Source organism: Lactobacillus sp. HBUAS51381, assembly GCF_012641095.1.
Taxonomy (GTDB): Bacteria; Bacillota; Bacilli; order Lactobacillales; family Lactobacillaceae; genus Levilactobacillus.
This window is the reverse complement of the sequence record NZ_JAAVSC010000022.1, coordinates 1-45,229: the sequence shown is the minus strand read 5'-3', so window position 1 is coordinate 45,229 and position 45,229 is coordinate 1. Positions and strand designations below refer to the sequence as shown.

The window sequence follows — 45,229 nt, the reverse complement described above, 5'->3', positions numbered from 1 at the left end:
TTCAAGCAGACCACTTGAAAAATCCCACGGCTGAGACCAAATTTGACTCACTCACGGCTACATGAGGTGTATCGAATTAAACTGGCAGAACGTTGCCACGCCAGCGATCTCATCGCACATTTAGTCGATTTCAGCCGCAGGTGGTCGGTGATGATTGATTTTATGGTGATAAGCCTTGTCAGCTGGGGACTGGAGTGTGCTCGTGAATTTTCAGCCTTTAGTACGGGGGCCTATTGCAGGTCAGTCTTGTATTTAATCGAATCCGCCTCGGTAATCTCGCGAACGACACGGCAGGGGTTACCCACGGCCAGCGAATTGTCCGGAATATCCCGAGTAACCACGGAACCGGCGCCGATCACGCAACCGTTGCCGATCGTGACGCCGCCAATCACCGTGACGTTACTACCGAACCAACAGTTGTCGCCAATCTTGATGGGCTTGTCGTACTCGATGTCAAAGAGGGACCCGTCGGCATGGGGCTGTAAGTTCCGTTCCTGATACCGCAACGGATGCATCGGCGTCACCAACGTCACGTTGGGGCCGAACCACACGCTATCGCCGATGGTGACGTCGCCGCAGTCTAGAACCGTGAAGTTGGCGTTAGCATAGAGATGTTTACCTAGGTGCGTATAGCTCCCATAGTCAAAGAAAATGGGGCCTTGCAGGTAGGTGCCTTCTCCGTGATTGGGGACCAGTTTGGTTAAGATTTCTTCGCGTTTTTCCGTCTCGTCATCGAAAGTCATGTTGTATTCTTGCGACAAACGATGGGCATAGTGGAGCCGGGCATTGAGCTTAGGATCGGAGGGATCGTACAGCTTTCCGGCCAGCATTTTTTCTTCTTCAGTCATCGTGCCCGTCCTCCTTAGTTAAATGACGATGCCGTTGCAATGGTCGACTTCGTGTTGAATAATCTGGGCCACGAAGCCGGTGAACGTCTGATGTTGGCGCTGAAAATTCTGATTGAGAAAGTCCACGTCGATGGTGCGGTAACGCTGCGTCGGGCGTTCCCCGGTGAGCGATAGGCAGCCCTCTTGTGTCTGAAAGGGGCCCGCCTTTTTGGTGATCTGAGGATTAATCATGGCCACGGGCATGATGCCCATGTCGACCACAATAATTCGCTTGTTTATGCCAATCATATTGGCGGCCATCCCCACGCAGTTCTCGCTGTTGGCCTTCAGGGTGTCCAATAAATCCGTGACGACCGGCGCATCCAGCTTAGTGGCCAATTGGGCCTTCGTACCGAGCTGAGTGGGATCGTGAACGACGTCTCTAATCATAAATTGCCTCCAAAAGTTAAGGATATAAAATAAATAGTTCAGTTGAAATGAAAACGTATTCTTAATTATAGCATGCTTAACGCGCCCGTTCCTGTAGAAGTTGGATGAGACGCAACGTGGTGCGATAACTACGGGCACTGGTCTGCTGGTAGAAGGGGGTGCCGAAGAGTTGCCCGTACGCTGAGTGCTGAAAGCCAGTCGACGCATCGACGGTCCAGAAGATCAGGTGGGGCGTGGCGACGACGTGGTCCAGGCGTGTGAGCGGCTCACGCAACCCCGTCGTGGCTTCGTCGTAGTTGGCGAGCTTAAACAAACATAGGTGTTGCCGTGGCCCCGTCCCGGTCCACCAGGTGGGAACCTGACGAAAGTCTCGCAGGAGTGCGGCCGCAGAGAATACGCCGAAATTAAGGGGAAAGTCGATGTTGGCGGCAAGGACGGCCGAGATGCATTGCTCACAAGCGGCTTGCTCGAGTCGACTGTCAAAGATTAGGTTACCGCTGTTGGCATATGAGCGAACACGCGTGAACCCGGCCATGGTCATTAGGTTCCGGAGCGTGGTCATCCGGATCTGATGGTAGGCGCCACCATTAATCCCCCGTAGAATTAACAAGTAGGTCATGGATTGAAGGCCTCCTAATTCTTTATCCAATCGGCAACTACGGAAAATACATCAAGATTAAGCGTTGGCTTACTTTAAATAATCCACAAAGCGGTGGGCCGCCTGACTCAGGGTTCCGCGGGGATAGACCAACTGTAGGTGACTAACGAGGGGTTGTGTGAACGGTCGCGTCACGTACGCCGGCGTCAGGAAGGGCGCGGCCGCCTTGGCAAAGAGAAAGGTCACGCGTGACGTATGCGCCACCATCCCCAGCAAGGTTTCAATGTGGGGGGTGCTGAAGCGAATGTTAGGCGTGATCCCGGCCTGCTGGAAGAGGCGGCCCATCTTCTCATACACACCGGAACCGGGGTTAAGCGTCACAATTTCACAATCTCTCAGGTCGGCCATGGTGATACTGGCCTGCTGGGCAAGGGGATGATCGGCGGCCAAGACCACCCGCAGTTCGTCGGTATCCAGGTTGATTGCGTCAAATTGGGACTTGTTGAGCTGTTGACTCTGAACGTCTCGGAGAATGCCGAGGTCGAATTTTTGATGTTGTAACGCCTTGAGGAGGTCGGCCCCCTGCAACTCTTCCAAGCGAATGTTGATTTGTGGGTAGTCGTGCATGAACCGACTCATCTTCTGGGTGAGCCCGTACTGTGCCATGATCGGTACACTGCCGATGTGGAGGGTTCCTCGACGCAAGGCTTGGTAATCTCGAAGCTCCTGACGCATGAGGTCGTATTGGGCCGTAATGGTCTGGGCGTAACGAAAGAAGACTTCGCCACTCTCCGTGATCGTGAGTTGGCGTTTGTTGCGGGTAGAGATGAGTGGGGTATCCAATTCCTGCTGTATATTGCGGAGGCGCTTTGACAGCGCGGATTGCGTGATATTTAATTCGGTTGCGGCGTCCGAGACATTGCGTACCTGATAGAGCACGATGAAGCTGTAGAAATCGTCAAGTGTCATCCAAGGCTCACTCCTTTTGCCGATCCCCCGGCGTAAAATCTATTATTCCTATTAAGCATAACGTTAGTCGAAATAAGAGTTGTTTGCAAGCGGTTTAGCGCCTAAAGTGATCAATGTAAAGAACTTATAGGAGGTAATCTGATGGCAAATGAACCGTATGATTTACGCAAGGTGTTAACCGAACTCAAGACCCATCCCGGTCAGTTCCATGCGACCGACGTGGCGGTTGATCCCAACGCCGAACTCGCTGGTGTTTACCGGTATATTGGGGCAGGTGGGACGGTTGAACGCCCGACACAGGAAGGTCCCGCGATGATGTTTAACAACGTCAAGGGATTTCCAGGGACCCGTGTTCTGATGGGGCTGATGGCGAGTCGGAAACGAGTGGGTATGATGTTTCATCATGATTACCAGACGTTGGGCCAGTTTCTAAATGACGCCGTCGAGCATCCAGTCCCACCAGTGATGGTTGAAGACGCGCCGGCCCATGAAGTGGTCCACAAGGCGACCGACCCGGACTTTGATATTCGTAAATTGGTGGCCGCCCCGACCAACACGCCCGAGGATGCCGGGCCCTACATTACCGTGGGGGTGGTTCTCGGTTCCAACAAGGCCAAGACCATGAGTGACGTCACGATTCACCGGATGGTGCTAGAGGACAAGGACACTCTGGGCATTTACATCATGCCCGGTGGTCGGCATATCGGGGCGTTTGCCAAGGAATACGAAGCGGTTAACGAACCGATGCCTGTGACCATTAATATCGGGTTGGACCCCGCCATTACCATCGGCTGTACCTTCGAGCCGCCGACCACGCCACTGGGCTATAACGAACTCGGCGTTGCCGGTGCGATCCGCCAAGAGGCGGTGGGATTGACCCCGGCACTGACGGTTGATGAAAAGGCGATTGCCCGTTCCGAATTTACCCTGGAAGGCTACATCATGCCCAATGAACGGATGCAAGAGGATATCAACACCCATACTGGCAAGGCCATGCCCGAGTTTCCTGGGTACGATGGGGATGCCAATCCGGCCGTTCAGGTCATCAAGGTAACGGCGGTGACGCATCGCAAGCAGCCTATTATGCAAAGCGTGATTGGGCCGTCCGAAGAGCACGTCAGCATGGCCGGCATTCCGACCGAAGCCAGCATTTTGGAGCTGACCAACCGCGCCATTCCCGGCAAGGTGCTCAACGTTTACAATCCGCCTGCAGGTGGTGGTAAGCTCATGACCATCATGCAGATTCACAAGGATGATGAGGCCGATGAGGGGATTCAACGACAGGCCGCGTTACTGGCATTCTCGGCGTTTAAGGAATTAAAGACGGTCATTCTGGTCGATGAAGACGTCGACATCTTCGACATGAATGATGTGATGTGGACGGTTAATACGCGGTTCCAGGCCGATCAAGACTTAATGGTCCTGCCGGGGATGCGCAACCATCCGTTGGACCCTTCCGAGCGGCCAGGGTACGACCCTAAGTCGATTCGGACGCGGGGGATGTCCTCGAAGCTCGTGATTGACGGCACGGTACCATTTGATATGAAGGATCAGTTCGTTCGGGCTCAGTTCATGAAGGTTCCGGATTGGCAGAAGTATTTAAAGTAAAGGATTGATAGTGGATGAAGAAGATTGTGATTGGGGTGACCGGGGCGTCCGGCACGATTTATGCGATTGACCTGTTAAAGAAGTTACGGGCCCGTACCGACGTTGAGACCCACCTGGTGATGAGCGCGTGGGCGAAGAAAAACTTGGCGTTGGAGACGGATTATACGTTGGATCAGATCAAGGCCCTCGCCGATGTGGTCTACAGCGACCGTGATCAGGGGGCGGCGATTGCGAGTGGTTCATTTCTCAATGACGGCATGGTCATCGTGCCGGCCAGCATGAAGACGGTGGCCGGCATCGCCTATGGTTTTGGCGATAATCTGGTAGCCCGGGCCGCCGACGTGACGATTAAGGAACAGCGCAAACTGGTCATTGTTCCCCGTGAGACGCCGTTGAGTGTGATTCACTTGGAGAATTTGACCAAATTGGCCAAGCTTGGGGCACAGATCATTCCCCCGATTCCCGCCTTCTACAATCATCCGCAAACCATTCAAGACCTAGTCGATCATCAGACCATGAAGGTGCTAGACGCTTTTGGCATTCATGAACAGACGGCGAAACGTTGGGAGGGGGATTAGGATGCCTAAATTCAGTGTTACCCGAGAAAATTACACGATTACCGCCGATGTGACGGTGATTGGTAAGGACTTGTTGATCGTGGTCACCGGGGGCAGCAATCCCCATATCGGCGATGTCACCACCCTTACCAAGGACACAGCACTTCAAACCATCAAGTATCCCAGCCACGATGGCCGATTTCACAAGGACAGCTTTGTCGGCGAGCGCGTCGCTAAAGTGGTGCAATCGGCATTACCGGGGAGTTGTACCATCACGGCGGGGATTCACGTGAATCAGATTACCAAGGCCCAGATTGCGGTCTCCGCGCCGATGGGGGAGGATCTCGGCCACCAGATTGTGGCGTGGCTACGGGCCCATCCAATCACGGCGCCGACCCCCCAGTATTACAGTGACCAGGAACAACCTAAATAATGCTTCACTAAGAGTCTGGACAAACGTCCAGACTCTTAGTGTCTCCAGCTGATAAGGCTTATCACCATTAAATTAGTCATCAACGACCACCTGTGATCCGGACCAAATTTGGCAAACGGCAAGGCGGCCGTTACGCGACAACCATATTGTAATGGGTGATATCCTTGTCACACAAATGGCCTGGGCGGTTTTATCTCAGGCCTTTTACCGTGGAATCATCTGGGAAAACCGGTTTGCTAAGAAACGACTAATCCCAGATATTTAGGGGCGGGAATGTTGGCCATTTTGGTCGCGATAAGTGTCCTTAAATTTGAAGCTTAACGTTAGCTTAAAGCCTTGCACAGATTGCCCAAGTAGAGGGTATCTTCCCTCAAAAATCGGAGTATGCTGAAGTCAACCATAACGCGGTCGAAATCATTGAGTTCGTGTACGATTTGTCTAGTGGTGGTGATTGGAGGAGATTGCTATGCATCGAATAGGTTGGCTGATTGTTGTTTGTTTTAGTCTCGTCTGGTTGGGCGCCGCACCAACATCTGCCCAAGCCGCCACGACGACGAGTAGTAAGCTGAATATCAGCATCGATGGGGACTTTAGCGACTGGAGCGATAAACCCATGACCGCGCTAGATAGCGATGAAAAGGCCTCATTGGTGGCCGATGACAGTACCGTTTATTTCTATATGAATACGAACCCCAACGACAATAAGCACGGGGCAATCTGGTTGCCCGACGACTACACGCTCAAGGTTGGTGGTAAGCAGTTTACGCTCACCCTGGGGAAGGCCCAGGGATTAGGGGCCGGCAAGACCAAGTCCGTGACCGTCAGTGCTAACGGGAGCGTCGTTAGCGGCGGCACGGCCATGATTTCGCGGCCTAAAGACAGTCATGGTAACTATGAAATCGTTGAAATGCAGGTACCACTGTCCGGCCTGGGCGTGACAGCTACGGCTAGCCAAAACATTTCAATGACCAGTAGCGATAGCGCGTTCGGCGGGAAGACGCTGACCACGACTGGTGGGAGCACAGGTGGTGTAATCTTGGTTGCCGCCGGTTTCAGCATCGCCGTGATTGGGGTAGTGAAGGTGGCACAGCGACGGCGAAAAGTGGCGTAAGAGATTGGGCCAGTAGGCAACCGGTTGTTGTCTTGCTATTGTCGGCGGTAATCCGCTTTCATATTTTCCTTTTTGAAAATCGCCCTTGGCTTATCACACTTCATCGTTTATGATGGAAAATCAGTAGAAATTTCACGAAAAAGTGACTACAATGAAGACGACTAGGGGACTAACCAATAGATTGAACGATTTTACCACCGAAATAAGCGTGTAAGACCGTGTAATCGAGGATTAGTCCGGGATTAAAAGTTGGGGAGGTCTTAATGTGCGAAGAGTGATGTTGGTGATGACGGCGCTGATCGCCATGTTATTGTGGGGTGGATTGACTACGCCCGTCCATGCGGATAGCAACGATTCAGCGGCGAATAAATACAACATCTCGATCGATGGCAACTTTGACGATTGGTCCGATAAACCGATGACCACGGTTAAGGAAAGTTGGGACGACTACAATATTAAGAAAGCCGCGCTATTGGCCGACGACAACAATATTTATTTCTACCTAAACATGTCGCCGGAACACGGGGGTGGCTATAGTACGCTACAACCGTCCGGCTATGTGTTGAAGGTCGGCAGTAAGACATTCTACGTGACCTTTAAGACGACCGGTAATCTGACCGATGGCGCCACGGTCGATGGGACGGTCAACGCTTGGAACAGTGACGATGGTGGCAGCGGCGATCTCAGCCAAGCCACGATGAAGGTGCACCGCTTCAAGACGGCTAACGGACACAACGATATCATGGAAGCCAAGATTCCACTGAGCGAACTCAAGGTTGCCGGTGGGTCGCAGACCATTACCATGAAAAACGATAATTTAGGGTCGCAAACGTTAACGGCTACGGGTGGTTCTACCGGGCCAGTCGTGCTCGCCGGCGTTGGGCTGATCATTGCCCTCGGTAGTGTGGTCACATTCGCTCGGACCAGAGCGAGCGCCAAGAAGCAGAGGAAGGCTTAGATGAATAGCTACCTGTTATTCGGTATGATTGGGTGGCTCTACGTGATTTCCGTCTTAAAACGGGCCCACCTTTCCGCGTATTACTTTATCGCGGGAAGCGTTGGCCTGTTCTTTATCCTGATCGCGTTGGGCAATCCCTACTGGGTGTGGTTCATGACCCACCTGGTGATTAACGGCGTTTCGGCGCTGGGGGACCTGACGCATTGGTGCCGGGTTTTCGTTAAATATGGCATCGTCTATATCGGGAATGGCACTAATCCCGTGACCATGTCGATTGACTATGAGTGCTCCGGGATCATCGAGACCACGGCCTTCGTGGGGTTGTTGGCCTTTTTTCCGACCTATAGTCGGCAGGAGAAGATGTTCTACCTGGTCATGGGGGCGTTGTGGATCTACGTTGCCAACGTTATTCGCCTCATGTTGGTGGTCACGCTGGTCTACTTTGGCGGTTCCAGTTGGTATTTTACCGCTCACACCTTGCTGGGCCGGATTGTCTTCTACGTGCTGGTGATCATGCTGTACTATAACGTTTTCACGTATTCCGAGCTGTCGCAAAGTCTGTATACGAATTTCAAACGCCACTTTTCGAGAGGTAAGCCATCGTGAATTACTTTATTGATTTAACCTTAGCGCAAATGGGGTTCTGGATTACCTGGGCACTGATTCCCATCGTGGTTGAAATCGTGCCCTCGCTCATCTCGGCCCTGCATTTGATGCGGCAAAGTCGGCATCTGCGGCAATTGGAGACGCCGGCCAAGTTGCCCTTTATTTCGATCATCGTACCGGTCTACAATTCCGAGGAAACGCTCTTTGCCTGCCTGCAATCGATCAATGATTCCACCTATCCCAACCGCAATATGCAAATTGTGTTGGCGGATAACCAGAGTACCGATGATAGCTTCGGCGCTTACGCCAGAGCGCAGAACCACTTTGATTTGAATCTTCAGCTAATGCGGACGGCACAGGGGAAGGCCAAGGCCCTAAACGGTGCGATCTATCAGTGTATTGGCACCTACATCATCAATATCGACAGTGATGGTGTGCTGGAAAAGAATGCCCTGATGAATATGGTGTTACACTTCGAAAACGACATCGACCTCGCAGCCTTGACCGGAACCATCCTGACGCAGCGGCAACTGATCAAGCAAACGCCCAAGTACTGGCTCCGCTTCTTGCAGAAAACCGAATACTTTGAGTACGCGCAGGCCTTTCTCTCCGGGCGAACGATTGAATCCAATAAAAACGAACTGTTCACCATGTCTGGGGCGTTTTCGGCCTTTCGTAAATCGACGCTGGTCGACACGTTCATGTACAACACGGATACGGTTGGCGAGGATACCGATATGACGTTTCAGGTGCGCCAACGCCTCAAGCAAAAGGTCATGCTGTGCGCCGATGCCATCTTCTACATCGAACCAATATCCGGCCTCGAACAACTCTACAAGCAACGCCAGCGGTGGATTCGGGGTGAGCTGGAAGTTTCCAAGGAATACATGCACCACAACGCCACGTTAGGCAACTTCTTCAATAATTTTTTGGTGCGGCGGATGATGATTGATCACACCTTCGTTTTCCCGAAAATGATCTGGATGTTCGCCAGCGTGGTCTTGTTATTCTTCCGGTATTCTCCGGTGGTTTTGGGATTATCCTACGTCGTGATTTACCTGCTGTACGTTTTCGTGTCGCTGGTCAATTACGTCAGTGTGGGACGGCTCCTACAGAAATTTCCGGATGAGCAAAAATTCTATCACAGCATTCGCTGGGTCATCTGGTCGTTGCCACTGTATAACTTCTACGTTTCCTGGATTCGCTTAGTCGGGGTGATTAATTCCATGTCACTACCCGGCGTGTGGAACACGGATACCTTCACGACGGAGGCGCGGTCGGCCAAGCACGTGGTGGGCAAGGACGTGCGTTACCTGCGGCGTAAAAAAGGGAGCGAGTGGAATCATTAAGCGTCATCGTCACGCATCACTCGGGCGGTGGGTTAGGAGGAAACCATGGATCATCAGTTATTTAATTATGGTAACCGATTCATTCGCGGCCTATTCTACTTTTTCTTTGGCCTCACCATTTTCTTTGCCATCAACTCCGCGAACCTGATCCTAGGCGATAACGCCCAGACCGGTTCCGGGACGACCGTCGTGACAGCCCTTGTCTTAATTGTCGCGATTGCCGCGGTCTTGGCCGGTTTTGCCTATCCCCAAGTGGCCCGCGTCTTTAAATGGGTGTTTGTCCGGCATCAGGCGATTACGGCATCAGTCCTAGTGCTGGTTACGGTGGCTTGGCAGATCGTTTTCGTGCTGTGCGTCCACCCAGCCATTGGCTTTGACGTGGACGCCATCCATGAGGCGCTTATTGATCCTAAAACGGTCAATACGATGTCTTATTTCAGTCAAAACGCAAATAACTTGCCGATTCTATTGGCCCAGCACTGGCTCGCCCAGACGTTTCACACCACCTCTTGGTTGTTCTTTGATTGGGTAACGCTGCTACTGACGGATCTATCGGCGGTCTTTAACATTTTAAGCGTGGCGGTGATTGACCGGCGCAAGGTACCCACGGCGCTATACGTGCATGCCGGCTGGTTGGCATTATTTCCCATGATTATCGTGCCCTACACCGATGCTTGGGTACTGCCGTTTGTTTCGGCTTATATCTTTTGCTACTGCGTCATGAGCTATGGTCATGTGCATTGGTCGATCAAAGTGGTCGCTGCTGCCGGGTTGGGGCTGAACGTTGCCCTAGCTTATTTTATGAAACCTTCCGCCATTGTGGCGTTGATTGCCATTGTGTTGGTCGAACTCTTTCAACTAATCCGACGTGAGTATTGGCAAGACTTGACTTGGCGCAGCGGTCTAGTGGTATTGGCCCTGCTGCTGGTTAGTGGGGGCGCTGGGGGTGGCGCCTACGTTGCTGGGAATCACGTGCTGGATACGCAGACCTATATTAAAATTAATACGGCACGCGCCATTCCTGCGGTCCATTTCATGAGCATGGGAATTTCCGGCGATGGGGGCTACAATGCCAAGGATGCCTTGAAGATGGCCCAGCTACCGACCAAAAAGTCACGGGCCGACTGGTCCAAGAAGATGTATCTAAAACGGCTGAAACAACGGGGCTTCTGGGGCTACTTGGCCTTCCTGGTCAAGAAACAGCGCAATAACAGTGCGGACGGGTCCTTTGCCTGGATTAAGGAAGGTCATTTCATCTTGCATGGCACCAAGCCTAGTGGCACGGGATTTGCCCGGGGTCTGCGCGAGTTTGTTTACCTATACGGGACGCGACTCGGTGATTTTCGGTATCTCGCACAGGCCTGGTGGATTGTTTGGCTGGTGATGATCTTCTTCGGCTGGAGCGACCAGCATAAATTCACCCAGGTCCTACGCCTAACCATTATCGGGGCGTTTATCTTCCTACTGTTATTTGAAGGCGGACGGAGTCGGTATCTCATTCAATATTTACCGGCCTTCTTGATACTGGGAACGCTGTCGTTTCGGCGATCATTAACGATTTTACGGCGACTCTTTAGCTGGGTTAAGCTCCCAGATTGAGGCCGGCGAGGCTAAATAATGGTCCCCAATCATGGGGGCCATTATTTATTTTTTTATACGGTCGTTAAGGGGGCTTCTGGTGTATACTATTTGCGTACCAATAAGCACACATCATATTCCTGGGGAGGAGTTTTATTGATGAAAAAACAAGTTTGGGTAATGGCGCTACTCGCAGGGGTAACGCTAGGTGGGGCGCAGGTTGTCATGGCTACGCCGGCCCATGCCAAGACACAGCAACGAACGATGAAGGCCTATCCGCAACGGCTACGGGGAACCTGGTACCATTACGATGGTCAGGGAAAGTACGATCGGGTTCAGTTTACGGCAAAGAAATGGCGAACGGTCGGCTATGACAATAACCAACGCTATGCCAGCACACTGACACTCCACCAACGCCCGATGAACGCCGATGCCGCGCAACTTGCCCGGCATCCCAAGTGGGCGGTTGGTCAGAAGATGTGGGCCCGTCACGCCAATTGGATTGACCTGCGGGGCTGGAACCAGTCGGCTGGCGACGGAACAGCCTACAAGGTTGCCAAGAAGGCCTACCATGGTCAGAAGGTGCGGGTCGTGAGTGAAGCGAGTGGTGCGGGCCTTTGGGTGACGCAGCACTATTACACCTCCAAGCGGGTCGCCAAGCAGATGAAGGATCATCGTTTCCACGGCGAGATTTATTATGCCTCATAGGACTTAAATGTTCGGTTCTAGCAACCTAATCGTGAACAGATAACGCGTCTGGGATGATTCCCGGACGTTTTTTATTTAGAAATTAAGCAGAATACCTTTGATTTCAGTCAAAGGATGAATGCGAAATCTTAATCTTTTCTAAAACGTATGTTCCCCTTTTTTGATCCCAGCATATGCTATACTTAATCCAATCTTTCGGGGAGGTGAAAGCATGACAACGCTAGGACGAACACTTAAGATCAGACTCTATCCCGTCGCAAATCAAGCTACCCAACTCTTAGAAATGAGCCGGGAATATCAGCGCCTAGCTAATTTAGTCAGCCAATGGGTCTTTGATCACGACTTCCCCTTGAGCAGCTTGAAGATCAATCATGCCCTGTACAAAGTATTACGACGAGAATCTCCACTGAACAGTCAAATGATTCAGTCTGTTTTTAGAACGGTAGTCGCGCGGTACAAAACGGTTCTGGAACAAATGAAGCACCATCCTTACCGCTATCAAGATGACGATAAGAATTGGGTACGTGTCACGAAAGACTTGACCTGGTTGTTCAAACCACTTCACTTTTCCCGCCCGCAGGCAGATTTGGTTCGGCAAAGCAATTACTCTTTTGTTAACAGTTTGACTGAGATTTCTCTAACGACTCTTGGAAAAAGAACGAAGATGCCCTTTACGATCAAAGGATTCAAACAATACTTCCAGAGCGGTTGGAAAATGGGAACGGCAAAATTAGTACATAGCAGAGGCAAGTGGTACTTACACATCGGCATCACTAAAGAGGTAGCGGACTTCGATTCAACCGTCTCGTCTCGGGTCGTGGGCATTGACCGAGGATTACGCTTCCTAGCAACCACCTTTGATCAACAAGGGAAAACGAGATTCTTTGATGGGGAAAAAGTTCTCTTAAAACGCCACAAATTCCAGAAAATACGAACAGAATTACAACATCGTGGGACCAAATCAGCGAAGAAAAGACTAAAGCAGTTACAGCAACGAGAGAACCGCTGGATGACCGATATCAATCATCAGCTATCTAAGACACTCGTTACGTTGTATGGCCCCCAAACGCTCTTTGTTCTAGAAGATTTGACAGACGTGACTTTCAACACTGATGACTTGCCTAAATCAGTAAGGGGTAGTCATCGCTCATGGGCGTTCTATCAGCTAGAAACTTTCCTTACTTACAAGGCCCAAGCTATTCAAAGTCAGGTGTTAAAGGTGAATGCAGCCTTTACTTCACAACGTTGTCCCAAGTGTGGCCTGGTTGAGAAGAACAATCGGCGTCACGATATTCACGAATACCACTGTCAACAATGCCAATATCGGTCCAATGACGACCGGCTAGGTGCCATGAATATTGCGATGCTGGGACAAGAATGGTTGGACGGGGTCAAACACCCTAAGATCAGGAAAACAACGGCTACTGGGTAAACCTGGTAGTTAAACGGGTAGCCATCAATTACCCGACGATGTTGCCACTACGAGTAGGAGTTCCGATCGAACGTTGGACTACTGTGTCGGATGACACGTGAGCGACAAGCCGCCGAATTTATTCGGCGGTAATTGACGGAATGAAGAACTTTAGTAACAGAATGACCCTTTTGTGGGGTGGATCTCATGCTCGAGACCAAATAGATAACTAGTCGGTTTCGGAAACTGAGACGGCTAACAGCAGAAAAAAACTGAGATCTGTGCGCCAGAGAAGTGCTAATAAACTTGTCCGCTAGTAACCACTAAGTTTTCTCCCTAAATGGTTCAGTGGCATTTGTAAAGTGCTATACTAATTTTAGGATTTAAAAGTGCGATCGGTAGGGGAATTTGGTCGCTAGTGTATCCAGAGGAGGAATTTTCGTGAAACATATGGGTAGTTTATTGGTATTGGGTATGGCAGGCATCATTCTGGGGTGGGGGGGCTGGTCCACGACCGCTGCGGCGAAGGCGAAGGAACCGCAGTTTGTTTATATCGACAGTCAGACCAACATGCAGACCTCAGCGGGGACGTCCCAGGTGGTCACGCGGCAAGCCGTTACGGCGTTGACGCAACCCACGGATCGCACGGCACCGGTGAGCGTTACCATCCCCAAGAATACGGCGTTGACGCTGGTTCGGCGGACGGGTGGGGATGCCGTCGTGGTTACGCCAGGGAGCACGCAGACGTTAGTGGTGGCCAACATTGGTCAGGTCACCTATAGCAATCGGGCGATTAAGCTAACTAAGGCGCACTACCGCGAATTGGTTAAGCGCTCAAAGGCGTGGGCAGGTAAGTTGAGTAAACGACAGGTCAAGGTTATCGGGACTTACACCGGGGAGGGGTCCGATAAGATCAACAACGCCTTACGCTATCCGCAGCGCAAGACGACGGCTAAGACCCGTCAGCGGGTTAAAGACTTAGCAGCTAGTCTGAAGACGTTTAAGCTGACACATCCGATGACGGTGTACCGGGGTACGTCCAAGAAGGTCGCTCGGATTGCCCTTCATCAGGCAAAGTTAAAGCCCGGGGCAGTCTACAGTGATCCCGGCTTTGCCTCGACCAGCACGAGCCACGCCGTTGCGACGGAATTCACGTCACAACTGTTATTGAAGATTAATTTTCCCAAGGGGTATCATGGCGCCTACCTTGCGCCAATCTCCAACTATCCGGACGAAAAGGAATATCTCTTGAATCCGAATACCAAACTGGTTGTGACCAAGGTTCAAACGGTAATCAGCCACAACACGACGAAGCTGATGGAACAGACCGGGAAAAAGGTCAGCACCCATCAGTCACGTGAAAGTAGCACGTATCAACTGGTCACCTTAAATTTAATGCAATAGTTTACTGGAATCGTGCGTCCACAGCGGTTAATTAGCGCACGATTCGGTCACTTAATCACGGTGAACACAACGGGTCTGAGACTTCTTTTCTCGGACCCGTTGTGTTTTTTCAAATAGACACAGTCGCAGGCGGACAGCAAAAGAGAAGCAAACAGCCCGTTGGTGACTTTCATTTTTTGATCTTTTCCTGAGAAAGGGGCTTGTATTTTAAAACGGATGTGCTATATTGAAGTTGGTAATTGAGCACTCACTTAATTTTGAGAGCGAAGGAGGAATTGCCATGAGGACACGGGTTTATCACAGCTTTCGGGATGATTTTGTGACCAGTCGTCAGCAGGATTGGCGATTACCCAGTAATTACGATTGGCAAGATCCGGGTAAGCCATGGCAACAGCGCGTGGTTCGCACGTTAGCGAATATCCTGAGTTATAGTTACTGTCACTTCGGCCGGGCCATCACGTTTAAGAACGCTTGGCGACTGAAGGCGGCGGGAAAACAGGGATTTGTGGTGTATGGGAACCACACCCAGCCAACCGGGGACGTCTTGATTCCTTATTATTTAGGCGATCATCGCACGTTTAACGTCCTCGCGAGTCCGGCCAATTTGGGTGTACCCATCATTGGACCGTTGTCCGTGTTCGGCGGCGCGTTGCCCACGCCACAGTCACTCCACCAACTGGGCCGCTTCAACCGAATGGTGGTTGGGAAGCTGCGAGCTGGGGAGTGGGTTATGATTTATCCGGAGGAGCACGTCTGGCCGTACTACACGGGGATTCGTCCGTTCAACCCCGGCGCTTTCCATTTTCCGGTCGCCGCGCAGGTCCCGGCGTACTGCTTAACCGTAACCTATCGCAAGCGGCTATTGCGGCGCCCACGATTGGTGGTTTACGTGGACGGCCCCTTTACACCGGATGCCAGCTTACCCCCGAAGCAACAGCAACGGGACCTTCAGCGCCAGATTCAAACGCAGATGGTCAAGCGGGCGGCAACGAGTAACGTTCAGTATGTGACTTATGAGGAGGGATGAGCAGTGAATATTCTATACTGTGGCGATGCGAATATGAAACCAGGCTTGTTAATCTCGATTCTATCGCTACTCAAGCACACTAAGGAACCGTTAAAAATCTACATTCTGACGGCATCTATGGAAAATGATACCCAGCAATTTCACCCGTTATCCAAGCAAACGGCGACGGAGTTAGATACGCTCGTCAAGCGGGATAATCCGGCCAATCACGTGATTCGAATCGACGTGACCGCCTTAGTCGCTGCTGATCCCCCAACGGCCAATCTCAATACGATTTTTACCCCGTGCTGCATGCTGCGGTTGTACGCCGATCAGGTGCCACAACTTCCCGATAAGCTGTTGTATCTGGATACCGATGTGATTTGCCGTTTGAATTGCCAGCCATTCTATCATCAAGATGTGACCGACCTTGAACTGGCTGGCGTCCTCGATCACTACGGCCGCTGGTTCTTCCACCAGAGTTGGGAGCACTTCGACTATATGAACTCGGGCGTGCTGCTGTTAAATCTCAAGATGATTCGCCAAACCGGCCTTTTTGCCCGGAGTCGAGAAATGTGCCGGACCACGGAAATGTTTATGCCAGATCAATCCGCTATCAATCGCTTGGTTGCGCGGAAACGACTACTCCCACGGCGGTACAACGAGCAGCGGCGGTTGAAAGGCAACACCGTGTTCCAACACTTTACGACCAGCTTCCGACTATTCCCGTGGCTGCATACGCTAACGGTTAAGCCGTGGCAGGTGGACGAGGTTCATCGCAAACTTAAATTACACGAGTACGATGATCTCTTAGCTGACTATCAAAAATTAATTGTGACCCTGTAAGGAGGAGACTCTAATGACCCAACCAATTCCCGTTTTCTTTTCTATCAACGATGCCTATGCCCCATTTTTATCCGTTGCCATGACCTCAATCATTGCGCATGCCGACCCGAAGCAACACTACGACCTAATTGTCTTGTATGAAGATCTAAACGCGGAGAACCGCGAACGGTTGGGGCAATTAGCGACAACTAACGTATCGATTCGCTTTGTTACGGTTAACGAGGACTTGATGAAGCAGTTGGCCGGTGAGCATATGAAGTTGCGTGGGGCAACTTTTACGCTGACGATTTACTACCGCCTCTACATCGCGGCGATGTTCCCCCAGTACGACAAGGCCATCTATCTCGATGCCGATGTCGTGACCACGACGGATTTAGCCAACCTCTTCAATATCGATCTGGGAACCAACCTCGTGGGGGCCGTACAGGATACGTTTGCCGCGGACAATCTGCAGAGTGTCCAGTACGTGACGCAACATCTCCAACTTCCCATTACCGATTACTTTAATTCCGGCATGATGGTGATGAACCTTAAGCAGATGCGCGCGGAGAAATTCAACGAGACATTCACGCACCTTCTCACGACCTACCACGTGGAATTTATCGCGCCGGATCAGGATTACCTCAATGAACTCTGTCGGGATCGCGTGACCCACATCGAACGGGCGTGGAACGTGATGCCGACCAAGCAGAGCCGGGTGACAGCGCCTAAGCTCTTGCACTTCAGTCTCTTCGGTAAGCCGTGGCACTACGCAGATGCCCAGAACGGTCAGTACTTCTGGGAATATGCGGCGCGGTCACCATACTTTGCTGAAATCAAGGCCATCCAACGGGCCTTTACGGATGAAGATCGGGCCAAGGATCGCGCGGCTGAAAAGAGCCTGTTGGCAACCCTCAAGACTTTTTCGGAAAAGGATCGTGATACTATTCAGCAGTTTAGAAGAGAGATTGCCCGGAATTAAGCTGGTTAGGAGGGGATAATGATGACGAAATCGATACCTATTTTCTTAGCTATTAATGATGCCTATGCGCCGTTTCTATCGGTCACCATCGCGTCGATTACGGCGCATGCCGACCCGCACCAAAGCTATGAATTGATCATTTTGTCCGAAGCACTTAGCTCAGAGAACCGTGAGCGATTGGGGAAAATGGCCACGGCTACCGTCGCCATTCGGTTTGTCCGGATTGACGAGCGCGTCATTCATCAGTTGGCGGGAGAATCTCGGGCGTTGCCGTGGGCGCAGTTCTCCTTTGCGATCTACTACCGTCTCTTTATTGCTCAGATGTTTCCGCAGTACGACCAGGCCATCTATCTCGATGCGGATTTGGTGGTGACGACGGATCTCGCGGCACTGTTTACCATTGATTTGGGGCAGCATCTGGTGGGCGCCGTGCGGGAGAACTTTGCCATTGAGCACCCCCAGAGCCGGCGTTACGTTGAACGGCGGCTACAGTTGCCAATCGACCAGTATTTCAATTCGGGCGTCCTGCTATTGAATCTTAAGCAGATGCGCGCTGAACGGTTTAGTGAAAAGTTTGTGCACATCTTAACGACTAGTCACCCGGATTTTATGGCCCCGGATCAGGATTATTTAAATGAGCTGTGTCGGGGACGGGTCCTGTATTTAGACCGTTGTTGGAACGTCATGCCGACCCTTAGATCAAGGGAAGTTGCGCCTAAGATTGTGCACTACACCTTGTTCAGTAAACCGTGGCATAACCCCCATGCCCAGAATGCCCAATACTTCTGGGCCGATGCGGTCAGTTCGCCGTACTACGCTGAAATTTTGGCGATGCAACGGGCCTTTTCCGCTGCGGATCGTGCCCAGGATCGCTTGGCTGAGCGCCGCTTGCTAAAGACGTTGGCACACCATGCGAACGCCCCTCAGGCTGATAGACGACAAATCAAAAAGGAAATGGAGTTGATCTAACATGATTATTGGTGGGATGAAGGAAAAAGTCGTTGAGAATATTGAACATGATGCCCTGACCGGCCAATTCAATGCCAAGGTTGAGGTGAGCGACCCCGTCTTTACGAAGGCGCAGCAGCAGGCCGTTTTGCAGCGCTACTTGCGGCGTAATGGGACGTTGACGTATCGGTTGAATAACCACATTTCTCGTCGGGTGGCCGGGCTAGCAACGCGCTACTTTAACCGGCGGACGCGGTTTGAAGGGTTGGCGAACCTCCAAGGGATTACCGGCGGCGCCATCATCACCAGTAATCATTTTAATCCGTTGGACAACACTGTCGTTCGGCGCATGGTGCAACGGACGAGTCAGAAACGGCTCTACATCGTGAGTCGGGATACCAACTTGGAAATGGGTGGGTTCATCGGCTACCTGATGAACTATTACGATACGATTCCCATTAGCGACGATAAGGAATATGCCGGGCGAATCTTCCCTAAATTCATTCAGTCGGCCCTTGCCCAGCAACAGTATGTCCTAATCTATCCGGAACAGGAGATGTGGTTTAACTACCGCAAGCCGCGGCCGGTTAAGCGAGGAGCCTACTATTACGCGGCCAAATTTCAGGTTCCCATCCTGTCGTGTTTTGTGGAGATCCGTGATCTGCCGCGCGTCGACAATGCCGAATTTGATCAGGTCAGTTATGTCATGCACGTCTTAAAGCCGATCTTCCCCGATCCACAGAAATCCGTGCGGGAGAACAGTCGGACAATGATGGCGACGGATTATCAGCAGAAGAAGGCGGCTTACGAGCGGGCATATGGTAAGCCATTGACGTATCAATTTGAACCCGGCGATATCGCCGGTTGGCGGGGCGAGCGGATGCCCGTTACCCGTGAACCAGAAAAAACGGTATAATTAAAGGTAAATATTTTGAGTGGAGCGACGGCGTTATGACAAAGAAAAGTGACCAGCAGCGGCAAAAGATTATTGCGGTCAGTCGGGAACTATTTACACAAAAGGGCTATACGGAGACGTCTACGCGGGAGATCAATGATCGTGCGGGGATTGCGGAAGGCCTGTTATACTACTATTTTCCGAAGGGCAAACGGCAATTGCTGGATACCATTGTGCGAGCGGGCGTCGAGGACCGTGTGCGGATTGCCCAAACCATGACGGCCGGCTGGACGCGTGCGACCATTGAACAGGACGTTGTGGGCTTGTTTGAAAACATGTGGCGGCTCTTAGGCGATGGTATCGGCTATCAGGAATTTATTATTACGATCCGCAACCGAGCGATGTTGTCGGATGAGCAGTCGGCGTGGTTGGTCACGTCTTTCGAGAACGTTCAGCAACTCGTGGCGGATAGTTTATTCAAGATTACGTCGGCCGAGATTACCCGGGAACGTACGCTGCAGCTGGCAATGGCGATTATGGCGACCTTTCAAAAGGTTATCTTTGACGAATTGCTGATTCGGAATCGCCAAGAGCTACCGGCGGGAACGCACGCGTTTATTAAGGGCCAGATTCATCTGTTGATGGAATTAATTTAAGCCAAATGTGCATACTGAAAAAGCTGAGGTACAGGAAATTGAATTCCCGGTGCCTCAGCTTTTTTAGTGTATCGTCTGACAAAATAGTCTTTGCCGGTGCGACAAGTTATGCGCAAGTCTTCTGCCGCTCGCTAAATTGGTTTGAAGCGCAGCGGTCACTATTTTTATTTATTAAAGAATTGAATAATCAGATGTGCAATCGTCTGGGCGTGCGTTTCCAAGGCGAAGTGACCGGTGTCCAACAGATCGACTTCAACGTTGGCGTCGTCCCGTTTAAAGGCTTCGGCACCCGCGGGGATGAAGGACGGGTCATTCTTGCCCCAAACAGCGAGTAATTTTGGTTGATACTCCCGGAAATATTGCTGGAACAGGGGATAGGCCTTGACGTTGTTTTGGTAATCAAAGATCAAGTCCAGTTGACGTTCCGCGTAATCCGGCGTATGCGTGTAGGCGATGTCTAGGGTATAGCCATCCGGCGAGACCCGGTTTGGTTGCGTGCCAGTCAAATACTGGCCCTTGATGGTTTCCGGGGCAAAGGCCGTGCGGTAACTGTCGCGTTTGGCTTGGGTCGGGTGATCCCAGAAGTCTTGGCGGGTGGCCCACTTGCTACCGAGGCCGTCCTGATAGGCGTTACCGTTTTGACTGACAATTCCCCGAATCCAACCGGGATGGGCCTGAGCGATGTAGTAGCCAATCGGGGCGCCGTAGTCGAAGACGTACAGGTAGAAGGAATCCAGCTGAAGTTTTTCCAGAAAGGCCGTCATGATTTCGCTGAGGTGTTGAAAGCTATAGATGAACTGACTGTGGTCGGGCGCGCTGGACTGACCAAATCCCGGGAAGTCCGGTGCAATCAGGTGAAAGTGATCGGTCAGCGCGGGGATGAGGTCCCGGAACATGTGGCTAGCCGTGGGGAAACCGTGTAGCAGGAGCATAGTGGGCTTGGTGGGATCGCCAGCCTCTCTGTAGAAGATGTTTAAGCCTTGAACTTCAAGTGTGTGATAAGTCATGAGTGTAAGTCCTCCCGAATTTTTTGATTATTTGAAGTGAGTAAAGTCGTCATCGTTGCCTTGTCGTTACCCATCAGGCGGTCAGTCGTCGCCGTCAGCTGATCCAAACAGTGATTTGCCGTGGCTAAGAAGTCGGCACTCTGCGCGGTGAGACCGATGCTGGTGGCTCGGCCCTGCGCCTGTAAGGAAACTAGTTCTCGCTGGGCCAGCGTCTTGGTCATTCGCGAAATCGTGGAGCGCTCGTAGCCCAGCTTAGTGGCGAGTTCCTTGATGGTTTGGGGGTGATGATCCTCCAGTGCCATCATAATGTAGCTGTAGGCGGGTTTCAGGCCGGTCGGCGCAAAGATTTTGTCCGTTAGCTGCTCCACGGATCGCATATACCGTGCGGCCGTAAAGTAGGCACAGGTCTGGTAGAAGTGGTGGGTCATCGGTCAGGATCCTTTCTTTACTGTGTATATACACAGTACACCAATTTAAAAAAATTTGCAAGGTGTGGTTGACAAAAAAACGAGGTGAGTATATACTCACTTTATCAGGTAAGTAATTAATCACTCACCTTTTCAAAATCTGTTTTGGGAGGCACTATCATGGGAAAAGCCATTATTGATTTACAACATCTTGCCAAGAAATTTGGCGATCAAACCGTCTTAAAAGATATTAATCTCACCGTGAATCCTGGTGAAATTGTCGGACTTATCGGACCATCCGGCGCCGGAAAATCAACGGTCATTAAAGTAACGCTGGGCATGGAGGTCGCCAGCGGCGGTTCGGCCAAGGTCTTCGACACAACCATGCCAAATCGCGAACTGCTGGGACAAATCGGGTACATGGCCCAGACGGATGCCCTGTACGATTCCTTGTCCGGTCTGGAAAATCTCAAGTTCTTCGGCTTAATGAAGGGGATCGCTAAGGCGGATATGAAACAAGAAGTCATGCACGCTGCGGCGGTCGTGGATCTGACGGCCGATCTGAATAAACGGGTCTCGGGTTATTCCGGGGGAATGATGCGCCGGTTGTCCTTGGCCATTGCCCTGTTAGGGAGTCCGAAGCTGTTGATCTTAGATGAGCCGACCGTGGGAATCGATCCCGCGTTGCGACGCCAGATTTGGGCGGAGCTTGGTCGAATTCGTGATGAGGGCCGTAGCATCCTGATTACGACGCACGTGATGGACGAAGCCGAACTGGTGGGTCGGGTGGCCTTACTCCTGGGCGGCGAAGTCATGGCGTTCGATGCGCCAGCCGTGTTGAAGAAACAGTACGGTGTTGACACGATTGAAGACGTCTTCTTAAAGGCGGAGGGGGTTGAATCATGAGAACAATTGGAATTATGAACCGTGTGCTGAAAGAACTTTTTAGGGATAAGCGGACGCTGGCATTGATGTTTATCGCGCCTGTCCTGGTGATGTTGCTGATGAGTGTTATCTTTAATACCAACTCCTCAACCGATGTGAGTGTGGGAACGGTCTCCGTTTCCCAGAAGTTGAATAAGGAAATGGGCGGCATCAAACACGTTACGGTCAAGAGCTACGACACCAAGAAGGATGCCAAGCGGGCCATGAATGACGAAAAAGTCGACGCGATTATCAAGAAAAACGGGCGCAACTACAGTCTGACGTATGCCAACACCGACTCCACCAAGACGGCCACGGTCAAGTTAGCCTTTAAGAACGCCCTGACCGCGACTAGCATCAATCAACTGAAGTCGGCGTTGAAGCAAAGTACCAAGGCCACAGTCAAGTTGCAGGCCCAATTACAGGCACTGCAGAAGCAGCAGGCCGCCGCTAGCACCGCAACCGCTACGGCTGGGAGCGCGACTGCCGCTAAGCAAGCCGCTGCTAAACAAGCCGCCGCGACTAAGGCAACGGCGACGAACCACGCAACGAAGAGTTCCAGTCAATCAACCCCTAAGATCACGAACCACTACGTCTATGGGGATAAAGATACCGGGTACTTTGCTAAAATGTTGCCAATCCTGATGGGCTTCTTCGTCTTCTTCTTCGTCTTCCTGATTTCCGGGATGGCGCTTCTAAAGGAACGGACGACGGGCACCCTGGACCGGTTGTTGGCAACGCCAGTGAAACGGTCGTCCATCGTCTTTGGTTACATGTTAAGTTATGGGATTCTCGCGATGATTCAGACCATTGTGATTGTCTTGACGACTGTCTGGCTGTTGGGCATTGAGGTGGTCGGTAGTATGGCGAGCGTGGTAGTTATCAACCTGATTCTCGCGCTGGTCGCGTTGGCCTTTGGGATTCTGTTATCAACGTTTGCCAACTCCGAATTCCAGATGATGCAATTCATCCCACTGGTCATTATCCCGCAAGTCTTCTTCTCCGGGATCATCCCACTGGATTCCATGGCCGATTGGGTTAAGGATATTTCCTACGTCATCCCGTTGAAATACTCTGGGGATGCCGTCAGTGACATTATCATGCGGGGGACGTCCATCTTCAGTCTCGGCTTCGATATTGCCATCCTACTGGTCTTCTTGATTGGATTAACCATCTTGAATGTTGTGGGACTGAAACGATACCGGAAAGTTTAGGGAAACTACAGGCGTTTAGGGACAAATTCGCGTATAATAGACTAATAACATTGATTGCCGGTTGTAGGCGCCTTTGGTTGGCTGCGGCCGGCAATCCGTATCCGTAAAATAGCAAAAATGTAATCGGAAAGGGTGAGCGGTGTGGAACCAAATATTTTTGTCAATTACCGCGATTGGCTGGATCAACAGAAGATGCCACGGGGTAAGAAGGCGGCGTTGGTGGCCGCCATGGATCTCTTTTCGAAAGACGGGTTTGACGGTACGTCGACGGTGGATATTGCCAAGGCGGCTGGCATTAGTCAGGCGACTATCTTTAAATATTTTCATACCAAACAGGATTTGTTATTTGCCATTGTTAAGCCGGTGATGCAGCATTTCTTCCCGGCTTATCGGGACGAGTTCTTTGCTGGCATTGCCCGTCAGGAGACCTTGCCCGAGATGGTGCGCTTTATGGTGACCGATCGCTATCACTTTGCCGCAGGAAACATTGAAGCGGTTAAGATTCTCGTGATGGAGATGATGACTAACGAGGAACTGCGACAGTTATTCGGTAAGTTGGTGGCCACCAGTGACTTCGACTTCTTGGGTGAATTATTGAAGAATTTTCGGCGGACGGGTGAGCTCCGCGATGATATTGATGCGGCAGGCATCGTCCGGATCTTTGGTGGTCAGCTGGTCATGTATATCGTTCAGAGAAGTTATGCGCCAGTCCTTGTTCACGATGTGGCACGGGATTTGGAGACCATCTCCGAACAGATCATTCGTACGATTAAGAAATAGGGAAAATGAAACGGTTAGTTGCCTGAGGGGACTAGCCGTTTTTTGTGTTCTCGTGTACCCTAGAGAGTAGAGGTTAATGAACACCACATTGCCAAATATGGATTAAATAAAAATTGCCAATTGAATTGGTAAACGGAAGGAAGTCAACAATGTCAAAGTACCGTCTGCAAACGATTATTTTTGTATTAACCGCGTTTATGTTGGGATGTAATGAGTTTATTGTGGTCGGGGTGATCTCCGATATTTCCCAGTCACTGCACGTCTCGGTGGCCACCGTGGGCTACTTGGTGACGATTTTTGCCACGACGTTTGCTGTCAGCACGCCCTTCATTACGGTGCTAACCAATCGTTTTAGTCGGTACAAGACGCTGATGGTTCTGATGTTGATCTTCCTCATTGGGAACACGTTGAGCGGCTTTTCGACGAGCTATGGCATGCTCCTGGTGACACGGGTGGTAACGGCCGCAGTGGCGGGGGCGATTGAATCGTTCATCATCTCCTTTGCCAACGATATTGCGCCTCACGACAAACGGGCGGTTCTGATTGCCTGGATTTCGGCCGGGTTTAGTATTGCCTCGGTCATTGGGGTACCGATTGGTGTGGCCATTAGTACCGCAGATAGTTGGCGGACGGCCTTTCACGTTATTTCCGGCGTGACCTTGATCACGTATCTCCTACTGGCGTGGTTGCTGCCGCGGAATTTGCCGCAAGTTAAGGGGGGCGTGAAGGATCAACTGGTCTTTCTGACGGATAAACGGGTTTATCTGGGGATCGCCGTCAATCTCTTCATGGCGGCGACGATGTACGCCTATTACACCTACATCCGGCCGCTAATCACCACCAGCATGGGCTTTAGCCTGACGAGCCTGAATTGGTTACTCTTTGTCTTGGGAATCATGAGTATTATCAGTAACCGGTTGTCGGGCGCGCTGGCGGAACGTGGGGGGATGCGGCCGCTGCCATGGTTTTACGTCGTCGATATTGCCCTGCTGCTGGTTCTCCCCCTCGCCTTAAACAGTCAGGTGTTGGGCTTCGGTGTGCTCTTGATTCTCACGTTAATCGTCACCATTGCCGGGGCACCGGTTCAGATTCACTTCCTGGACGTGGCGGCCGAGAGTTATCCGCAGGCGACGATGCTGGCCTCATCGGTGAGTCCGATTTCGTTTAATATTGGCATTTCGGTCGGGTCGGCCACGGCGTCACTGATGTTGGGTCAGGTTGGCTTGCAAAATATCAGCTTTGGCGCGGCGGGGTATGCGTTGATTTCCCTGATTTTAGTGCTTATCTTGAACCGGGTCGTCGCGACTCACCAGTCAACGACGACGGTTGAAAAATAAATTTTAATTGGGGACGTTTTCATGAGACGTCCACCTGCTCGTTTGCGAAAAGATAGTGTATTCTGATAAGTAGCGAGTGAAAATATTGAGAGTCAGAGGAGAATTTATCGTGAACAAGTATCGTTGGCAAGCCATCGTCTTTGTCCTGGTGGCGTTTATGTTGGGGTGTAATGAATTTATCGTGGTCGGGGTGCTCTCCGACATTGCCCAGGAATATCGAATTCCGGTGGCCACGGTGGGGTATTTGGTCACCATCTTTGCCACGGTGTATGCGGTCAGTACACCGTTCATCACCGTGTTAACCAGTCGCTTCAGTCGTTATAAGACATTAATGACCCTGATGGGCATCTTCCTGGTGGGGAACACGTTGAGCGGGTTTGCCATGAATTATCCGGTGCTCCTGCTGTCGCGGATGATGACGGCGATGGTGGCCGGCGCGATTATTTCTTTAATCATGACGTTTGCCAGTTCCATTGCGCCGCGAGAAAAACGGGCGAGTCTGGTCTCGTGGATCTTTGCCGGGTTCAGTATCGCTTCGGTCTTTGGGGTGCCAATTGGAACGGCCATTAGTACCAGTTATAGCTGGCACGATGCCTTCTACCTCATTTCGATCATCAGCGCGGTTACCTGTGTCCTGTTGGGCTGGTTATTGCCGCGTCAGGTCGAACAGGTTCAGGGCAGCATCAAGAATCAATTAGTGCTGCTCAAGGACCGCCGGATTTATGTGGGAATTGCCCTGGTGCTCTTCACGGCGGCCACGATGTACGCGTATTACACCTACATTCGACCACTATTAACGACGGCGCTGGGCTTTAGCACGCAGAGCCTGAATTGGCTGTTATTCCTGATCGGGATCATGAGCATTATCAGCAATCGGTTGTCTGGGATGTTGGCCGAGCGTAACGGGCTACGGATTATGCCGCGTTTCTATGTCGTAGACGTTATCTTGCTGGCCGCGTTACCAATCGGGTTAGCTTCGAAATTTGGGGGTCTGGGGATCTTACTGGTACTCAGCCTAATTGTGACGATTATCAACTCACCAATCCAGATTCACTTCTTAAATATTGCCGAAGAGGAATATCCGCAATCCACGGTGTTGGCGTCATCGCTGAACTCAATCTTCTTTAATTTTGGGATTTCACTGGGTTCCGCTACGGCTTCCGGAATGTTGGGCGTGGTGGGACTGAACCACATCAGCTGGGGAGCGGCCGTATATGCGGCCATTTCACTGGTCTTAGCGGTCCTCTTGAATCAGGTCATCAAGCAGCATCGGCGCCAAAATAGTTCCCTTTAAGGGAATTCAGCGTTAAGGTTATCCTAGATCAACTTAAACGAGGAGGATAATGTGATGACAGAGATACCAACAGTCACGTTTAACGATGGTCAGCAGATGCCGGCGCTGGGCTTGGGCACGTTCCAAGTTCGTGGCGGTCAAGGCGTTAATCAGATCCTGACGGCGATTAAGGATGGTTATCGTAGTCTGGATTCAGCAACCAATTACGATAACGAAGGTGCCGTGGGTGAAGCGATCCGGCGGTCTGGCCTACCCCGATCGGCCTTCTTTGTGACCTCTAAGTTGCCAGGAAAGTATCACCGGTATGCCGATGCGACGATGGCCATTCAGGAGTCGCTCTATCGGATGGGATTGGATGACTTTGACCTCTTTCTCATTCATTGGCCACTGCCGAAGCGCGACCATTACGTGGAAGCTTGGCAGGCACTGATTGACGCCCAGAGCCGCGGCCTGATTCGTTCGATTGGGGTTTCCAACTTTGAACCAGAGCATTTGGATCGGCTGGTCAAGAAAACGGGCGTCACGCCGGCCGTCAATCAGGTTGAGGTTCACCCGTACTGGAACAATCAGCGGCTGTTAACGGCCGACCAGCAGCGGGGAATTGTGACCGAGGCTTGGAGTCCGTTGGGGCGTGGTAGCGCGGCGTTAAAGGAACCCCTAATTCAGAAACTCGCGAAGAAATATGCGAAGAATGTGGGCCAAATTATTCTGCGGTGGCACGTTCAGCGGGGAATCGTACCAATTCCTAAGGCCAGCAACCTGCTGCATCAGCGGTCCAACCTGGATATCTTTGACTTTAACCTGACCCCAGAAGAAATGACGGCCATCAATGCCCTGAGCCGGGCGGATGGTCGACTAGAGGGTCAGGATCCTAATGAGTATGAAGAATTTGACTAATCGAATTTAACGTATAGCTTATCGGGCTATACGTTTTTTTGTACCTTGATAGGCGTGAATAACCGAATAATAATATAAATAAATTTGTAAGTGTTCACCTCTGACAGTTAACCCCGATTACGGTATAGTGGGGATATTCAAATTTTTTGAGGAGGGGTGCAGGCGTGAAATGAAGTAGGACGGGATGACTAAGAGGCATTGTTGTCAGGCGGCGGTCAGGTCCGTGGGGCGGTGGCCGTCGTCACCAGCCAATACATAATTGAGGAGTTCGGAAAATATGAATGGGGAAACACTTAAAGTACCGCAGAAAGATAAGACGTTAACACCGGGGAAGTTATTTTACAATTGGTTTGCCGCCAATATCGGCATTATGGGGATCGTGTTTGGCGCGATCATCGTGAGCTATCATTTATCATTTATTCAGGCCACGCTGGCCTCATTAGTTGGGGCGTTATCCTTTGCCTTTCCGGGGTGGGTGGCCATGATCGGTAAGCGAGAAGGCGTGACGACCTTTAAGCTGTCACGGGCCGCGTATGGGACGCAGGGGAATAAGCTCCCCAATGGTATTGCGTGGATCAACATGGTGGGGTGGCTGGCCATCAACGTGATTACCGGGACCTTGTTACTGGTCTCGCTCTTACAAGTCATTCACGTTGCCAAGTCCGGGGTGGTGACGGCCATTGCCTTAGCTCTCTTTGCCGGGGTCGTCATTCTCTCGGGACTAGTTGATGAGGCGGTTTTGGCCAAGATTCAGACCTGGCTATCGTGGATCTTTGGGGCATTAACGGTGGTGATTCTCGTCTTGTTTTTGATGAAGGCAAATTGGCAGCAGGCTTTAGCACAGCCGACCGGAAAATGGTTGGGCGGCTTTTGGCCGGCCGTCTCCATTGTTGCCGCGGGATCCGGTATTAGTTGGTCCATGGCGGCTGCGGACTGGGGCGCTTATGTCAAACCACAGGCCAGTCAACGGGCGACGTTTTGGCATACCTTGTTAGGCGGCGCGGTTCCACTGTTTATTCTAATGTGGGGCGGGGTACTCCTCAGCACCGTTGAACCCGGCCTAGCCAGTGCCGCCAACCCCATTGCGGTGATGAGTCACGCATTGCCCTCATGGATGACGGTGATTTATTTCTTAGTGGCCGCCGGCGGTCTGATTCCGCAATGCATCATCAGCCTACGATCAGCCCGGATTAATCTGGAAACGGTGGGGATTCACGTTTCCCAGCCACAGTCGTTAATGATTCACGGCTTAATTGTGATCTTAATTCCGGTCTACGTGCTCTTTGTAGCCGAAGACTTTATGGGAAACTTTGAGCTATTCTTGGGATTCCTGGGGACGTGTCTGGCCGCTTGGGTGGCCGTCTTCCTGTGTGACAGCGTCCTGTACCGCCGCGAGGGCTATGCCGTGAGCGAGATGATGTTGGCCTCGACCAATCGCTATAACTGGAAGGGGCTCAGCTCCTGGGTCGTTGCGGTGATCACCGGTTTTCTATTCACGAACAACGCCGTGTGGAACGGACCGTTCGCCCAGGGAATCTTCCGGGATAACAGCCTCGGTGTGTTCGTTGCCGGATTGGCCGCAGTGGTCTGCATGCTGGTCTTACAACCAATTGGCAAGCGATTGACTGAGGAGGTCGATTAATATGGGCCGCGTACTGGTGATCGGTGCCGCGTATGTCGATATTGTGGTTAACGTGCAACGACTTCCCCGAAGTGGCGAAGACATCGCCGGTGAGTGGCGCAGTACCCAAGTTGGCGGGTCGGCCTTTAACGTGCAACGTGCCCTGGCTCATGAGGGCGTGGCCGCGGATCTTCTAGCACCGGTCGGTCAAGGGGAACACGCCACCGTAGTTCGAGAGACCTTTCACCGTTTGAACCTGCCGATCCTTTTGACGGATGATCGCGCGGACAACGGGTGGGATATTTCGCTGGTGGAAGCGACCGGGGAGCGCACCTTCCTCTCGGTCAGCGGGATTGAGCGCTACTGGCAAGCCGATTGGTTTTCGCGCTTGGATCTATCCGCTTACGAGAGTGTGTATCTGTCTGGTTATGAATTGGAAGATCCCCAGGCGGCGGCTGTCATCTTGACTGCCCTACAACACCATCCCCAATTGCGAATTCTCTTTGATGCGTCCCCTCGTATCGGGCAGTTATCCCCGGAGACACTGGAACGGTTGCGACAATTAAACGTGATGATTCATGGAAATGTGGATGAAATTCAGCAATTAGGTGTACCAACGGAAACGTATCAAGCCACTGCCCAGCGGTTAAACGCGGAGACGGGCGCATTAGTTGTCGTCACCCTGGATGCGCAAGGCTGCTATTACGTGGACCGCGGGATTGGGGCTATGGTTCCGGGTGAACTGGTCCAAGTGGTGAACACGATTGGGGCCGGTGATACGCACTGTGGTGGGCTGTTGGCGGCATTGACTGCCGGTCAGGCGGTGGCGCCCGCCCTGCAACGTGCCAATCATTTAGCCGCCCAGGTCGTCACCCAGTCGGCAGGGGCTTTGGGTGGTAAGTGATGGCTGGAAATCAACGGAGACACGCATCCTCGCGAAAATGGTTGAATCGGAGCCTGCTGTTCGGTCTGCTAGGGAGTGGACTGGTTGGCGGTGGATATGGCCAGGCGTGGGTTGCGCTCGTTGACCTTTTTTCTCTGGACGATGAAGGTCACGATGAGAGTCGTTAAGGAATCGTTTAGGTTACGTCTTAGGGGTTGGTCTAGGGCCCACGTTCAGCGTATAATAAGGGATAGTGAGCATTCCAGAAAGAGGCGAGAGCGTGGTAAAACGGCGAACATTGACCAGAGAGATTGTATTGGATCAGGCGAATCGGTTAATTGCAGAACACGGATTGGAGAATTTGACGATCCGTGCCTTGGCGGAGGCGTTGGAGATTCGGCCACAATCCGTCTATAACTATGCGGATAGTCTAAATGACTTGCTAGATCAGGTGGGACTTCGGTTCGTCAATAAGTTGACCGATCGATTGATGCGTCGTCTATTTGGGGTGGGCGGTAAAGAAGCGCTGCTCGTCTTTGCACAGGAATTTCGGCAAGGGTGCCGGCAGGAAAAACATCTGGCCCCTATTCTGATGAACCCTAATGATTTACGGCAGTTAAAGCGCACACACCAAGCGCTGTGGGACTTATACAAGCAAATGTTTGCGAGTTTACACGTGCTTGAGGGCGCAGATAATCCGAACCTGGTTGAATCAACGTTGTATCGTTCAGCGTTGTTTGGATTTATCATGCAGGAATTGGGGGGCTACTTGAAGTTGCCACAGAAGCGGATTGATGAGCGTTTCCAGCGCATGATGCAGTTAGTGATTGATCAAATGACTCTAGAATAAGGTAAAAGCCGGACTTGACGTTCGGCTTTTTTATTTTTTCCGAATTGACTTGACTTAAAGTGCACTCGAAGGTGTTTACTAGACTTTGTTAGGAAGCTAAGGAGGCGGCAAAATGGTTGAGACCGACAGACATTATCGGATTGGTGAATTTGCGAAGCTAGTGGGTCTATCGACCTATACATTACGGTATTACGAGGATCAGGGGCTGATCAAGTCTCGGCGTGATGACAAGGATGTCCGTTACTATACGGATCAAGATATTCGTTGGGTGGGGTTCATCCTGCATCTCAAGGGAACGGGAATGCGGCTGAATGATCTCAAACGTTACGTGACTTTACGTGCGCAGGGGGATGCTACGATTCCGGAGCGTCGAGAAATGTTGCGGAAGACCCAAGACGATGCCGAAGCCGACATTGCCGAACTTCAGATGCATCTGCAGGTGTTACGGCACAAGATTGACTGGTACGACGGCAAGGTCGACCATACCATTGCCGATTCCGAAAGTTTCCACGATTATTTGCAGCAATTTAACCAAGAATAGTAAAGGAGTGCTTGAATTTGGCAAAGAATGAAGACGTTAAAAATGGTGTGATTTTTCCCGTGGGCGATAAGAATGTGGCCTACCAGGACGTTTTCACGGGTCAGAGCTATTTACAAGGATTAGTGAACGATCCCGACGTCAGTGTAGGCGTGGGAAATGTGACGTTTGAGCCCGGCTGCCGGAACAACTGGCACATTCACCACAACGGATTCCAAATCTTACTGGTTACCGGTGGCGAAGGCTGGTATCAAGAAGCGGGCCAACCCGCTCGGCGCTTACATCCCGGCGATGTGGTCGTCACGAAGGATGGCGTCAAGCACTGGCACGGTGCGACGAAGGATAGCTGGTTTAGCCACGTGGCCATTACCGCTGGGACCCCGGAGTGGCTGGAACCAGTCGATGATGCCCATTACGATGCTTTAGACTAGGAGGTCGATAACAATGGCAAAGAAACAAACGGCTGGTCGGGATAATTTGGGTGATTTTGCCCCTAAATTTGCCGAATTGAATGACGATGTTCTGTTTGGACAGGTGTGGTCACGTGAGGACCAATTGTCTGCGCACCAACGGAGTTTGATTACGATTTCCGCATTGATTTCTGCGGGAAACTTTGAACAACTGCCCGCGCACCTCAAGATTGGCAAGGGCAACGGCATCACGAAGGATGAGATTTCTGAAGTGATTACGCATCTGGCCTTTTATGTCGGGTGGCCCAAAGCCTGGTCTGCCTTTGGCATTGCCAAGGAGATCTTTACCGATTAAACGAAATTGACGTCCGGGATAAGTCCTGGACGTTTTTTTGACGACTTAAGAGCACACACTGACTTTCTAGGCAGTTTACCCGGAATGAGTCATTTTCGGCGACAATTCACGACAAATAAGCCATAATTGAACGTAAAGATGCGCCAAAAAGGAGAATGATTTGGATGCAGAAACGTAAAATTTTAGCTGGCTTGCTGGGGGTCCTACTCGTGGGCGGCTTAGTTGTGGGGCTAAACAAGGTACAAACCCCACCCGTACAAGCTAAGACCAGTCAGGCCGTGACGCAGTACCAACAGTGGAAGAAGGCCTATGTCGGGGGTAAGACCCAGAAATACGTGAAGTCGAATAACGGCCAAGGTGCCACGACCGCGCTGTCTGAGGGACAGGGTTATGGGATGTTGGCAACCGTTTTGGCCGCGAAGAAGGGCGCCAAGACGCAGACGACCTTTAATCAGATGTACAAATATTATCGGGCCCATCGCGTTTCCAGCAAGGTGCCCTTGATGCAGTGGCAGCAAACGAAGCGTGGTGGCAAGATGACCAGTACGGGATCACAAAAGAATTCCGCAACGGACGGTGACTTGGATATCGCCTACGCTCTGATCTTGGCAGATAAGAAGTGGGGCAGTAAGCACACCAATTACCGAGCCGCAGCCAAGAAGTTGATTAAGGCCATTAAGCAAAAAGAAATTAACCACACGACCTATTTGCCGACCATGGGTAATTGGGCCACCAATAGCTACGATCTGAGTAAGTTACGGACGTCTGATCTGATGACGGGTTACTTCAAGACCTTTGCGACGTACACCAAGGATGCGACCTGGACCAAGGTTGCTAAGCGAAGTCAAGCGGCCGTGAAGAAACTCAGTGCACACCACAAGACGGGGCTATTTCCCGACTTTATTCTAGTGACGGGTAAGAGCCTGAAGTTGAAAGCCGTCAAGCCGTATAGTATCGAGTCTGGGACGGATAATCAGGTGGGCTACAATGCCAACCGAGTCCCTTGGCGATTAGCACAGACCTATAAGATTCGCAAGGACAGTGTGACGAAGAAAGCCTTACTTAAGCAGTTGAAATTCTTTAACCGCAAGAAGAAAATCACGGCCGTGTACACGTTAGGTGGCAAGGCAGTTAATTCTTACGAGAACACGGCGTTTACCGCGCCCATTCATTTCGCAGCGAAGACGTTGAAACAGACAAGTTTGAAGAACAAGACGGCTAAACAGTTGCCACGAACGATTGAGAAACACAATTATTACTCGGCCACCCTACAAGTGGTTACCGGATTACAGTAAAACAAACGGGTCTGAGACTTTTTGGTCTCAGACCCGTTTTGCTACCAAAATTGATGTAAGGTCATGTGGATTTAAAATAGATCCCACAATAATTGCGCGTTAAAGACGGTGATGATCGCCGTCACGAAGTAGCCTAAGGCGGTAACCCAACGGTGATTGGCATGATTGCCGAGAAGCTTAGAGCTACCCGTGAGCGCAATCATTGGAAAGAGCGTGAAGGGTAACGCAACGCTCAGCGTGACCTGCGCGTAAATAATCAGGTGTTCAAAAGTGCGATCATTAAACCCAATGATCCAGCCAATCACGAGGATGGGAATGAGGGTCACGAACCGGGTCAGAAGGCGTCGTTGCCAGAGTGGCAGGCGAATGTGGACGTAGCCCTCCATCACAATTTGTCCGGATAACGTACTGGTGATGGAAGAAATTAGGCCGGTGATCAGGAGGGCAAAGGCAAAGAGCCAGCTCATCACGGGACTGGCTAGGCTACCGACAATGGTCGGATTCTTGAGGCCTTCAAAGACGGCCCGGAGGCTGGTGAGGTCGCCCGTGCGCCCCAAGAAAAGCGTGCCGCCGAGAATCAGGAGAAGGGCATTGATGATTAAGGCCGCGATGAGGTGGACGTTGGAATCCCATTTGCCAAAACGCAAGGCCTCGTTGACCTGTCGAGGATCGTGGTAATCGTAGCGGCGACTTTGCGCCAATGAGGAGTGCAGATAAAGGTTGTGGGGCATGATGGTTGCCCCGATGATGCCGACGCTTAGAATGAGCTTGCGGTGGTCAGTCAATAGGCTTATTGTGGGGAGAATCCCTTGGAAAATCGCGGGCAGGTCGGGATGCGCCCGGCTAACCTCGATAGCGAAAATGGCCCCGACCGCGAGAATCGCGATGAGCACAATGAACTCGACGCGTCGAATGCCAAATCGTAGAAAGACTAAGACGATGAGGACGTCCGCGATGGTCAGTAGAATCCCGTAGACTAGCGGAAGATTAAAGAGGAGCTTCAGGGCAATGGCGGTACCCACGACGCCGGTCAGATCGGTGGCCATCATGGCGATTTCGTTTAAGATCCACAGCATGATGCGTAGGGGCGTGGGTACCCGTTCCGCAATGGCCTGGGCCAAATCCCGGTGGGCGACCACGCCTAACTTGATGGCCAGGGACTGCATAAACATGGCAACCAGAATGGAAAGGGTCAGCACCGCCAGCAACTGGTAGCGGTACTGACTCCCCCCGGCCAGTGAAGTCAACCAATTGCCGGGATCCATGTATCCCACGGCAACGAGGGCGCCGGGGCCACTATAGGCTAGAAATTTTGGGAGAAAGGCGGCGTTATCGTTGGGGACGGCCACACTGCGATTAACCTCATCGAGGCTGGGGCGTTGCGGTTCAGGCATGGGCATCACGGGCCTTTCGTTGGGCAAACGCGGCCAGGATCTTCGCAAACCGCGGATCATCGTTCATGGGTGGGACCAGCTGGAAGCGGTCGCCACCGCTGGCCTTAAACGTCTGGTAGTTTTGAACATAATCCTCTTCCAACGTTTCTAGACAGTCGGCCACAAAGGACGGCGTCGCAATTAGAACGTTACGCTGGCCTAATTCGACGAGCTGCATGAGCGTATTTTTTAAGTAGGGTTTCTGCCAGGGCATCGGTCCGAATTTGGACTGGTAGACGGTTCGTACCTTATCTGAAGGGAGGTCCGGCAGGCGGTCGAGAACCCCTTGGGTGGTCGCCTGACACTCGGCGGGATAGGGATCACCGTGGGCCACCATCGCGCTGGGAATACTGTGGTAGCTGAAGAGAACGGCGTCGAAGTCGGCCTGCTGATAGGCTTGCCACACCTGATCAGCCAGCAAATCGAGATAGGCCGGTTCCTGGTAGAAGTGGCGGATGGTCAGGAGCGGTGCATCGACGGTTGCGGCCTGTTTGAAGATGCCATCGTGGGTGCTTTGGGTGTATTGCGGGAAGAGGGGGAGAAGCACAATGCGCTCGCAGCCTTGTTGGACCATCGTCGTCAACGTGGCAGCAATATCTGGGGCGCCATAGGTCATGGCATAGTGCACCTGCCAGTCGGGCAATAACGCCTGGACCTGCCGCGCCATTCTCTGGGTATACACGATTAATGGTGAGCCCTCTTTTGTCCAGATATGTTGATAGAAGGTGGCCGATCGCCAGGACCGTAGCGGTAAAATAAAGCCCCGTAAAATGGGCTGCCAGAGCGCTGGCAGCATTTCAATGACGCTACGATCGCTGAGAAATGTCTTGAGATAGGCCCGCACATCCGTCGTTTCTGGGGATGCCGGCGATCCTAAATTAACGAGTAACAGACCTTGCTGCATACCAAACCCTCCCAAAGTATTAATAGCCTTATCATAGCATAGTTAACCGCTTTCAAGGTGATGAAGCCACCAGCCAGAGCCGGTAAATTGGACAGCAAAAAGGGTCACTAGCAATGGCCAGTGACCCTCAGAAAATTTAATAAGTTGAGACGTAAGCCTTGTTCGCCGTGACGTACTTACCGTTGGTTAATTGGAAACGGTAGGCGTTCTTGCTGTTCTTGGTGATGGCTTTAACGGCCAATTTCTGACCAGCAGTCACTTTGGTACTCCGCTTGTTCTTCGCAAAGGACGTTGACTTGTATTCATAGACGGTCTTTTTCGTCTTGATGCCACTAACATCGGTCATGCTGGTGTAGTAACTTGCCTTGTCTGTTGTCGTCTTGCCAGAGAACCACTTGTTAACGGCGGCGCTGTCGAGCACCTTGTTCAGGTCGACATTACCACTAATACCGGAAACGCGGCCGGTACTGGTGTATTGCCACAGGTCAACGGATGTGCCGCTAACCTGTGGCTTAACGGAACTGTACTTGGCAATCCAAGTGCCATCGAACTTGTCAAAGTTCAAGTTGTGGGCGTTGGCGTAGTATTCGCCAGCGTACATGATTAATGGCTTGTCAGTCAGCCCACGCATGGTCTTCAACCAAGCGTTGACGTAAGTCTGTTCCTTACCCTTAGCAGATGGCATCCGCTTTTCTTCATCTAAGACGAAGAATTTGGTGTGCTTGTTACTCCGCTTGTAGAAGTCTTTGGCTTCCTGTTGGGCGTCCTTGACGCTGGTAAATTCGGCAAACATATATTGACCGAATGGCACGCCGTACTTGTAAGCGCCATTGGCGTTGACGTTCCGCTTACTGTCAACCATGTAGCCGGCGTCACCCTTACTCCCATGTTGAACCCGAATAATGGCGTACTTGAGATCCTGGGACGCCTTTTTCCAATTGATATTCCCTTGGTATTGCGAAATATCGGCAACTTTCTTACCAGCAGCATTCGCTGTGGTCGTGTTCAAACTAACCCCTACAGCCAAGACAGCCGCAAAGGCAGCGATCCCCGCAACTAATTTGTGTAACTTAATTTGCATGAATGACATCCTCCTCAGTCTTTACCTGTTATTGTACACGGCGTGGCCGGCTAACAGGTTACTACAGATTTACAATTGATTACAGTTAGATTGCAAGTCGGTAGAAAGCGTTGGATTGCGGGTAAAAATTCAGCGCAAGTGTGAGCACTCTTTGCCCGTGTTTCGACAATTTAAGTTTGGAGACACAAAGAGTCTGGGCGTTTTATCCCAGACTCAGGTTATCATTTGAAGTTAGTGAACAGCGGTGTAAATCTTGAGAGCGAGTTTGGCCCGGTTCTTATCCGTCTTGGTCACGGGATTGTACTTGGACAGTCCCGCCTTGACTTTCTTGTAGCTGTAGACGTTGTTACTGCCACTCTCAAAGTACATTAAGTCGGCTTGATTCGGTGAGTGATTGAGCCCCATGACGTGGCCCAACTCGTGGGCAATGGTGCTGGCGTATTCGTACATCCGCCCGTTCTTAGCAACCGTGTTAACGCCCCGAACCTCTTTCTCTAGGGTCGTATAGGCTGGCAGAGACTTTTCAACAGACTGGGCTTCGGCGTTGAACGCATCTTGATAGGTTGCGTCCGCAGAGGTGATACCCTGAGCGGCTAGATTAGCTTTGGCCTGTGATTCAATGGTGTTAGCGTACTTGTTGTAAAAGGCATCATTCAACTGGTTAGTCATGGCGACCCTGATGTTTTTGGTTTCAGCTTGGTAGTAAGACCACCGCACCTGAAGCCGCTTGTTGCTAGGCGTCCACCAGGCGTCGCTCTGATCACTCTTAGAGGCCGTCGCCTTAGAGACAGAAAAAGTCAAAGTATGATGCTTTTTTGACCCCTGAACGAATTCCTTTTTTCCGAGCTTTTTATTCCAGTAGTTCATGGCAATCTTGACACTGCTTTTGAGCTTGGCGTCTTTGGTGTCGATCCACACGGTGGCTTTGCCATTCTTCTTCAAAGCGGTCTGCGCATCAAATGCTAGCTTGTAGGTCTTACCCAAACTCTTGGCGTGCTTGCGGTAATAGCTCTTAGACGCCTTCAGCTTGGCTGCTGAAGGCGTGACGCTTGCCGCCTGAGCCGTGACCGTACTGGTGGCAACGGCCGGTGCAAATAGGAGTGCGGCTGCCGCAACGATTAGTAGCGACCGCGCTTTTAAATGGTGTGCTCTGTGCATGATGCTAACCTCCTCAATTCCCCAAAACGTAACATTTACAATAGCATAGCCTTTTCTACAGAGGCGGTCAAGTAAAAACTGCCTGTTAATTTTCAACTGCTAATTTCAATAATGGCGGCAATGATGACGGTTTCAAAAATATAAAACTGAACATTTGTTCGGGTCTTTTCCCAGTGAATCTGGTATAGTAAAGGCAACAGCAAAAGAGGGGGGTTCACGATGGTTAAACGGTGTGATTGGGCGACGTCTTCGCCAACTATGCAATGGTATCATGATGAGGTTTGGGGGCGACCAGAGCATGACGAACAGACGCTATTTGAATGGTTGTGTTTGGAAACATACCAAGCGGGGTTGAGCTGGCAAACGGTCTTAAATAAGCGGGCGGCCTTCGAGGCGGCTTTTCACCACTACGATATCGCCACCGTTGCGGCCATGACGCCAGCTGCGGTTGACCAACTGATGACCAATGCGGCCATTATTCGCAATCGACGAAAATTAGAAGCCACGATTAATAATGCCCGGGTACTCTTAAATTGGTCGGACACACCTGATTTTGCCACTTGGATTTGGGACTTTGTTGGCGGGCAGCCGATTCGTCACCGCGTAACGTCTGCCGATGAGATTCCCGGAACCACCGATTTGGCGCGGCATATTTCGCGTGAGATGAAGAAGCGGGGGTTTAAATTCGTCGGCCCCACGACGGTATATTCGTTTTTGCAAGCAGCTGGTCTGGTCAACGATCATTTGTTGAGTTGCGACTGGGCACCGGAAAATCAGTAGAAAGGGATGGCTTCATGCGATTTTTACATACAGCCGATTGGCATATCGGGAAGAAACTTCACGGTTATGATTTATTGACCGAGCAACGGGATGCTTACGAGCAGATTAAAGCAATCGCGTTGAAGGAACAAGTGGATGCCGTGGTCATTGCGGGGGATCTTTACGACCGAGCGTTACCGAGCGAAGCGGCGGTTAGCGCTTTGGATACGATGTTGGTGGACTTAAACCGTCGGCAACGGCTGCCCTTATTGGCCATCAGTGGTAACCATGATTCGGCGGTGCGGTTGGGCCAAGGAAGCGAGTGGTTTGCCAGTACCGATTTTTACCTTAGAACGCGCATTGCCGATAGTGTAAAACCGGTAGTGATGGGAAATACCCAGTTCTTTTTATTACCCTATTTTGAACCGTTTGCCGTTCGCCAATACTTTCAAGATGACAGTATTAAGACGGTTGCGGCTGGAATGGAACGGCTGGTTGCGGCGATGCAAGCGCAATTTGACCCGCAGATGAAGCACGTGCTGGTGGCCCACTTCTTTGCCGCGGGTAGTCAACATAGTGATTCGGAAACGCTGGTCCAGGTGGGTGGTTTAAATGCGGTGCCAGTGGACCTGTTGGCGCCCTTTGATTACGTGGCGTTAGGACACCTACACCGCAAGGAAGCGTTGCAGAATGAACCGGTGATCAAGTACAGTGGTTCGCCGCTGAAATTTTCGACCAGTGAGGCCACTGATACCAAGGGCGTTTGGATTGTGGATACTGATCAGACACCCGTTGCGGTTACTTTTAAGCCACTGAAACCGTTGCACGATCTCGTCGTGCTGACCGATTCTTTCGCACATTTGATGGACACAACGGTGGACTATCCGGTGACAGTCGATGATTTTGTTGCCGTTGAATTGACCGATACGACACCGATTGCCAATGTCATGCAGCGGTTGAAGACGCGGTTTCCTAAAATCATTGAACTCCGGCGGGTGAACCAATTGGATGTGACGCCGGAGACCTTAAATATTGAAGAAGTCCAACGAGATCCCCTAACCTTACTGGCTGATTTCTTTGATACGGTTACCACACATTCGTTAACGGCACAACAACAAACGTGGGCCAAGGCAACTTTGCAGGAAGCCATGAAGGAGGAGAATTAAACCATGCGACCTTTAACCTTACACCTTCAGTTCTTCGGTCCTTACCGGGATGAGAAAATTGATTTTCAAAAGTTTGACGCCACGCCTTTGTTTTTAATTAGTGGTAAGACGGGAAGTGGCAAGACCACCATTTTTGATGGTATGTGTTACGCATTGTTCGATCAGTCTTCTGGCGTAGATCGAGAGCCGCAGGATATGCGCTCGGACTTTGCCACCACCAGCGATCACACCCGGGTGACCTTTACCTTCAGCCATCGAAATCGGCAGTATCGGATTGTCCGTGAGCCCGCCCAGATCTTGAAGAAGAAACGCGGGACGGGGGTTAAGCGTGCCACGGCTAGCGTTGAATTGACCGTGTTTGAACAGGGAACAGAGATTGATCAACTCACGAAGGCCCGGCAGGTCGACGATTATTTGCAAAATTTACTGCAGATGGATGGTAAACAATTTGCTCAGATTGTTCTGTTGCCCCAGGGAGAATTTCGCCGGTTCCTCATTGCGCCTAGTGAGGATAAGGCGACCGTACTGGAACAACTATTTAACACGGAGATCTTCGCCCGGTGGACGGATCAACTACGGGATAAACTTCGCAAGGATCACGCCCAGACGGCTGCGGTTGCACAGGAATTGGCGCGGCTCCAGGCGAGTCTAATTTGGACGCAGGAGAATCAGGATCGAGCGACGGAATTGCTGACTGCCCACCAGACGACGGCTGTGCTGGCACTAATGGATGAACAACAGCAGGCCACTCAGGCTACAGTTGCCACGCTTACGACCAGCGTACTGGCCGCTCAAACACGTGTAACGGCGCTAACCCAGCAGGATACCCGTGAGGAACAACTGCTACGTGATCGTCAACAATTAGCGGTTCAGACCGAGCAGCAACAAAAGTTGGCCGACCAAGTGCCGGCGATGCAGCACTTGCGGCAGGTCATTGGTGAACTGGAGTGGGCACAAGGGGTTCAGCCCCAATGGCAAGAGCGACTGACCGCCCGGCAAGCCCTGCAGCAACGACAGACAACTTTGCAGCAAGCTCAGGCTACTTTAAAGCAGGCACAGGTCACCCAAGCAGCAGCGGTAAGCGCACAAACAGCGGCGGAACCCGTTTCCCAACGGATTGCGACCACCAAAGATGAGTTGGCGCGCCAGGCCAAGATAAAACCCATTTATCAACAAATTGCTGAGCTGTCAACCCAATTATCACAAGCGAAAGCGGCCGTGACGGCTGCCCAACAGGCCGTCGAGACGAGTCAACAGCAATTGACGCAGAATCAACGCGATCAGCAAGCCCAACAGAAAGTGATTGCTGATCAGGCGGTCGTCTATCAGACCAGTCAGCAGCTGACGGAACGCGCTGCCCAGTTGAAGGAGTGGAATCGTCAGCTAACGGCACTGCAAGCAGCGGATCAGCAGTCTCACCAAGTCACCCAACAATTAACAGCGTTACGCCCCCAGGTCGTGGCGCAGGACACAGCGACGACTCAGGCGCGACAACACGCAGAAGATCTGAATCAGGAACTCTTAAACCATGAAATTGTGCGGTTAGTGGGGCAATTAAAGCCAGGTAGCCCGTGCCCAATCTGCGGTGCCACGGATCATCCGGCTCCGGCAGCCGTTGCGGACACCACTGTAACGGAAGCTGACGTTAAGCAAGCCCAACTATTGGCCCAGCAACAGCAAGAACGACTGGTCCAGTTAACCACGCGTCAACAAAACTTACAGGAGGATTTGGTCACACAGAAGAAACAACAGCAAGCTGAGTTGCAGACCCTTTGTCAAAGCATGTCAGTGGTGGTGACGGTTGCTGTCGAGGATGGCCAGTTGCCGAAGCTGGCCCAGCAACTGATGGATCTAACCACTAGTTATCAGACCGAATTAAAGGCCAACCAGCGACAACAAACGGCGATCACGCAGGCCCAAGACCAACTCGACCGGCTGACAAAACACGCCACACAGGTCGAACAAGACTTACAAAAGGCGCAGGTGGCCCAACAAGATAAGACCCGCATCGCTGACCGGTTAGCGGCTCAGTTGGCGACCCAGCAACAACAGTTACCGGATCAGGCGGCAACACTGGCTGAATTTAAGTTGCAGGAGCAACGGTTACAGCAACAGTTGGCGACTGATCAGGCCGAATGGGAGACCATTACGCAACGGGTTACCCGAACAACGAGTCAACTCACGATCGCGACGACTGAAGTTAAGGCGGCAACTACGGAGTTGGCAACGAGTCAACAGCGGTGCCAGTCTGCCGAAGAACAAGTGCGGGCACTGGTGGCCCGGCATTTTGAAGCGGTGACCCCAACCACGGATGATGACGTTGCCGAACGACTGGCCCAACTGCCAACGTTAACCCAGAAACGCCAGCAGCTACAGGCGTTTCAAACGCAACAGGAGCGGGTGGCGACCACGGTTGCTGAGCTGCAGAAGCGCGTGGCCGAACAGCCCGAGCCCGACCGTGAACAGACGCAATTGGCGCTTAAAACCGCGACCGATCACGTTAATACGTTGCAAGATCAACGCCACGACCAGCAAGACCAGTGGCGGCGCAATGCGGAAATCGTGACGACTTTACGGCAACAAATGACACAACAGGCGACGGCTTTGAAGCAATCACAGGCGTTAACCGAATTGGTGGGCGTAGTGAATGGTGACGGTCCGAACAGTAAATTGGGACTAGAACGTTACGTTTTGCAAACGTACCTCCGGCAAATCCTGATGGTCGGTAATCAGCGGCTCCGACAGTTGACCAACGGACGTTATCAATTTTTAGTTGATGACCATCCCGCTACGTACAAGAAGAATTCCGGACTTGAAATTAACGTTTACGACGATCACGTCGGAGAGCAGCGCAGTGTGCATACCTTGTCTGGTGGCGAGAGCTTTATTGCGGCATTGGCGTTGGCACTGGCTTTAGGGGAAGTCATTCAACAGACCACGGGAAGCGTGGATGTCGATGCGCTATTTATTGACGAAGGTTTTGGCTCGCTGGACGAAGACGCCCTGATGACGGCGCTAGAATCACTGGAAACGGTAGAAGGAAAACACCGGATGATTGGGATTATCAGTCACGTCAGCGAGTTACGGACCCAGGTCCCCAATCAGTTGCAAGTGGTCAGCAATGGTAATGGTGAAAGTCAGATTAAGTACCAAATTGATGAGGGGTAAGGCAAAACTGAGACCATGTTGAAAAAAGGTATATTGTATGTGGATACCGGCAAAACGTGATATCAATGAGTGAGAAACTTTGAACAGCAAAAACACGTCAAACAATTAGCCACAATGACAATATTGTGACCCAGTTATGATTCTGGGGATAAACCGTAAAACGGCGGTTCTATGCCGTTTGGACGGTTTCTTAAAAATAAGTCATATAATCAACGATTATCCGTGCACGCCATCTAATTTAGGGTTAAAATGATTGATAACTAAATTGGAAACGGGATGATTTTGATGTGTACGAGTTTGACTTATGAGAATAGCCGGGGTGACCATTTTTTGGCCCGCACCATGGATTATGGTTTTGAACTGGGCGGTCAACCAATCTTTATGCCCCGAAACCAGAAAATTCAGGGGGATGCTGGGGCGTTTACCACGAAGTATGGGTTCGTGGGCGCAGGGCGTAACCTGAGTCATTACATGTTTGTTGATGGGGTTAATGAGTTTGGCTTGGGCGCGGCGGCGTTGTATTTCTCTGACTACGCAAAGTATGCGCAGTCAGCACCGGCCGATAAACTAGCGATTGCGCCCCATGATCTGACGGCGTGGGTATTGGGCAATGCGAAGAGTGTCGCAGACCTACGTGATTTGATTATGCAAGTCCAAATCGTCGATCAGCCCGTGGCGTTGTTGGGAATTACGGTTCCCCTTCACTTCATTTTCAGTGATGCAACTGGCGATACGGCCGTGCTGGAAGCCACCGATCAAGACTTACATCTGATTGAAGATCCCGTTGGCGTCATGGCGAATTCACCGCAGCTAAGTTGGCACCTGCAGAACTTGAGTACGTATGGCACCTTGGTGGCGGATACGCGGCCGCTTCATGAGTATCAGGGTTTCAACCTCAAGACGGTGGGTCCCGGCACGGGGGCGTTTGGCATGCCCGGGGATTACACCTCACCTTCACGCTTTATTCGAACAGTCTTCAACAAGCACTATAGTCAGCCAACGGCCGATACGCCATCGACGATGAACCTGTTGCAGCACTTGTTGGACGGGGTAACGATTCCCAAAGGGGTTAAACTCAAGACCGATGGCAGCAGCGATTACACGCAATATCGCGGTTACATGGGCCTAAATGAACGGGCCTACTACATGGAACCCTACGACAATTTTGAATTGCAACGGGTGGAGATTACGGATAAAATGTTAACGGATTGGGACACACCGGTCGAATATCCGCTCGTGCACCACAATCACATTAAGAATTTAAACTAGGCAGGTGGCTTGATGGCAGAGTTTCAACAAAAACGGTTTTCACAGTTAACACCGACTGAGTTGTTTGAGATTTATCGGGTGCGCGTCGCCGTCTTCGTGGTGGAGCAGGCGTGTGCCTACCAGGAAGTTGACGATCTGGATGTTCAGGCGCAGCATTTGTTTACGCAGGATGAGGCTGGACGGATCACGGCCTATGCCCGGTTGATCGACGAAGGTAAGCAAGTACGAATCGGTCGGGTATTGGTCGCCCCAACGAATCGTGGCCAGGGGGCCGGTCGACAGTTGGTGACGGCGGCCTTAACCGCGGCCAAGCAAACGTATCCCGCGGCCCAGTCGGTCGTCATTCAAGCACAAGCTTACCTGCAAAAATTTTACGCGTCGTTTGGTTTTCAACCAACGAGTGCCGTTTATTTAGACACGGGTATTCCGCATCTCGACATGGTCTTGGCACTGAATTAAAGACAGCAAAAAACGAGCTCGAAGCCATTGGTTTCGAGCTCGTTGCTGTGCGCCCGGCATGGGCGCTAACTAGGCGGTGAAAATCCGCTGTGGGCCGTAGTAGTCGGAACCACGAGCCGAAGGCAAAGGTGTCCATCGCGA

Annotated in this window: 45 protein-coding genes; 35 read left to right on the top strand and 10 right to left on the bottom strand. The window is 51.6% G+C overall.

All coding sequences use genetic code 11. From position 1 onward, the window contains the following. Positions 1 to 230: 230 nt before the first annotated feature. The 4 genes from HEQ50_RS08590 to HEQ50_RS08575 form a co-directional block, all read right to left on the bottom strand. Positions 231 to 848 carry a sugar O-acetyltransferase gene (locus tag HEQ50_RS08590; protein WP_168900110.1) on the bottom strand — a complete coding sequence of 206 codons (618 nt, stop codon included), beginning with the start codon at positions 846 to 848 and terminating at the stop codon, positions 231 to 233. A gap of 18 nt (positions 849 to 866) precedes the next feature. Continuing rightward, complete coding sequence (locus HEQ50_RS08585; RefSeq protein ID WP_168900109.1) at positions 867 to 1,277, bottom strand: peptide deformylase; 411 nt, start codon at positions 1,275 to 1,277, stop codon at positions 867 to 869. Positions 1,278 to 1,353: 76 nt separating this feature from the next. After that, a complete protein-coding gene (locus tag HEQ50_RS08580; protein WP_168900108.1) occupies positions 1,354 to 1,896 on the bottom strand; it encodes a DUF1697 domain-containing protein in 543 nt (180 codons plus the stop codon). A gap of 69 nt (positions 1,897 to 1,965) precedes the next feature. Next, a complete protein-coding gene (locus HEQ50_RS08575) occupies positions 1,966 to 2,844 on the bottom strand; it encodes a LysR family transcriptional regulator (RefSeq protein WP_168900107.1) in 879 nt (292 codons plus the stop codon). Between the two features lie 141 nt (positions 2,845 to 2,985). Here HEQ50_RS08575 and HEQ50_RS08570 point away from each other — a divergent pair, with 141 nt between their 5' ends. From HEQ50_RS08570 to HEQ50_RS08490, 17 genes are all read left to right on the top strand, one after another. Then, entirely contained in the window at positions 2,986 to 4,452 is a 1,467-nt protein-coding gene (locus HEQ50_RS08570; protein ID WP_168900106.1) for a UbiD family decarboxylase, read from the top strand. Between the two features lie 14 nt (positions 4,453 to 4,466). Continuing rightward, positions 4,467 to 5,030 (top strand): UbiX family flavin prenyltransferase, encoded by a 564-nt coding sequence (locus HEQ50_RS08565; protein ID WP_168900105.1) that lies wholly within the window; start codon positions 4,467 to 4,469, stop codon positions 5,028 to 5,030. Position 5,031: 1 nt separating this feature from the next. Further along, positions 5,032 to 5,442 carry an amino acid decarboxylase gene (locus tag HEQ50_RS08560; protein ID WP_168900104.1) on the top strand — a complete coding sequence of 137 codons (411 nt, stop codon included), beginning with the start codon at positions 5,032 to 5,034 and terminating at the stop codon, positions 5,440 to 5,442. Between the two features lie 466 nt (positions 5,443 to 5,908). Then, complete coding sequence (locus HEQ50_RS08555; protein WP_168900103.1) at positions 5,909 to 6,553, top strand: Firmicu-CTERM sorting domain-containing protein; 645 nt, start codon at positions 5,909 to 5,911, stop codon at positions 6,551 to 6,553. Positions 6,554 to 6,818: 265 nt separating this feature from the next. Beyond that, positions 6,819 to 7,511 carry a Firmicu-CTERM sorting domain-containing protein gene (locus HEQ50_RS12985; protein WP_168900102.1) on the top strand — a complete coding sequence of 231 codons (693 nt, stop codon included), beginning with the start codon at positions 6,819 to 6,821 and terminating at the stop codon, positions 7,509 to 7,511. Then, complete coding sequence (xrtG, locus tag HEQ50_RS08545) at positions 7,512 to 8,117, top strand: exosortase family protein XrtG (protein ID WP_168900101.1); 606 nt, start codon at positions 7,512 to 7,514, stop codon at positions 8,115 to 8,117. Next, a complete protein-coding gene (locus HEQ50_RS08540) occupies positions 8,114 to 9,466 on the top strand; it encodes a TIGR03111 family XrtG-associated glycosyltransferase (protein ID WP_334427275.1) in 1,353 nt (450 codons plus the stop codon). The genes xrtG and HEQ50_RS08540 overlap by 4 nt, the downstream gene beginning before the upstream one ends. A gap of 45 nt (positions 9,467 to 9,511) precedes the next feature. Then, positions 9,512 to 11,065, top strand: coding sequence for a TIGR03766 family XrtG-associated glycosyltransferase (locus HEQ50_RS08535; RefSeq protein WP_168900100.1), 1,554 nt, complete (start codon positions 9,512 to 9,514; stop codon positions 11,063 to 11,065). Between the two features lie 138 nt (positions 11,066 to 11,203). Beyond that, on the top strand, positions 11,204 to 11,752 hold the full coding sequence (locus HEQ50_RS08530; protein WP_168900099.1) for a hypothetical protein: 549 nt from the start codon (positions 11,204 to 11,206) through the stop codon (positions 11,750 to 11,752). Positions 11,753 to 11,963: 211 nt separating this feature from the next. After that, the gene (locus HEQ50_RS08525; RefSeq protein WP_168900098.1) at positions 11,964 to 13,184 is read left to right on the top strand and encodes an RNA-guided endonuclease TnpB family protein; all 1,221 of its coding nucleotides are present in this window, start codon (positions 11,964 to 11,966) and stop codon (positions 13,182 to 13,184) included. Positions 13,185 to 13,613: 429 nt separating this feature from the next. Then, entirely contained in the window at positions 13,614 to 14,567 is a 954-nt protein-coding gene (locus HEQ50_RS08520; RefSeq protein ID WP_232842721.1) for an ADP-ribosyltransferase, read from the top strand. A gap of 280 nt (positions 14,568 to 14,847) precedes the next feature. Continuing rightward, complete coding sequence (locus tag HEQ50_RS08515; protein WP_168900096.1) at positions 14,848 to 15,594, top strand: 1-acyl-sn-glycerol-3-phosphate acyltransferase; 747 nt, start codon at positions 14,848 to 14,850, stop codon at positions 15,592 to 15,594. Between the two features lie 3 nt (positions 15,595 to 15,597). Further along, positions 15,598 to 16,419 (top strand): glycosyltransferase family 8 protein, encoded by an 822-nt coding sequence (locus HEQ50_RS08510; RefSeq protein ID WP_168900095.1) that lies wholly within the window; start codon positions 15,598 to 15,600, stop codon positions 16,417 to 16,419. Between the two features lie 13 nt (positions 16,420 to 16,432). Beyond that, a complete protein-coding gene (locus tag HEQ50_RS08505) occupies positions 16,433 to 17,380 on the top strand; it encodes a glycosyltransferase family 8 protein (RefSeq protein ID WP_168900094.1) in 948 nt (315 codons plus the stop codon). 21 nt (positions 17,381 to 17,401) lie between these two features. Then, on the top strand, positions 17,402 to 18,349 hold the full coding sequence (locus HEQ50_RS08500; RefSeq protein WP_168900093.1) for a glycosyltransferase family 8 protein: 948 nt from the start codon (positions 17,402 to 17,404) through the stop codon (positions 18,347 to 18,349). A gap of 1 nt (position 18,350) precedes the next feature. Beyond that, complete coding sequence (locus HEQ50_RS08495) at positions 18,351 to 19,244, top strand: lysophospholipid acyltransferase family protein (protein ID WP_168900092.1); 894 nt, start codon at positions 18,351 to 18,353, stop codon at positions 19,242 to 19,244. A gap of 35 nt (positions 19,245 to 19,279) precedes the next feature. Further along, entirely contained in the window at positions 19,280 to 19,879 is a 600-nt protein-coding gene (locus tag HEQ50_RS08490; RefSeq protein ID WP_168900091.1) for a TetR/AcrR family transcriptional regulator, read from the top strand. Between the two features lie 164 nt (positions 19,880 to 20,043). Here HEQ50_RS08490 and HEQ50_RS08485 read toward each other — a convergent pair whose 3' ends face one another. Together HEQ50_RS08485 and HEQ50_RS08480 are read right to left on the bottom strand one after the other, a co-directional pair. Further along, complete coding sequence (locus HEQ50_RS08485; RefSeq protein ID WP_168900090.1) at positions 20,044 to 20,886, bottom strand: alpha/beta fold hydrolase; 843 nt, start codon at positions 20,884 to 20,886, stop codon at positions 20,044 to 20,046. Beyond that, positions 20,883 to 21,314: a MarR family winged helix-turn-helix transcriptional regulator gene (locus tag HEQ50_RS08480; protein WP_168900089.1), complete on the bottom strand. Its 432-nt coding sequence runs from the start codon at positions 21,312 to 21,314 to the stop codon at positions 20,883 to 20,885. Before HEQ50_RS08480 ends, HEQ50_RS08485 begins: the two co-directional genes overlap by 4 nt. Before the next feature lie 159 nt (positions 21,315 to 21,473). Between HEQ50_RS08480 and HEQ50_RS08475 the strand changes: the two genes are divergently transcribed. The 13 genes from HEQ50_RS08475 (at position 21,474) to HEQ50_RS08415 (ending at position 33,691) form a co-directional block, all read left to right on the top strand. Continuing rightward, the gene (locus HEQ50_RS08475; RefSeq protein ID WP_168900088.1) at positions 21,474 to 22,199 is read left to right on the top strand and encodes an ABC transporter ATP-binding protein; all 726 of its coding nucleotides are present in this window, start codon (positions 21,474 to 21,476) and stop codon (positions 22,197 to 22,199) included. After that, entirely contained in the window at positions 22,196 to 23,431 is a 1,236-nt protein-coding gene (locus tag HEQ50_RS08470) for an ABC transporter permease (RefSeq protein ID WP_168900087.1), read from the top strand. The genes HEQ50_RS08475 and HEQ50_RS08470 overlap by 4 nt, the downstream gene beginning before the upstream one ends. Positions 23,432 to 23,572: 141 nt before the next feature. After that, positions 23,573 to 24,211, top strand: coding sequence for a TetR/AcrR family transcriptional regulator (locus HEQ50_RS08465; protein ID WP_168900086.1), 639 nt, complete (start codon positions 23,573 to 23,575; stop codon positions 24,209 to 24,211). A 149-nt stretch (positions 24,212 to 24,360) separates the two neighbouring features. Continuing rightward, entirely contained in the window at positions 24,361 to 25,548 is a 1,188-nt protein-coding gene (locus tag HEQ50_RS08460; RefSeq protein ID WP_168900085.1) for an MFS transporter, read from the top strand. 109 nt (positions 25,549 to 25,657) lie between these two features. Next, entirely contained in the window at positions 25,658 to 26,842 is a 1,185-nt protein-coding gene (locus HEQ50_RS08455; protein ID WP_168900084.1) for an MFS transporter, read from the top strand. Positions 26,843 to 26,896: 54 nt separating this feature from the next. Continuing rightward, positions 26,897 to 27,739, top strand: a complete 843-nt coding sequence (locus tag HEQ50_RS08450; RefSeq protein WP_168900083.1) for an aldo/keto reductase — start codon at positions 26,897 to 26,899, stop codon at positions 27,737 to 27,739. A 277-nt stretch (positions 27,740 to 28,016) separates the two neighbouring features. Next, a complete protein-coding gene (locus tag HEQ50_RS08445; protein ID WP_168900082.1) occupies positions 28,017 to 29,381 on the top strand; it encodes a cytosine permease in 1,365 nt (454 codons plus the stop codon). Position 29,382: 1 nt separating this feature from the next. Next, on the top strand, positions 29,383 to 30,264 hold the full coding sequence (locus HEQ50_RS08440) for a PfkB family carbohydrate kinase (RefSeq protein WP_168900081.1): 882 nt from the start codon (positions 29,383 to 29,385) through the stop codon (positions 30,262 to 30,264). A gap of 259 nt (positions 30,265 to 30,523) precedes the next feature. Next, positions 30,524 to 31,093, top strand: a complete 570-nt coding sequence (locus HEQ50_RS08435) for a TetR/AcrR family transcriptional regulator (RefSeq protein ID WP_168900080.1) — start codon at positions 30,524 to 30,526, stop codon at positions 31,091 to 31,093. Between the two features lie 112 nt (positions 31,094 to 31,205). Next, the gene (locus tag HEQ50_RS08430; protein ID WP_168900079.1) at positions 31,206 to 31,634 is read left to right on the top strand and encodes a MerR family transcriptional regulator; all 429 of its coding nucleotides are present in this window, start codon (positions 31,206 to 31,208) and stop codon (positions 31,632 to 31,634) included. A 17-nt stretch (positions 31,635 to 31,651) separates the two neighbouring features. Continuing rightward, on the top strand, positions 31,652 to 32,062 hold the full coding sequence (locus HEQ50_RS08425) for a cupin domain-containing protein (protein ID WP_168900078.1): 411 nt from the start codon (positions 31,652 to 31,654) through the stop codon (positions 32,060 to 32,062). A 13-nt stretch (positions 32,063 to 32,075) separates the two neighbouring features. After that, on the top strand, positions 32,076 to 32,396 hold the full coding sequence (locus tag HEQ50_RS08420; protein WP_168900077.1) for a carboxymuconolactone decarboxylase family protein: 321 nt from the start codon (positions 32,076 to 32,078) through the stop codon (positions 32,394 to 32,396). Positions 32,397 to 32,560: 164 nt separating this feature from the next. Continuing rightward, on the top strand, positions 32,561 to 33,691 hold the full coding sequence (locus HEQ50_RS08415) for a glycosyl hydrolase family 8 (protein ID WP_168900076.1): 1,131 nt from the start codon (positions 32,561 to 32,563) through the stop codon (positions 33,689 to 33,691). A gap of 71 nt (positions 33,692 to 33,762) precedes the next feature. On the opposite strand, the gene HEQ50_RS08410 is transcribed toward HEQ50_RS08415, so the two are convergent. From HEQ50_RS08410 to HEQ50_RS08395, 4 genes are all read right to left on the bottom strand, one after another. Continuing rightward, entirely contained in the window at positions 33,763 to 35,085 is a 1,323-nt protein-coding gene (locus HEQ50_RS08410) for an Nramp family divalent metal transporter (protein ID WP_370520139.1), read from the bottom strand. Then, positions 35,078 to 36,028, bottom strand: a complete 951-nt coding sequence (gene hemH, locus HEQ50_RS08405; RefSeq protein ID WP_168900074.1) for a ferrochelatase — start codon at positions 36,026 to 36,028, stop codon at positions 35,078 to 35,080. Before hemH ends, HEQ50_RS08410 begins: the two co-directional genes overlap by 8 nt. A gap of 136 nt (positions 36,029 to 36,164) precedes the next feature. Further along, complete coding sequence (locus tag HEQ50_RS08400; protein WP_168900073.1) at positions 36,165 to 37,109, bottom strand: GH25 family lysozyme; 945 nt, start codon at positions 37,107 to 37,109, stop codon at positions 36,165 to 36,167. A 231-nt stretch (positions 37,110 to 37,340) separates the two neighbouring features. After that, positions 37,341 to 38,267 (bottom strand): matrixin family metalloprotease, encoded by a 927-nt coding sequence (locus HEQ50_RS08395; RefSeq protein WP_168900072.1) that lies wholly within the window; start codon positions 38,265 to 38,267, stop codon positions 37,341 to 37,343. 219 nt (positions 38,268 to 38,486) lie between these two features. Between HEQ50_RS08395 and HEQ50_RS08390 the strand changes: the two genes are divergently transcribed. The 5 genes from HEQ50_RS08390 to HEQ50_RS08370 all read left to right on the top strand — a co-directional run bounded on the left by HEQ50_RS08390 (position 38,487) and on the right by HEQ50_RS08370 (position 45,088). After that, positions 38,487 to 39,047 carry a DNA-3-methyladenine glycosylase I gene (locus HEQ50_RS08390; protein WP_168900071.1) on the top strand — a complete coding sequence of 187 codons (561 nt, stop codon included), beginning with the start codon at positions 38,487 to 38,489 and terminating at the stop codon, positions 39,045 to 39,047. Between the two features lie 14 nt (positions 39,048 to 39,061). After that, positions 39,062 to 40,192 (top strand): exonuclease SbcCD subunit D, encoded by a 1,131-nt coding sequence (locus HEQ50_RS08385; RefSeq protein WP_168900070.1) that lies wholly within the window; start codon positions 39,062 to 39,064, stop codon positions 40,190 to 40,192. A 3-nt stretch (positions 40,193 to 40,195) separates the two neighbouring features. Next, positions 40,196 to 43,360 (top strand): AAA family ATPase, encoded by a 3,165-nt coding sequence (locus HEQ50_RS08380; RefSeq protein ID WP_168900069.1) that lies wholly within the window; start codon positions 40,196 to 40,198, stop codon positions 43,358 to 43,360. A gap of 285 nt (positions 43,361 to 43,645) precedes the next feature. Next, positions 43,646 to 44,629 (top strand): choloylglycine hydrolase family protein, encoded by a 984-nt coding sequence (locus HEQ50_RS08375; protein WP_168900068.1) that lies wholly within the window; start codon positions 43,646 to 43,648, stop codon positions 44,627 to 44,629. Between the two features lie 12 nt (positions 44,630 to 44,641). Next, positions 44,642 to 45,088 (top strand): GNAT family N-acetyltransferase, encoded by a 447-nt coding sequence (locus HEQ50_RS08370; protein ID WP_168900067.1) that lies wholly within the window; start codon positions 44,642 to 44,644, stop codon positions 45,086 to 45,088. Positions 45,089 to 45,229: the final 141 nt, after the last annotated feature.

Excerpts from the sequence above, each read along its gene's own strand:
- HEQ50_RS08400 (WP_168900073.1), bottom strand. The coding sequence starts at position 37,109 with ATGCAAATTAAGTTACACAAATTAGTTGCGGGGATCGCTGCCTTTGCG.
- HEQ50_RS08535 (WP_168900100.1), top strand. The coding sequence starts at position 9,512 with ATGGATCATCAGTTATTTAATTATGGTAACCGATTCATTCGCGGCCTA.
- HEQ50_RS08565 (WP_168900105.1), top strand. The coding sequence starts at position 4,467 with ATGAAGAAGATTGTGATTGGGGTGACCGGGGCGTCCGGCACGATTTAT.
- HEQ50_RS08505 (WP_168900094.1), top strand. The coding sequence starts at position 16,433 with ATGACCCAACCAATTCCCGTTTTCTTTTCTATCAACGATGCCTATGCC.
- xrtG (WP_168900101.1), top strand. The coding sequence starts at position 7,512 with ATGAATAGCTACCTGTTATTCGGTATGATTGGGTGGCTCTACGTGATT.
- HEQ50_RS08585 (WP_168900109.1), bottom strand. The coding sequence starts at position 1,277 with ATGATTAGAGACGTCGTTCACGATCCCACTCAGCTCGGTACGAAGGCC.
- HEQ50_RS08385 (WP_168900070.1), top strand. The coding sequence starts at position 39,062 with ATGCGATTTTTACATACAGCCGATTGGCATATCGGGAAGAAACTTCAC.
- HEQ50_RS08570 (WP_168900106.1), top strand. The coding sequence starts at position 2,986 with ATGGCAAATGAACCGTATGATTTACGCAAGGTGTTAACCGAACTCAAG.
- HEQ50_RS08590 (WP_168900110.1), bottom strand. The coding sequence starts at position 848 with ATGACTGAAGAAGAAAAAATGCTGGCCGGAAAGCTGTACGATCCCTCC.
- HEQ50_RS08420 (WP_168900077.1), top strand. The coding sequence starts at position 32,076 with ATGGCAAAGAAACAAACGGCTGGTCGGGATAATTTGGGTGATTTTGCC.
- HEQ50_RS08525 (WP_168900098.1), top strand. The coding sequence starts at position 11,964 with ATGACAACGCTAGGACGAACACTTAAGATCAGACTCTATCCCGTCGCA.
- HEQ50_RS08495 (WP_168900092.1), top strand. The coding sequence starts at position 18,351 with ATGATTATTGGTGGGATGAAGGAAAAAGTCGTTGAGAATATTGAACAT.
- HEQ50_RS08490 (WP_168900091.1), top strand. The coding sequence starts at position 19,280 with ATGACAAAGAAAAGTGACCAGCAGCGGCAAAAGATTATTGCGGTCAGT.
- HEQ50_RS08515 (WP_168900096.1), top strand. The coding sequence starts at position 14,848 with ATGAGGACACGGGTTTATCACAGCTTTCGGGATGATTTTGTGACCAGT.
- HEQ50_RS08440 (WP_168900081.1), top strand. The coding sequence starts at position 29,383 with ATGGGCCGCGTACTGGTGATCGGTGCCGCGTATGTCGATATTGTGGTT.
- HEQ50_RS08380 (WP_168900069.1), top strand. The coding sequence starts at position 40,196 with ATGCGACCTTTAACCTTACACCTTCAGTTCTTCGGTCCTTACCGGGAT.
- HEQ50_RS08480 (WP_168900089.1), bottom strand. The coding sequence starts at position 21,314 with ATGACCCACCACTTCTACCAGACCTGTGCCTACTTTACGGCCGCACGG.
- HEQ50_RS08470 (WP_168900087.1), top strand. The coding sequence starts at position 22,196 with ATGAGAACAATTGGAATTATGAACCGTGTGCTGAAAGAACTTTTTAGG.
- HEQ50_RS08370 (WP_168900067.1), top strand. The coding sequence starts at position 44,642 with ATGGCAGAGTTTCAACAAAAACGGTTTTCACAGTTAACACCGACTGAG.
- HEQ50_RS08575 (WP_168900107.1), bottom strand. The coding sequence starts at position 2,844 with ATGACACTTGACGATTTCTACAGCTTCATCGTGCTCTATCAGGTACGC.
- HEQ50_RS08520 (WP_232842721.1), top strand. The coding sequence starts at position 13,614 with ATGGGTAGTTTATTGGTATTGGGTATGGCAGGCATCATTCTGGGGTGG.
- HEQ50_RS08395 (WP_168900072.1), bottom strand. The coding sequence starts at position 38,267 with ATGCACAGAGCACACCATTTAAAAGCGCGGTCGCTACTAATCGTTGCG.
- HEQ50_RS08430 (WP_168900079.1), top strand. The coding sequence starts at position 31,206 with ATGGTTGAGACCGACAGACATTATCGGATTGGTGAATTTGCGAAGCTA.
- HEQ50_RS08555 (WP_168900103.1), top strand. The coding sequence starts at position 5,909 with ATGCATCGAATAGGTTGGCTGATTGTTGTTTGTTTTAGTCTCGTCTGG.
- HEQ50_RS08560 (WP_168900104.1), top strand. The coding sequence starts at position 5,032 with ATGCCTAAATTCAGTGTTACCCGAGAAAATTACACGATTACCGCCGAT.
- HEQ50_RS08475 (WP_168900088.1), top strand. The coding sequence starts at position 21,474 with ATGGGAAAAGCCATTATTGATTTACAACATCTTGCCAAGAAATTTGGC.
- HEQ50_RS08485 (WP_168900090.1), bottom strand. The coding sequence starts at position 20,886 with ATGACTTATCACACACTTGAAGTTCAAGGCTTAAACATCTTCTACAGA.
- HEQ50_RS08580 (WP_168900108.1), bottom strand. The coding sequence starts at position 1,896 with ATGACCTACTTGTTAATTCTACGGGGGATTAATGGTGGCGCCTACCAT.
- HEQ50_RS08460 (WP_168900085.1), top strand. The coding sequence starts at position 24,361 with ATGTCAAAGTACCGTCTGCAAACGATTATTTTTGTATTAACCGCGTTT.
- hemH (WP_168900074.1), bottom strand. The coding sequence starts at position 36,028 with ATGCAGCAAGGTCTGTTACTCGTTAATTTAGGATCGCCGGCATCCCCA.
- HEQ50_RS08530 (WP_168900099.1), top strand. The coding sequence starts at position 11,204 with ATGAAAAAACAAGTTTGGGTAATGGCGCTACTCGCAGGGGTAACGCTA.
- HEQ50_RS08390 (WP_168900071.1), top strand. The coding sequence starts at position 38,487 with ATGGTTAAACGGTGTGATTGGGCGACGTCTTCGCCAACTATGCAATGG.
- HEQ50_RS08375 (WP_168900068.1), top strand. The coding sequence starts at position 43,646 with ATGTGTACGAGTTTGACTTATGAGAATAGCCGGGGTGACCATTTTTTG.
- HEQ50_RS08500 (WP_168900093.1), top strand. The coding sequence starts at position 17,402 with ATGACGAAATCGATACCTATTTTCTTAGCTATTAATGATGCCTATGCG.
- HEQ50_RS08415 (WP_168900076.1), top strand. The coding sequence starts at position 32,561 with ATGCAGAAACGTAAAATTTTAGCTGGCTTGCTGGGGGTCCTACTCGTG.
- HEQ50_RS08410 (WP_370520139.1), bottom strand. The coding sequence starts at position 35,085 with ATGCCTGAACCGCAACGCCCCAGCCTCGATGAGGTTAATCGCAGTGTG.
- HEQ50_RS08445 (WP_168900082.1), top strand. The coding sequence starts at position 28,017 with ATGAATGGGGAAACACTTAAAGTACCGCAGAAAGATAAGACGTTAACA.
- HEQ50_RS08450 (WP_168900083.1), top strand. The coding sequence starts at position 26,897 with ATGACAGAGATACCAACAGTCACGTTTAACGATGGTCAGCAGATGCCG.